Raw genomic sequence first — 57,671 nt, forward strand, 5'->3', positions numbered from 1 at the left:
ACAATGTGATTGTGCAAAATCACAAGATCGACCTGAAAGGTGCCAATTTCCTGGTACGTGCCTACATCTCACGGGAAGACTCCGGAGATTCATTTAATGTAAAGCCATTGGCCGATAATATGGATCTGTCGACAGGCGGTAGCAATAGCGTCTGGGGGACTGCATACAAAAATGCATTGAATACATTTGCCGAGCAAAATGGCGGCGCTTTGACCGACGCTAACCTGGCCGCAGCCACGCAATACGCCCGCGGCATAGCCGATGCCAAACGTGCCGTTCCTGGTACCAAGGCTTTCGACGACCAGAAAGCATTGATCCGCAACATCAACAATTGGGATATCAAATCTTCGACAATTCCCGACGCTCCCGTCTCCGGCGGTGCGGCGTTGATCCAGAAAAGCAACCTGTATCACATTGAAGGGCAATGGGACCTTTCCAAATACACCAAACACTTCGACTTGCTGGTGGGCGGCGATGCCCGTGACTATCAGATCACTCCCGACGGGAACACATTTGTGGATTTCTCCCGCCCCATCGCCGATCGTGGTAAGCAACTCGAAGACGGCACATTCGGTACCAAAATCCACTATAAAAAGATCGGAGCGTTCGCCCAGGTTACTAAATTGTTCTTCAAAGACAAACTGAAACTATTCGGATCGCTTCGTTATGACTACAACCCCGAATTCGATCCTAAACTGACCCCAAGGCTTGCCGCGGTGTATTCGCCGACAGCGAACAACAACTTCCGTTTTACCTATCAGCAAGGCTACCGCTTCCCGGGACTGTTTGAGGCCCTGTCCTATGTAAACAACGGTCGCGTAAAACGGGTAGGAAGCCTTACCTACATCAACGAAGGACTGGGATACCTCGACAACAGCTACACCCGCGCATCAGGCGTACTCTTCAATGCGGCAGTGAATGCGGCCGTTGCAGGAGGTGCCGATCGTAACGAGGCGGCTCTTGCCAACCGTAATCTCCTCGTTAAGGCACAACTCGACGAGGGCCGCCCCGAACAGATCCATTCCTATGAGTTCGGATACAAAAGCGTTTTTCTGAATAACACCCTCGTTTTTGATTTCGATGCTTATACCAACACTTACGACGGATTCCTGGGCCAGGTACAGGTGGACGTGCCGAAAGGACAGACCGTCGGCTCGGATGCTGCGGTGATAGCTATGCTGGATGCCAACCGTGATGCAGGCCAGGACCGTTACCGGGTATATACTAATGCAAAAAACAAATACCGCAACTACGGTTCCGCTTTGGGTGTCACCTATAATTTTTACAAAAACTACACGGTATCGGGTAACGCAAGTTTCAATAAAATGAAGGCTAACAAGACATCCGATATTTTTGTGACTGGTTTCAATACACCTGAATGGTCGACCAATATCCAGTTTGGAAACCGCCAGATCGCGAAAAACCTTGGTTTCAGCGTAGTTTACAGATGGCAGCAGTCGTTCCTGTGGGAAAGTCCGCTCGTGAATGGCACTGTACCGGCGATTCACACTTTTGATGCGCAGGTCACTTACAAAGTACCTCAGATTAAGACGAGTGTTAAAGTAGGAGGAAGCAATATTTTTAACAGAAATTATATCCAGTATGCCGGCGGTCCTACGCTGGGAGGCCTGTATTATGTAGCATTGACATTGGATGGTTTATTGAATTAAGCGGACAATAGCCGCAATAGCAAAAAGCACCGGCCACGGCTGGTGCTTTTTCTTTAATCCGCGAATATTTCTGAAAGATTAATAGCGAGGTCCCATTCAGGCAGGTTATCTCAAATCCGCTGTCCTTAAAATGCCAGCGACCGTAAAAAACGCAAACCTTCCACCGCGATTACTTCACGTGACGGCTCCACCTGTCGCCATATCGATGCGGCTTTGGCAATAACCTTCACATCCGGCGTAAACGATTCGATCGCAATATCACCCTGGTAATGAATATGGTCCAGGGCCGCGAAAATACGATCCCAGTTAATCTGATCGCCTCCGGGAGTACCGCGGTCGCTCCCGGAAGCATGCAATAGTCCCAGTTTGTCCCCGGCTTTGCGGATAGCGAGTGCGGGGTCTTTTTCTTCGAGGTTCATATGAAATGTATCCAGGTGCACCATTAGTGCGTCGCTACCCACATCTTCGATCATTTTCAATGCCTGATCACAGGTATTGATAAAATCCGTTTCATATCTGTTCAAAGGCTCAATGGCCAGTTTCACGCCGTTCATTCCTGCGAAGTCCGCCAACGTTCGCAGGTTACCTGCAACCAGATCCCACTGCTTCCGCTTCTGGTCGTCGGGTACCAGCTCCGCCCTGCCTACCGCCGAATATACGGGTCCAGCTACCAGTTTGCTGCCCAGCACCGGGGCTATGCGAATCAATGCCTCCACATACTCCATCGCCGTCACCTGATCTTTCCGGGTGCCGCGCAAGTCCCTTCCGGGGCCCGTCGCCGCACACACCGACCTGCATTCCAGGCCGTTGTCATCAAGCGCTTTCCGAACCATTTCCGGATCTATATCCGAAGGTTCCTCCAACGCAATTTCCACAAAGTCAAACCCCCATTTCTTAAACTGAGGAAAAAACGAAATGCTGTCGTTGTTAAACGGCGAAGAAAACAGGTAGGTATTGATACCAAATTTCATGAATGTTACCTCCCTTTTTGCTGTGTAAAAATGCGAACGCCTTTTTTGTTGCCCGTGACGATATCCAACAGCCCGTCGCCATTCAAATCCTCAACGGTCACATGCAGGCCTACACCCGAATTATCATCAATATCATGCCTGATCCAGCTGGGTACTTTACCTGGCTTGTATTCAAACCATGAAATGAAAGCCGGTTCAAATTCTCCCGGATCATTGCCATTGTGAGCAAAGTAGCGCTTACCGGTTACGAAATCCGGATGACCGTCGCCATTGATGTCCTTCAATGCGAGCCCGTGGGTCTGGGAAATAGTTTTATCGATATCATGGTGTATCCACACGACATCACCTTGTTTGTCCTTTTTCTGCTCGTGCCACCATATCCCATAATTATGTGCCGATGCACTGAGGACGTCGTTCAGGCCATCACCATTGAGGTCGAGCACGTACATTTGTGAGCAATCCTGCCCCAGATCGGCCGGGTGAAATTTCCAGTCCTTGTCTTTCGGATATTGCGCGGGACCTTCTGCCGGACCTTCCCACCAGCCATTCCTCACGGTAACATCTTTCCTGCCGTCGCCGTTGATATCCCCGTAACCGATCCCGTGCGTATACATATGTGTGGAATTATTGGGGTCGTTGCTGATCACATACTTTTCCCAGGTCGTATCCCCTTTTTTTGAAGGACATTTCAGCCAGATCACCTTCTTTCCGGTCGGGTCATTGCAAAGCAGATCCAGCCGCCCGTCTCCATCGATGTCTATCAACTGGGGCGACTCATTGCCGACAGAACTGTAAATCGTATGCACAGGCCAGTGTCCGGGCTTGTTCCGGGGGTTTTCATGCCATGCCGCCGCCTTTCCAGGCCAGTCGATTCGGATCAGGTCGATCCATCCGTCCTGGTTGACATCCATCGCGAAATCCAGGAAAGAATCGCTGTAACTGCCATTAACAATAAAAGAATCGGGCTTTGCAAGCTCATGTGCCTTCCAGCTGGGGGCTTCAAACCAATATGCGCCCGAAAGGATATCCTTTTTACCATCCTTATTCACATCACCCATGGCGGCGCCTTCGGCGATGAAGCGTTTGGTCAGTTCTGTTTTTTTAAAACTAATAGCCGCTCCGTTTTTCGCTTTGGTTTGCGCGAACGCATTCAATGTCGACAAAACCAACAGCTGTGTCAGGCAAAGCCACTTGATTGCTTTTCCGGTTAAAATCATCAGGTTTTTGGATTAGGATTTAAAATTCAAACATCATTTCACCCCTAGCAGGTAGTCCAGCAAAGCATAAAAGTCCTTCTCAGGAATGATACTCCGGAACTGATCGGGCATCAGGGTATATTTCGACGCCCGGTATTCCTTCATATCGCCTTTGACCACCGAAAACTCCTGCCCGGCCATATCCGCGAACACCATCGTCTCGCCTTCGGTACGGCGGTACAGGCCCGTGAGGGTCTTGTCATTTTTCAATGTGATATTATAAGTCCGGAATGCCTCAGTTATATTCCTGTTCGGGTCAAGGATTTTTTGAGTGAGTGCTTTATGTCCCCAGTTTCCGATACCGTCCAGCTGCGGTCCGACGAGCCCACCGGCTCCCTGGATCTGATGACAGCCGCTGCAATTTTGCACAAAAATTACCTTCCCGGCATCGGAATAGGTACTCGCCGGCTTGAAACTGGCGATTCTCGCGTCGATCAGCTTTTGCCTTTCATCCCGCTCATTAGCGCCCGCTGCCAGCAACTGGTCTAGCTGCCTTCGCTGTTCCGTGTTGGAATGGATGGACAGTCGCTCCTTCACCGGGATTTCCGTCGCGATATCTGCACCCAGGTCTTTGTCTTTCAATGCACTGAGCAAGTAGTTTATACCCTCGGTAGTATTTGCCAGTACGGTCGCAATCACGATCTGAAGGCTCCTGGCTCCACTGGCAAGTTGCGTTTTCAATGTTTCGTAAACCGAAGGCGAAGCTGCCTGCCCTATGGCAACTGCCAGCTTCGCACGCAGTGACGGCAACTCTGCGGCGTCATTGAAAACTTCCGATAGCACATTGACATTGGCCATCGGGTCTATATTCATTAGCGCATTCGCCGCCGCGCCCCTTACCGTATAATCCATCCACTTAGCTTGCAAAACCGAGCGGAGCGACGACTCCAGCGACTTGATGCGATATTCTCCCGCGATCTCAGCTGCTGCGATCCGCTGTTCGGAAAGTGTGGACGGCCCCTTCGCAGGAATGACGACCACCGCCGGTTCCAGCTGACCGATACCGACCGAACCGGTCTGCGAGCTGTCCACCGCCTCGATATAGCCCATCTGACCTTCATAAGCAGCCAGATTGAATGTAGCATGCCGGATGAGGTCTTTGAACTGCATGGGTTCCGTGTGGTTTACCCGATACTCTGCAACCACCTTCCCATCCGCCAGTCTCACTTTCACCGAATTCTTCGACACCCCTTTTTTATCGGGCCTGTTATGAACATCATTATCAAAAACATTCATTTTCAATGTCGCAGGCAGCTTAAAGGGCATCGAATACAATGCCGACTGGGGTATATATCCTCCCTTTTCGCTCAACACGAGCCTGAATGCGGGCATCACTTCGGTCAAAAAACGTTCAGTCACTGTCCAGGAATTCACCGGGTCTACGTCCTTCGTTACCTTTCTGATCTTCCAGGTCTCTGTCTCACCGCTGATATTGCCTAAAAACTTACCTGCGAGCTGCTGCCCCCATTCGGCCATCTTCCGGCTGGGGGCAGCGCCGCTTTGCCTGATGCCTGCCTGTATTGTTTTGTACAGCGACAATTGCGTTTCAGGCTCGTTCGCAAATTTGCCATTGATCAGATCAATCGCCTTTTCTATCTGGTAAGGCGCGGCCAGCTTCCCAATGTATTCCAGGTTGTTCAACAGGTCTCCCGAAGCCAATTCATGGCTAAGCGTATAATCCAATATAAATGAGGCAGCTGCTGAGGAAGGGACATCCAGCATGGCTTTGGTGAGGAGATGAAGTTGCCTGTCGTTCCATCGCATGCCGGGAACGCGCCACATTACGCTCTGATTTTTCAGATTATTTCGTACGCCCAGCATGGCGGTATATCTCAAATGCGTGTCGCCTTCCGGCGTTTGGTCGTAAAGATCCATGAGCAGGGCAAGGTTTTCTGCGCGTGGGAAACGTGTGAGTACCTCCGCAGCGGTACGCCTGATAAACGGATCGCCATTCCCCAACTCCTTCACTGCCTGCGTATAATGCACGTCGTTAAGCGCAGGACGTTCTCCCAGAATTCGCAGGGCATGTTGCCGCACGAGCGGTTCAGCCTGGTTTAAAGCCCCGTTCAACAATGGATCATCCAATGCACCGAGCCGGTGCAGCACCCACAAAGCATGCACGGTCGAAACCGCATCAGCGTTGCCGGATGTAAGCATTTTCCGCACCGGACCGGCCGCTTTGTCCTTCCAGGTGTCTACCAGTCTGTCGGCGACTTTGAGGCGTGTATTCAATTGAGGATGTTTCAAACCCTCAATCAGTTGTTCGATCGTTGCCTTCGACCAGTCGGTTACAGCCATATTCTGATGCGGCTGGCTTCCTTTGTAAGTCACTTTCCAGATCCGGCCACTCAGCCGGTCACGTCCTGGGTGGTTCAATGCAACCTCGTAATGCCCGATAATACGGTTGTAAAAATCGGCGATGTACAATGCACCATCCGGCCCTACCTTCACATCCACCGGTCTGAACCAGGGGTCTTTGCTGATCAGGAACGGCTCTTCCTTTTTGGATGCAGGGGTTGACCCGTTATAGGTGAGGGAATTTCTGTCAATCCGGCAGGTGACTACATCGCCCGTAAAAAAGGTATTGCGGTACATTTCAGGGAATTGTGTCCCTGTGTAGTAAACCAGGCCTGCCAGTGCCGTTGATCCCAGATCGTAGGTCATCATGGTTGGGGCAAAACCAAGACCCACAGGCGCCTTCTTACCAAAATGCGGATAATCTCCACCGAAAATCAGCTGGGTAATGGGTTTGGTATGGCAGTCGACCGAAAAAAGATAGCCGCGTTCATCATAGGCGTAGCCAAATGGGTTCACCCGCCCGAAAGTAGTCTGCTCCACGCGGCTGCCATCCATCCTGACCCGGAAGGTATTGCCTGAAATCATCCGGATCGAGTCACCGTCTGAGCCTGCCACATGGGAAGTATTCGAAAAACCGTGGCAAACGTGCAACCATCCGTCATACCCGCGTATCAGGTTGTTGACCATTCCGTGGGTATCCTTATGCCCGAAGCCTCCAAGCAGTATTTCCCGTTGATCCGCCTTGCCGTCATTGTCCTTATCCCTGAAGTGATACAGATTGGGGATGCTATATGCAATAGCTCCATCCGCAACCGGCATAATACCGATGGGAATGTTCAGATTATCATCGAAATGCGTAAAAGTGTCGGCCTTGCCGTCCCCGTTTTTATCTTCCAGAATGGTGATCCGGTCTTTGCCATCACCCATTCCTGCGGCCATCGGGTATTCCGACGACTGAGTCACCCAGAGTCTGCCGCGGTCATCAAATTCCATGTTCATCGGCTTGGTAATGTCCGGCTCCGAGGCAAAGAGGGTCACTTCAAAACCTTCCGGTAAAACAAAGCTCAGCCGCTCCTCTTCGGGCGTTTGGAAGCCGCTTGTCCGAATATGTTCGGCATAAATATCAGTCGGCGCCCGCTGTGGAGTGCTGGTAACAGTTACATTCTGCCCGGTTTTACTTTGTGGTGGTTTGCAGCTTTGAACAACGGATAAAACAGAGAAAAGGGTCAAGGCGATGCCAACGACCCTCAGGGTTTTCACTTTAACCATATTACTTTGAAAATGTATCTGTTAGGATTTTAGGAAATAGTGGCAAACTGATATCAAAACAATTGCAATCTCTATTTTTACTGGTTTTGTAAACGGCCCTGACACATTACCTCTACCGCACTTCATGGCTTATACTGATAATTACCCCGCCCTGCCGGAGCCGCGTCTCCGCTGATCCAGAAATCCATCACATCTCCCTCATTCTGCATATTATCACTCCATTTAAATTCAAAATCCAGCGCTCCGCTCAGTCCTGGGATGGACTTCGGGATTTTGATTTCCAGCTTATTCTGCGTTACTGAATATTCTGCTTCGCCAGTCTTTTGCCAGTTCCATCCCGCGTCCGTTTTTTCCACAATCGCCTTCTGTCCGGGATTCAGGCGATTGATGACAAGGTCGTAGCCTTCCCAACCGGTATTTTTGTCGCGGTCGGTATCGATGAAGAGCCGCATCCAGCCCGGGTCGGACTTCGGCGTTAGCGGCTGGGCAGTTTCGACGTAGAAATAAACGTGGTCGCTATCGCGCGTAACTTTGGTAAGCACGATGTCGTTTCGTCCCGTATTGTTGCGGTAGATATAACTCCCCCATCCGGGACTGTTGCGGTGGATCGTATTGCCTTTATGCGCCGCAAATGCGGGTGCCACCTGTTTCCATTCTTCAAAGTGACCGTCAATGCTTACAGTAAGCGGTGCGGATATCTTTTGGGGTGCGGGCAACCCTTTGAAGCGCCGGATATTGGCGGCCATCTGATAGTAATAGTTGTCGCCATGCCCGCCTTTCATCGGCTCAATGTCCCTGCTCCCTTCCTGATCAAACTCATCGGGAAAAGCGTTGGTCTGCTGCTGCCAGACATCGTAACGGCCCGCGATCCATTCGTTCCAGCCGGTGATGAATATCAGCTCCGGATTGATTTCAATTGCCCGGTCCCACTGTTCCTGGAAGTTATGCCCATAGTTCACCGCACCAGGTTCGGTCATGTGCCCTTTCCGATGTGTATAACTCCGTCCGAATGAGCCCGTCGCATTCAGGGCCGTCAGCCCGCGTTCTTTCGTCCAGTTTTGTGCAACGCCCACGGTCGCCTGTTCAAAACCACCGTCTGCATTCTTTTTAAAGCCGTGTTGCGGGTAAATTTCCAGCCAACCCCAGTGGTCCGTCTTCTCGGGACCTTTGTTGTAAACAGGCTGTCCTGGCCGGAATGTGAAGAATTCGCGCATTTCCTTCTCCAATGCGGGCTCCGCATTCTGTCCTTTAATGGTTTCAGTAAACGCAGGGTCGGCCATTATGAAGGGTTTTCCCTTCCACATAAACCATAAGTCCCTGTATTTGCCGGGCTTGTAAAGATCTCTGAAAATCTCACGGATGATTTCCTTGCCGCCATCCGTTGTCCAAAAAGGAAGCATGAATGCGATCTGAGGGGTTTTAACCCCGTCTTTCCGTGCCTGGGTAAATACTTCGCAGAGTTTCAAATACGATTCTTTCCAGGTGATATTTCCGTTGGTACAATCAAAAATAATCATGTCCACGCCCGCATCGGCCAGCATTTCGGCATGTTTACGCAATACCCATTCGTCAGTATCGATATAGTAGCCAAACAGCGGTTCGGCCCAAAACCACGGACTGTTCCTTTTCGGCCAGATCGGGTTTTTAAAATCATGAATGGCTTTCGGATCCCGGGCAATGTACTCAGTCACATTCAACGGGGGGTTGTTTTTGGCCTGCTGCGTATGCCAGGTCCAGTAGAAGAGGCCCACGAATTTGTCTTTCTTCAGATCACCTGTTTGCTCATAGCCAGGAAGTTTGCGCCCCACTGCGTCGGTGGCAGTGAAGTCGGCAGAATAATTTTGAGCATTGACTATCTCGGGGATTACAATAAGTAGTAATAATATCAGGTATCTCATCTTGTGGCTTTGGAAAGTGCATTGAAAAGGTGTCCGACCGGGGAGTCGACGACTGGTGCTTCAGGGTCACAATTCATTATTCATTCACAATAAAATTAAACCTCCCGCCGGGTGCGACGTCTCCATTCACATACCAATCCAGCGGGTTATCATCCTCCTGCATATTGTCCGACCATTTAAATTCCATATTCAATGGAGTTTTCAGATTGGCAAGGTAGATGCGCGGCACGGTGATCATCATCCGATTGCCTTGCACCTGATAGCTGACTTTTTTCACATCGTGCCAATTGCCGGAGCGGTATTGCTGCAAGGTGTTACCAGCCACAATGCGGTAGTCGAAACCCTTCCATCCGGTAGTTGGTTTCCGGTCCGTATCCAGGTAGAGCCGCATCCAGTTATCTCCCGAGTTGGGCGTAATTTCCTGACTGGTCTGCGCATAGAAATACAGGTTTTTGCCATCCCGGGCTACTTTCAACTGATCGAAATCATTCCGGCCGGTTTTGTTCACATACATATGCGCGGGTTCGGTCTGTGCGCCCGGATGGTTTCGTTCCTGCGTGTCACCCGTATAATCCCGATAAACCAATGCCACCTCTTTCCAATCATCCGGTTTACTGATCGTTTTCACAGGGCCAAGCTGCGGATTGCTCTCCACGCCCTTGTACCGCCGCACATTACTGACGAGCTGCATATAATAATGGTCCTTCAATCCTGCCGTAAGCGACGGTTCGATATCCCGGCTGTATTCCGGGCTGGCCTGGTCACAAAACCAGGAATGCTCGGGATTTTTGTCGTGGCTGGGGAATTTACCGGCGATCCATTCGTTCCAGCCTGTGACATATATAAATGGAGTGTTTTGTTTGATGGCGTAATCCCATTGCTCCTGGACATTGTAGCCGTAGGCAATGTCTTTTTTAGGATCGCCGTGCGAGCCGTTGCGGTAGCTTCGCCCCCAATTGTCCATGTTCCCGTAAAATGCCGAGCCACCCATTCCGGCAGTCGGGTTAGGATGCTGGGCCACCGATACATTGATGATCTCCCCCTCTCCTTTTGTATTATAATGTACCTTCTGCGGACGCGTAAACGAAATCCACGGCCAGCCATTAACCTTCTGCTTCTCGGTAGGCCATTGTGATTCGCGGAAAGTGAAGAAGGATTCGAAATTCCTGCCTTTGGCTTCACTGCTAATGCCGATGATCAGCGGTTTACCATCGAGCATGTACCAGCAGTCCGGATGACGGTAGGGGGCGCCTTCTTTGTAGAACATGTCATAAGCCTCCTGCATGGTTTCACCGGATTGGGTATTGGTGTAAAACACAATTTTCGGGGCATTGCGGCCTTGTGCGCGTATGGCGTCCATGGCTTTCATGAGGACGTCGGCTTGCTTGGGATAAGTCAGGCGGTTGGTAGCATCAATGACCAGAAAATCCACACCGGCATCGGTCAGGAGCTGGACGCTGCGGAGGTGTACCCAGTAATCGTCGGCTTTGTAATATCCATAGATGGGTTGCCCCCAGTAATACATCCCGAGGTTCTTTGGGTCACCTCCCCAGTTCGGGTTGTCAAAATCCCCCAGGACTTCGGGATGCCTGGAGACGATCTCATGCAAGTCCCAGGCCCTCGCCGGAGCCACATCATGCCACAGGAAATAGAACATACCGACCTGCCGGTTACCCTTGGGATTACCTGCGGCATCGTTTTGTGGTAACGTCCGGCCGAGATCGTCCGTACCGGCCAGTGGCTGCGCCAGGCCGGTACGGATCATGACTGAAAGAATAAAAAAGATATATAGCGTTATGTTCCTGTTCATTTGGATGAGGTTAAGGTGATGATCAAGGCGCCATTGTTGGTGTTATCACCAACAATGGCGCACGATCGCGCTAGTCCAGCCAGCCCGGGTTCTGCCAGTCAGCACCCGATAGCCCGATGATCTTATCTACTTCACTCTGATCGATGGGGTACATTAAATATTTGTCAGAATAAGCGTTCCGGTTCTGGAATTTGAAGCGCTTGTACACGAAGTTGGAGCCGCTTTTGGTAATGCGCATACCCGTTACAAACCGTTCGGCCGCATCCAGGATTTTCCATCGGCGCACGTCGAAAAAGCGGTGTTCCTCGAATGCGAATTCAATGCGCCGCTCATTGCGGTACTTCTTTTCAAATGCATCTTTCGACATACCCAACGGGAAACCCGGCATACCGGCTCTGGCCCGTACGGCATTCACCGCTTCCCGCGCCGACATGGACAACGCTCCGGCCTTCACGGGCACATCCGCACCCACCGACTGGTAGGCCGATTCCGCGAAGTTCAGATACAACTCTGCCAGCCTGAACAACCGGATCGCACCATCTGCATCATTGTTTTGCCCCGACCGGAAGTTGTTGAATTTACGCAGATAGTAACCCGTCCGCGTATGTTTGCGGTTGATATCCGAAATCTCCTCAGCCCCACCCACAAAAGTTTCCACCTTCTTTCCGTTTGGCTGGTCGAGGTTTCGTATCGAGCCATTGTAATAAATGGACGCATAAAAACGCGGGTCGCGACCGATGTAAGGGTCATTCTCTTTGTATCCCGATGCCACATTGACAAGGGGCACTGTACGGCTTTCATCGGAATAGCCGGTGATGGGCGGTTCGCCGTTGGCCATTTCGAAAGCATCCACGAGATCCTGCGTCGGACACGGGCCGGTTCTTTCCATACCCGGATTGGTAGGCATACCTGCATACCGCCAAACCTGCATGGGATCTCCCGCATGGTATATGGTTTCTTTATCGGTGGCCCGCTGGTCGTTCGAGCTCGTGAAGAAATACAATGCGTAGGCGCTCTGGGCTATATTCTCCGCTGGTTTGTCATTAAAAAGCCGGTAACCGTTCGCCAAGCATTGTGACAACGCTTCTGCATTGATCTCCGTCGCCTTCGCCCAGGTATAGGTGCCATCGGACCACAGCTGGGACGCAGCATAAGTAACCGCCTGACTTTTAATCGCATAAGCCACGGCCCGCGTCATAATGCCGTATTGGTTGTCATAGATCTCCCAGGGAAGGCCCTCACGTGTCGCCGGATACGACAATGCTTTGTCGCAGTCGGCCAGTATGAATGTCACAACCTCGGAGAATTTCGCACGCTTGTCCAGCGAAAAGTCGTGGCCGATCTCCAGTGGTTTATCAAAGATCGGGACACCGCCGTAGCGTTTGATCAGTTGCAGGTAGTATAGCGCCCGCAATGTATGCGCCTGCGCTGTCCACGCTGCCTTCTCTCCCTCGCTTGCATACACGGGAGCCGTCTTGATATTCTCGATAAATACATTGCATTTGCGTATTCCGCTGTACAGTCTCCCCCACGGGCTGCCGTCAGAAGAGTTTTTGGCATAGGTTAGTGAGGTTACATTTCCGCCGTACCAGACAATGTATCGTGATCCGGGGGTAATGTCGTCGGCGTCCTGAGCCTCGTCGGTAAATGAAGCGCGGTCCATATAAGGTGCGGGAATATAACCGTAGCACGAGTTGAGATAGCCGCGTGTACGGTTATAGTCACTGAAAACTTGGTCCATGGTAATGCGCCCGTCGGTAGGCAAATCGAGCTGCTCGTTGCAGGAGAACAAAAAACCGGAGAGCGCCGAGGTCAGCAGAAGTAGTTTATATTTTTTCATAATGGTCAAAAAACCTGATTTAGAAAATCACACTGATACCCGCATTGTAGACTCTGTACACCGGAAAGGCCAAGTAACCGTCGCCCTCGGGGCCAAAGTCGCCGGACTTCATCTTGTCCCAGGTGATGAGGTTCTGCCCGCTTACCAGCACACGCACTTTTTCGGCCCGGATCACTTTCGCGAGCGTAGCCGGCAGTGTATACGACAATTCTGCATTTTTCAGCCGGATGTAGGAGCGATTGTAGAGATAATAGTCACTTGCCTCATGGTTGACGGTCTTGGCCAGCGATAATGCCGGCGAGGTGATCTGCGCGCCCGATGCATACCGTTCGGCAGTCCATGCATTGCGATGGAGCTCACCGAACACGCCGTCATAATCGGTTTCCCACACACCGGCACCGACATACATCGAGGCATATTTGCCAACGCCCTGGAACAGCAGGCTCAAGTCAAAATTCTTGTAGGTCAATCCACCGGAAATGCCGTAGATCACCTTGGGCAAAACGCCGGTGCCAACGGGCGCTTTGTCGCGTTCATCGATCTTGCCATCCGCATTCAGGTCCTGATAACGGAGATCCCCCGGACGCGGCGTCCCGAAACTGTATGCGAGATTGCTGTCATCGATCTCCTGCTGCGAATTGAAAAAGCCATTACTACTGGAATAATCCACCTTGTAGCCAAACAGCTGCCCGAAAGCATAACCCTCTTCCCATTTGCGATAGGCATAATCTTCGGTCTTGCGTGCCTCGTTCCAGCTGATGATCTTGTTCTGGGTGTAGCTCAGCATCAGCCCCGCATGAACGGAAAAGTCCTTAGTCAGTATTTTGGAATAGCCAACATTGATATCGACCCCTTTATTCTCAAAAACCCCTGCATTCAGTTTCGGGTAATTATCCAGCGGGATACCCTGATACAACGGGATCGTCGACAGTGCCCCTACTACCATATTATCCATGCGCTCTTTAAACACATCCACCGAAAGGCTGAACGCATTCGCAAGCCCCAGGTCAAGTCCGTAGTTTTGTTTTTTAGACACCTCAGCACGGATACTCGGGTTACCAACCTGGCCCTCCTCGACCAGATATTGCAGCGACCCGATCGGTCCTCCGCTCTTCACCGTCACATTATCCAGGTAGGCGTACCGTGCCAGGCCGCTCTGATCGTTTGCGGTTTTGCCATAGGAAGCGCGCAATTTCAGGTTGGTCAGGAATGCATTGTTCTTTAGAAAACCTTCATTGGAAAGTACCCAGGCCACCGAAACCGCCGGTGTGCTCGTGTAACGTACATTTCTGGCATACTGCTCGGAACCTGAATAACCCAGGTCAAACTTCACCAAATAACGGTTGTCAAACCCGTAAGAAGCCTCGAAGCCCGAACTGACGCGATTATACGGCAGCAATGCAGGTGATGAATTATCGGCCTTTGTCAGGTTTTGGTAAAACATATAAGCCATTGCTCCCACCCGGTGCCTGCCAAAGTCACGCTTGTAATTCGTGGCAATGTTGTAGGTCAGGTGATAGTAATAGGAATGCGACTTGGAATAGGCGAGCGGTGTGTTGTTCTGTGCTCCCTTTTTGATAAATGTAAGGGCCGAGTCCCCGGTTTGCACCCAGCGTTCGTAATCCTGCTTCGTCGACAAGCTACCCACCGAATTGGTCTGATAAGCGAGCGTGCCGGTCAGGTTCAGGCCTTTGGTAAGAAAACCCATATCGAGATCCAGCCCAAACTGCGATACAATATTGGTTACCGTATGGCGGGTGTAGCCCGTGCGGTTGAGCATACCGTACGTGGGCGACTCTACCCGTTCGGTGGTGATAACCTTACCGCCAGGATCCACGATCTCGCCCGATGCATTCACGACCGGCTGGGTCACCGGCCCGTAAACCGTCGGCGGGATCTGGAAAATGCTGCGGTACACATCGGCATTGCTCGCTTCGCCCGGTGTGCGTTCACGCTTCACATTACCCGCAAGGCGTATGAAAGCTTTCAGATAACGGTTCAGGCTCATGTCGATGTTAGACCGGTAATTGACCCAGATATTGTTTGCATTGGGATCATAGCGCGTCTGATCGGTTTTGAAGTAGCCTCCCTGGTGCATGAAGTTGATATTCGAAAAAAACTGCACCTTGTCATTGCCGCCTGTTACATTAACGCTTGCACGCTGCATGGCGGCAAAGTCTTTCAGATAGCGGTCGTACCAGTTGTTGCTGGGATATAAATCGCGGTTCTGCCCAGAGCGGTAACCTTCGATCTGCTGCGGACTGAACAGGTAGTTGGCGCCTTGTCCATCGTTGAATGCGGCCTGATTGCGCATTTCGGCATAGTCTCCCGAATTATAAAAGGCAGGTTTTGTCGTCACTTGTTGCATTGACTGGTCAAACCGCGTCTTGATCTGCAATGGCCCTTTCCTCCCGCGTTTCGTGGTGATCACGAGAAGTCCGTTCGCGCCCTGAATGCCGTATAATGCCTGGGTCGAAGCGTCTTTCAGCACGGTAATGGATTCAATTTCATTGGCAGTGATGTATTCCAATGTCTGATTGCTGTTGTAGGCGCAGATAATGCCGTCGATGATCACGAGCGGACCGTTGGTGCGGGCGGTGGAGAGGCCCCGAACATAAATGTTGGTGTTTGCCCGCGACAGTTCCGAAAAGGTTTCCTGCGTCGTGAGGCCTGACAATCGTCCGGCCAGAGTCTGGGTCAGGTTAGCCACCGGTGATTTTTCCAGCTCCTCGCCTTTCACGGTCGATACCGCACCGGAAAGTTCGTCCCGAAGCTGCGACGTGTACCCCAGCTGTACTACTTCGTCTTTGTAATGCGCGTCCCATTCCAGCTTCACATCCAGGTCCTGCTTGTCCGATACCACAATTTTCTGGTTGCGATAGCCGTACAGCGACAGCACGACCGCATGGCTGCCATCGTCGATGCTCATCGCGAATTCGCCCTTTGCATTGGTGGAAGTACCATTCTTTCCGTTTTCGGAATGGATAACGACCCCTGCCAGAGGCTGCCCCCAGTTATCCCGCACAGTACCGTTGACCGTCCCCGACAGGTCCTGTGCCTGCAACTGGCTTCCGAACGCTCCGGTCAGGAGAATGACCAGCAGGCTGCTCATTTTCAATTGGATAAAATCTATCATATCGATGATCGTCTGAATCTTAAAAGTATGTTTTTACCAACCTTTGTTCTGCCAATCGGCACCGGTAATGGAGCGGAGCCGATTAGCCTCATTCAACGGAATGGGCACCCACAGGAATTTGTTCGTGTAATTTTTCCGCTCGGTCCCCCGCACGGTTCTGCGGGCGTATGAGAAGGAGCCGTCGGCATTCCGGGTAATTTCCATGGCCGTGACCCATCGGTCAGTCGGAGTGAGATCGTCCGTCGGTTTCGACCAGCGTCGCAGGTCGAAATAGCGGTTTTCCTCCATCGCCAGCTCCACACGGCGTTCGGCCCGGATGCGCTTGATGAGGTCGGTTTTGGATAAGGACGCAGGCAATGCAGGCATACCGGCACGTGTGCGGATCTCATTCACTGCCTTCACGGCATCTGCCGGTTGCCCCGCCTCCGCAGCCGCCTCGGCCAAGTTCAGGATCACTTCACCCAGTCTGAAAAGTTTCCAGTTGGCACCGGCGATCGGGTTGTCCCCACCCGAGTTGGGATGCAGAAATTTCCGCTCATAATAACCCGTGCGGGTCGCTTTACGCGTACTCGGGTGAATGCCTGTCTGTGGCTCGTTCTTGTAAGTCGCGATGATACGCGTGCGGTTGCCGATCGGCGCGGGATAGTTTTCGAACGACTCCGGAGATTCCGCAAAATTCCACATCGCCCTGCGTTTGGAGCCATTGTAATAAATGGATGCATAAAAACGCGGATCTCGGTTGGCATAAGGGTTTTTCGGATCGTAGGTTTTGTTGGCCGCATTGTAGTTCGGCTGCAGGTGCTGCTCGTCCAGGTACGGTTTATCGAGGTCGAGCACAGGCTGGCCGTCTTTGGTTTCATAGGCATCCACCAGCTCCTGCGTCGGACACGTACCTGATTTATAACCATCCTGTGAACCAATGCCATCGATATTCCAGATGTTACCCTGGTTTTCCCGGCTTTGGTAAATCGTTTCGCGGTCTACTGGATTAGGCGCGTACTTCATGGTCTGGGTGAAATACTCATTGTACAGCGCGGTCTTCTCATTTTTGTCCGAGCCCAGGAATGCGACTTCGGACAGGTAGGTCTGCGGCAGGTTCACTCTGTTATAAAGCTCATAGCCATTCGCCCGCAGGTTTTCGAGGGAAGTTTTATTGACCTGATATGCTTCCTGCCAATGATCCTGTCCTGCATTGTTCAACGGACTCGCTGCGAACAGGATCATTTTAGACTTGATCGCTTCTGCCAGCGCCTTATTGACCCGGCCTCCTTCGCTGTCGGTGGTGATACGCCAGGGTAGCTCAGCTGTTTTCAATGCCACGTCGCAATCCTCCATGATGAATTTGACCACTTCGTAGTAGCTGGCTTTGGTCACTTTTGAAAAGTCCTGCTGAAAATCATACGGCTCTCGTTCAATGGGCAGCACTGCGCCGAACCATTTGAGCAGCTCGGAATAATAATAAGCCCGAAGCAAATGTGCTTCTGCCTTCCAGCGAGCGCGGTCCGAGGGGTTTCGTACCGTCGCCTGATCAATGCGGCTGATAAACAGGGTACAGTTCCGGATCGCACTCCAGTAGCGCGCCCAGTAGTCACCATTGCCTCCCTCGGCACTGATGTTGGTGACCGGGTGGTTGCCGGCAGATGCATCCCCATTGTACATCCGCCCCGACATGATCCATGATTCTGCCTCGGCATCGGTATCCCACGATTCGTCACTCCAGTTCACCGGCCCCCGGCTCCAGAAGAAATACCGCGTCCCTTTTACCGGAATATTGGCATAACAGCTGTTCAGAAATGCACCGGTTTTGTCATTGTCGGCGAAAATTTCGTCCATGGTCAGCTTCCCGTCCGGTGCCATATCGAGTACGTCCTTGCAGGAAGTAACCGCAAAAGCGGACAGGATCAATGCATATAGTAAATTTTTCAGTTTCATAGTCGCCATTAGAAAGTGATGTTCAAACCGAAATTGGCCATTTTGGTTACCGGGTAGCCCAGCGAACTGTCGTTTTCAGGATCGAGGTGCCCCATTTTGAGATGGTCCCAGGTGAAGTAATTCTGGGCGCTTACGTACACGCGCATTTTGCTGACACCCACGGCTTTCAATGATCCCGCCGGCAATGTGTATCCCAATACCAGGTTTTTCAATCGCGTGAATGACCGGTTCATGACGAAAAAATCATTGGCGGTGTGGTTGGTATTGCTGTGGGTGCTGAGCGCCGGATAAGTGATTTTTTCGCCATTAGCATAGCGTTCAGGTGTCCAGGCTGTTTTGTGGTAATCGAAATAGGTGCCACGGATAATGTATTCGTAAACCCCCTGATGTCCATAATTGCTGGTGTATTTACCCACTCCCTGAAAAAAGGTGGTCAGATCAAACCCTTTGTATTCGAATGTCAGCGACAGACCATAAATCACGCGCGGGATGTTCGAGTAGCCGATCGGGGCCTGGTCTTTATCATTGACGACGCCGTCCTTGTTCAAATCGATATATCTGAAATCGCCCACACGCGGTTCTCCAAAACCATAGGTGGTGTTTTTGAGGTAACCGTCGAGCTCTTCCTTGGAATTGAAATAGCCATTCCCATTGCTGTAATCGATTTTGTAGCCCCACGACTGATTCAATGAAAAGCCCGTCGAACGGTTGCGGTAAGCGTAGGATTCATCCCGCGCCGACTCATCGAGGAACTTCACGGTGTTGTGGTTATAGCCGTAATTTCCCGAAACGATGACGCGAAAATCCTTCGAAAATGCCTTGTTATAGGTTAGTTCGAGCTCATACCCTTTATTGTCCACCAGTCCCATATTGACTTTCGGAATGTTGCCCAGCGGCACACCCTGGAATTCTGGGACAGTTCCGCGCGAAATGAGAATATTGCTGCGGCGCTCCTTGAAGACATCCAGTGTCAGGTTCAGATCTCTCAGAATCTGCAAGTCCAGGCCATAATTCTGCTTTTTGGCAATTTCCCAGGTGATATTCGGGTTCCCGAGCAAACCCTGGTTGATCGTCTGTCCCAAACCCAAGCTGCCCAGCGGTCCACCCCCTCCTATGGTGATATTGCTTTGGTACAAAAACCGGGCACTCCCCATTTTGTCATTCCCTACCTTGCCATAGGAAGCCCGCAATTTCAGATTGGTGATGTAGCGGTTGTTTTTCAGAAAGTTTTCATTAGTGATGATCCAGCCTGCGGAGAATGCGGGAAAAAAGCCGTAACGATGCCCCGGTGCAAATTGTTCGGAACCGTTATAACCCATATTGACTTCGGCCAGATAGCGCTCATCGTATCCGTAAGTGGCGCGGGCAGCCACCCCCAGCACATTAAACGGGATTTCTCCGCCGGTCGACTCCCAGGTGTCGCGCTGGCCGAGGATCATTCCGGTGATATCGTGCTTCCCACCAAACAAACGCTGGTAGTTAAGCGAACCCTGCATATTGATATTATAACGGGAATCAGCGCCTTTACTGAGTGAAAGCAGTGCCTCGTCCGAACGTTTGATCGCGTAACTGAGCTCATCTTTCACCGGATCTACCTCAGCCAGGTACAGCCTTTCCGACTTTTTACCCTGCATGGCGGTGGTGGACCGGGAATCGTAAGAAAGCATTCCCTTGATGCTCAAACCTTTTGTAATGGTGTTTCCCAAATCCCATTCCATGCCGAACGATGCATTCAGATTGGAACGGACTTCGTTCCGGTAACCCATCCGGTTCATGATCTCGAATGCGGAGCGATCCATATAACCCGGATCGACGATCTGTCCCGGTGCAACACCAAAACCCTCAATCGTGGTAGGCCCGGGCGTGATAGGCAGGATGGTCTGTGCCTGGTAAATAAGATCGCTCATCATCCAGCCGGTGTCACTGTTGCCATAGAGCCAGGCCGCAGGCATATTCACCTGCTCGATATAGCTACCTATATTGAGAAAGGACTTCAGGGAGTTGGTAACCTTATAATCGAGGTTCGCACGGAAGCTGTAACGGTCCATTTTGGCAGAAGGATCGTAACCCAGCACCGATTTCGGTTGCGTATTGAGGTTCCCACCTTGATGCAGATAACCTCCATTGACAAAATAAGAAACCTTGTCGGTACCGCCGTTTACATTCATGTTCACGCGCGTTTGCGGGGAGTAGCGTGAGATATATTCGCGGTAATAGTCGTGATCCGGATAAATGTATTTCCTCACCATCGCTTTGCGGGCATAATCCGGGTCATTCGGATCCAGGCCAGCCAGCGGGTTGGCATACTTGGCCATGAGTTCTTCGGAAAATGGTAATGGCGTGATACCGTCGTTTTTGGAAGCCTCATTGCGCAAAGCCATGTATTCCAGCGAATGCAGGCGTTCCGGCTCGCGGGTAAATGACGAGAAGCTCTGTTCCGCGTTGATGGTGAGTTCATTTTTACCGGCCGTTCCTCGCTTGGTCGTGATCAGGATCACCCCATTGGCACCTCTTACCCCAAACACAGCCGTTGCAGAAGCATCTTTCAGAATGGAAATGGTGGCTACCTCATTGGCGTCGAGCGTGCGGATGTTGTCCCGCGGTACACCGTCGATCAGGATCAGCGGGCTGCGGCCGTTGGTGGTGGCAGCGCCGCGCAGGTACATCGTCGCATCATCGCGTCCCGGCTGGCCCCCACCCGATTGAATGGAGGTCAGGCCCGGTAAGCGCCCCGACAAAGAGTTGGCTAAGCTTGCTGATGAACTCTGCTGTAATACTTCCGATGTGACGGACGCCACGGCGCCTGTCACGGATACCTTTTTCTGCTGGCCGAAACCCACGACCACTACTTCTTCCAAAGCTTTTTCATCGACTTTCAGTGTAATGTCCAGGCTGGTTGCATTGCCGATCCGGATTTCCTGACTGATATACCCTACAAAACTGAATATCACTATACCATTCTCCTCGGGCACCGAAAGCTGGTAGTTGCCCTCTATATTCGTGGATGTGCCCAGTGTCGTACCTTTAACGACCACGCTCGCGCCGGGAATGGGTTCTCCTTTTTCATCAATGACCTTTCCGGTGATTTCACGGTCTGTTCCACCCGGAACTGCCTTTTCGGCAGGTTCTGTTTTCAATGAGGCCTTTTTCTCAGCCATTTTCCGCAGCAGGATCGTCTTCTTCGAAACTTTGTACTCAATACCGAGTGGCCCCAGCAGCGTTTCAAGCACCACGTCGAGTCGCTGGTTCTGGCTTTCGAGTGTTACCTTGCGATCGGCATGGATCACTTCGGCGCTGTAAATGAAACGGATCTTGGTCTGGCTTTCGATTTTCTCGAGCACTTTATCCATTTCCATTTCATTAACGGATATAGATATACGCTGACTCAAAATTTCCTGTGCGCGCAGGTCTTTTGCGAGTGAAAGCTGCACACAGAGCATCCAGAGCATGCACGGGACAATGCTGATTTTCATGATCCGTCCGATGATCGTCATGTAATTTTTTCCCATATGTAAAAAGGTTTAATAAAAGCTATTCACAGCCTTGCGACGTGATTGCGATCACGTTCTCATGCGTTTCGTACCGCGCATTCACGACTGCACAAATCAGGTCCAGCTTTTCGCTGACGGGCTCGTCGCCCAGTCGTGCGGTGAGCGTACAATGTGCAATGGCTTTCTGATCAAATTGTATATCGATCCCATACGTGTCTTCGAGGATTGTAAAGACTTCGCTCAAAGGTGTCCGCCTGAATTCGAACGCCCGGCTCTCCGCCGGAATGTTCAGCAACACGGGCCGCTGAACGGTTTTCGTTACCATGCTCCGGCTTTTGCGGTTGAAGGTAACCTGCTCATTCGGTTTGAGAAGCAGCTTAGGAGCAACATTTGGCTTCGGCTTATCGGCATCCTCGCTGGCCGATACTTCTACAAGTCCAGTCTTCACCACGAGTTCGACTTCCTCATCTCCTTCATTGGCCTTGATGCTGAAACTAGTCCCTTTCACCCTGGTCACCATGTTTCCGGCGAACACAAAGAATGGCTGCTCGGGGTTCTTGACCACCTCAAAAAATGCCTCGCCGCTCATGGTCACCTCCCTCTTATCTTTTTCAAAAACAGCCGGATAACTAACACGGGCATTCTTTTTAAGCACGATGGAACTGCCGTCGGGGAGGTTCACCAGGCGGATCGTATTTCCGCTATTGATTACTTCCAGTATTTCAGGCTTTTCAAAATCCGTCATATCAGCTACCAGCGTTTGCAGTTTTTTCAGGCTTTGCTCCTGCCGCATTAAACTGAATGCTACGCCAAGCACCAAAATCAACATCGCAGCCATTTTGAGCCAATTGCTGCGCCACCATGGCAACGGCCGGATCGCAGGCTCATCCGGGATCGCATTCAGTATCTGGCTTACCCGCGCCTTTACTTCGGTTTCAGAAAGCACCTCCTGTTGTCCACGGACCGCCAGAAGAATTTCCCTCGCCTGCTCCATTGCGCCGAGCTGTCCGGGATGTTCCTGCCTGAAACGCTGCCAGAATTCGTCCCGTTCTCCTCGGTAAACCCAGCGCTGGAAAGGCAGATCTTCCACCCAGTCGTGAACCCGGAAGTCGCTATAATTATTCATGGATTTTATTTCACTATTTGCTTTAATACGATGAGTATGCCGTCAGCAAATAGTACCCATGAGCATGAATATTTTTTTCAGATTTTTTTAATACCAGACCACATCCGAAAACAATGTCATGAAAATCGCGGCGTGTTGCCAGTATTCGCGCAGTTTTGCAATTCCGTATTGCAGGTAATTGGCGACGGCTTGGCGCTGTAAACCCATCACGGTTGCGATTTCCTCGTAGGAAAGGTTTTCGTAATATTTGAGGTAGAGAGCTTCTTTCTGGCGTTTGGGGAGGGCGTCGATGGCTTGCTTTAACCGGTGACTCGTGAGCTGGTCTGTTTCCTGAATGATCCAATCCGTTTCAGGGGACAGGTCGTCTTCGACATCGTCGTCTCGAATGTCTGAGAAAAAGGATTGCTTCCGGACACGTCGGATAAGGTTGTTTCTGAGGGATTGAAACAGATAGGGTTTGATGGTATCAATGTGTGACAATGAATGCCTCCTTTCCCAGATTTCCAGAAAAAGGTCTTGCAGGCAATCCTTAATCAGGTCGCGGTCGCTGGTAAAGCGGGTTCCGTAGTGATAGAGGGCGGCGTAGTTGCGCTCCGTAATTTCCCCGAAGGCGTTTTTATCTCCCGCACAAAACTGCTGCCAGCGTGTGATCAGATAGGTTTCTGATAAACTTTCTGAATTTTTCACAGGGATCAGGAATAGTCAGCGATCTGTATTCACTCTCCGATACATCCAATAAAATCTTGCGATCGGTATGTAAATATCTGTGCTGCTCACCCCTAAACTATCCTGCCCTATCATGCTTTTATTTAAAAATTTCTCCGATTTGGTCAATATTCACTCCCAGCACCCTCAGGGCAATGGTATTCAAGGCGGCTTTATCTCCTTCGAAATGATAGGTGCGTTGGCGATGCGTAATGGATTCGCCCTGTTTTAATGCTTTCACTGATGAATTCGATTCCAGCTCATAGAAGGGCCCCATTTGCGTTCCGTCGGTCAGTTTACCGTCGTTGTAGGCGTTCAGTGCGTCGCCGTTGTACGGATCCTTGTGGATTTCCCAGGTGGATTTCATGTATTGCCCCTGCGGGTCTAAATCGTATTGGATGATCGTCAGAATGTTTTTTTCGGCATCATAGCTGCCGGCCACATTACGTGCCGAGCGCGGTGCAAGGCCAATCTTGCTCCGGTGCTTGCCATCGGCTTTGAGGAAAAGCGTCGAGTCTTTCACAACCAGCCTGTCGGCAGGGATTTTCCCAAAGTAGTCATCGGTGATCAGTGGTCTTTCGGACAATGCTTTGGTAAAGGGCGCAATAATGGTCGTGTGGTCCGATGGCCGGAACATGCCCAGCAGCCAGATACCCAGCATGCCGGTTTCAGGTTTCCATTCTTCGTCTTCGTTGGTAACGGAATTCACCGACTGGTAAGCTACTGCCTTCACACCGTCCAGCGAATGTAAATCCAGCAATGCAGTGATGTTTTCCTTACTCAGCATCGAAATCTTCCGGTCGATCCCGATCACGAACATCTTGCCGGAATAGTTCTCGATCATCGCATTCATCTGAAACTTCACCGAATTGGCATCTGATTCCACGACCTTGTATGAAACCGTATCGATTAGTGCCGGCGTCTGCCAGTTTGCGAAATCGAACGTATGGCCTTTTTTGAAATACACCGAAAACTGCCCGCCTTCGGGAGAAAGCCAAAACCGCTCCTCTCCTCCGTACCCATTCATATGGGGTTGATACTGTCCGCTTTCGATGAGTTTATAGTTGATCCAGCCATAGCTATTGCCGCTGTCGCCGGTGGCTGTGCTGGTCATTACCCTGCCTTGAAAGGCAGGGTTGATGAGGGCCTTTGCGTCGGTATTGTCCGGGGCGGTCAGGACGATGGTTTCTTTATATTTTGTCAAAAATGCAAGATCGTAGCCGAATGTACCGGCAGCCTGCGTCTGTTTTGTTTCCAATGCTTTCTGATCGCTTTTGTTGTTTAACTGGCAGCCCACGGCTGCGACCAGCATCGCCAACATGACCGGATAATGCCTTTTCATGAACCTATTCTTTGAGATAGTTACCATAACCGACGATCAAAACCGACAGCACGATGACCAGGATCCCGGTGATAATGGACGTGATGGTCTTTCTACTTACTCCTTTCCACTCTTTGAGGACTAGTCCCCAGGAGTTGGCGACCAAAATAATGAATGCCATGTGCAAGATCCAGGAGCTCGGCCCATTTCCTAACTTGCTCTCTCCCATTCCGTAAAAGAAGAATTGCAAAAACCAGGTAGTGCCCGCCAATGCGGAAAAAATGTAGTTCGAAAGAAGCGGCGTGGAAGAATCGGTGTAGTTACCGAAAGTTTTATTGCGGGCATTGAGCAGCATACACCAGATGAAATTGGTGGTGAGACCGCCCCAGAGGATCACCACGTAGGTGACATTGTTTTGGAATAAGAACTCCCCTTCTCCCGGATTCGCGGCTTTCCAGATCTCGTTCGCTTCCTGCGCCATGATTTTTCCCGCGTCGATACCGAATGCAAAACAGGCACTAAGGACACCGGAAATGATGGAGACTGTTAAGCCAAGGCCGATTTTGAACTCGGTATTATCTGCTGCCACGTGGCCTGTTTTCCGCAAATCGGCGTCTTTCATCGCCCCAGCCTTGCCGCAAATAATGATCCCGATCACACAAACGAGCAATCCGAGGAGCACCATCTGCCCCCAACTATTGGTAAAAAGCGCGGAAATCGTGTCTTTCCCGGGTTGCGGATTGAATTCGTAATAAATCGAGGGAATCAGCGCGCCGAAAACCGAACAAAGTCCGAGGATAATGGAGCTCCCGAGCGCAACGCCCAGGTAACGTACACCCAGCCCGTACGTGAGGCCGCCTATGCCCCAGAGCACTCCAAAAAAGTAGGTCAGAAAAAGGATGCCGCCATGGGTATGGGCGATGATTTCGGTATACCCCGGAATGGTCAGGTAAGCGGCGAGCGGCGGCACAATGAGCCAGGAGAAAAGCCCGCCGACGATCCAGTAAGACTCCCAGGCCCAGCCTTTGACCTGCTTGTAGGGAATGTAAAAACTGCCGGAGGCGAAGCCACCGATAAAATGGAAGATAACACCCAGAAGAGCTTGCATGAATATTTTTTGGATTTTATCATGTAAGGGCATTCGTCCGGGTATCTACTGCAAGGTCTGGCAAGTCTTGCTGACTTACCGGACCTAGTTCCCCACCACTACCTTTCGGACTATCCGGCTGTTACCGGCCGTCAATTCAACCAGGTACAGACCGGCAGGCCACTGTGCAGTTGATATCTCCTGTACCTCGTTGGCACGAATCCTGCGGTTCCGGAGCATTTTGATACCACCCGCCGTCAGCACATCGAAGGCACCTGCTTTGGAAGAATATATCTTAAAAAAATCAATCGAGGGATTAGGGAAGACTTTTACTTCGCCTGCATTACCCGGCTCGTTTCCGGTGATCGTAACCGGAAGGATATTGCTCAACAGCCGCACGCCACCCGCATTGGTACCAATGGCGACGTCGGGCTTTTTATCTCCGTTCCAATCGGCGATGGCGATGGACAGGTAATTGCCAAAATTGGTATCCGCCGCTTTCCCGTTAATGCTCACCAGTGTTCCTTTCCGCTCCGTCCATTTTCCCCAATCGGCATTGCTGAAAACACGAATGTTTCCGGTATGATCGACGGTAGCCAGGTCGGGTTTGCCGTCAAGATCGAAATCGGTTACGGCGACCTGAGAGAAGCGTCCCGCGAAGTTGATCCCTACGCCAGCGAATGCATCCGTTTCCAGTTTGAAAGTGTACTGCTTGTTGGTTCCGATGTTGGAATAATAATAAATATTGCCCTGGGTTTTACCTGCGAGCAGGTCCAAATCGCCATCGCCATCCGCATCATAAAAGAAAGGAGAATCACCGGTTTGAAGCTCTCCCGGCATGGCAATGGCCACCGCGTCGGCGATGTTGAACTGCGCTACTCCGCCTGTGGTGCCTTTATTGGGAATGTAACGGTATTCGAGTTTGAGGTTAGCCGATGACGTTGCCGCGAAACCGAGATCGATGATCCCATCGCCGTTGAAATCGGCCCATTGCGGTTTGATATTGTAGACCGACAACCTGGAAACCAGGTCGAGGTAATCCTGTGACTCGACGACAAAGTCAGGTGTGTTGGCGGTTCCATTGTTCCTCAACAGCCAGAAACTGCCTTTGTAGCCACCTGTCACCGGCATTCCTCCGGTACCGATGAGCATATCCAGGTCACCATCGCCATCGATGTCAAAAAACGAAGGCACGGCATTCTCTCCGACGTCGATCATCTGGTCCTGCAGAAAGTTCTTTCTTACCAGTTTGAAAACCGGCTTATCACTGGTGCCACTGTTTTGATAATACCAGCCCGAAGATTTGAAATCGGTAAGATTGATATCGTTGGCGGGAATACTCGGAGCGATCAGCAAATCTTTGGCACCATCGAAATCAACATCCTCGTAGAATGCCGCCGGGAAAATGTGCAGGGAAACCGGGTCCGCCGCCGGATAAGTATTGGTAAAACCCGTGAAATCAGCGATGATACCTTTGGCCGAATTGGTCAGGAATGAAATGTGCTCATTACTCACGTGACCGGCCAGCAGGTCCTTGGTACCGTCGCCATTCAGATCATGCAGCAGAATCGAATTTCCCGCATGCATGATACGCCCGCCCGAGGGGTCCGACACGACGCCGCAGTTGACACCCACGACAAAGTCCTCCGCATCGCCTTTATGAAAATTGCCCCAGCAATCACCATTGCGCTGGAATACCGGGCTCGCCGAGGTTCCCAGACTGTCGGGGACGCCGAATTTCTCCATGCTCAAGTTCTGGTGCAGTTCAATGTAAGTCCCTGAAAAATCGAATGTCAGCAGATCCAGGTCCCCATCGTCGTCCACGTCGGTAATGCCCGGAATATCGGTACCGGATACCTGTAAATTGATATTTCCTGAAAAACCTTTGGTATACAAGGCATCACGCATCAGCTTGAACGACCAGGTGTTGCCGGCCTTCACCTGCCGGTACAGTGTAATACCCAGCGAGGTGCTGGTGAAAAGATCTTTAAGGCCATCACCATTGTAATCGGCGAGGATCATCCAGTTATCGGCTTTGGGAAAAAGGGATTCGTAATAGGGCGTGTGGATGAACGTCTTTTTCCCGGTTTGTACCGGATGCGGGCCGGCCAGAAACGTGGTGACCTTGCTGTTGGTACGGTCATAAACGACCAGATCCTCATCTGCATCGTTATTCAAATGCATTTTCAGGTATTGCGGGGCATTGAGGCCGCCCGCCCATGGATTCGTCATTTTACCGCCATTGGCCGACACCTTTGTAAGCGTGTCCATTTTGAACCAGGCTTGCTGGGCCAGCAACGCAGGCAGGTTTGAGAAGTAGATCAGGCAGAGGATAAAGGAGGTAAATTTGGTTCGCATCGTTGAGGAATATTCTATTAGTTTTGCAGGTTTCAAGGCGTGTTTGTCCTAAACCTAACGAAATAAGCCCGCATTACTTTATAACGAGCTGTCAATTCATGTATACTTCCATAGAAACCATTTACGGGCTGTTCCGCCACCATTCCAAAGTCTCCACCGATACCCGCCAGATCAGTGAGGGCTGTATTTTCTTCGCTTTGAAGGGAGATAAATTCGACGGTAACCAATATGCGGCCGACGCATTGGGTAAAGGGGCTGCCTATGCCGTGGTCGACGATGCGGCAGTAGTAACTTCCGACCGGTACCTGCTCGTGAAAAATACATTGGAAGCACTGCAGGACCTGGCACGTACACACCGCAAAACGTTCGAATTTCCGGTGCTGGCACTGACCGGATCGAATGGCAAAACCACTACCAAAGAGCTCATCGCCAAGGTGCTCTCCATGAAGTACAATACTTACGCGACCCGCGGAAATCTCAATAACCATATCGGCGTACCGCTCACTATCCTGTCCGTTGATCCCGCGAAACAGGAAATGGCCGTGATCGAAATGGGCGCCAACCACCAGCAGGAGATCGCGCTGCTTGCAAGCATTGCCCAACCTACCCACGGCCTGATCACCAATATCGGCAAGGCACACCTGGAAGGTTTTGGCGGAGTGGAAGGAATTATCAAGGGCAAGGGTGAGCTTTTTGATTTTTTGTCGAAAAAGAAAGGGACCGTCTTTGTGAACTCGACGCAGGACGTTATCATGGACATGGTGAGCAAGCGCCGCGCATTTGGGGAGATCGTCTTTTATTGCTCCGAGAACAGCGCAGTGAACCCGACGCTGCTCGAAGAAAATCCCAATGTCGTGTTCAGTAATGGAAGTAAAACCGTGACTACACATCTGCCGGGCCGCTACAATTTTGATAACATATGCGCAGCCCTCGCTGTCGGAAAACATTTTGATGTGTCGGATGCCGACGCTTATGAAGCGATAGCCAGCTATGAGCCGGACAATAACCGGTCTCAGATCGTGAAAAAGGGCTCCAACACGGTCATTATGGATGCTTACAATGCCAACCCGTCATCCATGGCGGCAGCCGTAGCAAATTTTGGCCGGATGGAAGCCCCTCGCAAAATGCTCATTCTCGGGGATATGTTCGAGTTGGGCGACGCGGCGGCGGAAGAGCACCTCGCACTGGGAAAGCAGATCGCCGGAGAGCATTTCGATATCGTGATCCTGGCTGGTCAGCTGATGCAGCACGCGCTGCCTGCGCTACCCAAGGCCTATTATTTTCCGGACAAATTTTCGTTGCATAACTGGGTGATGGATAATCCGCAGGAAAATACACTGATCCTGATCAAGGGTTCACGCGGGATGTCGCTGGAAACCGTGTTGGGTGTTATGCCCGGTTGATAATTTATAATTACAGTTATTATTAATATAATTATATTGCAGAAATTTATAGCATTATAAGTGCTATCTATAACATCTCCGTTCCGATAAATAAAACTAAATTCATTCAATAAAATCAACTCTTTCCTGGCATAGTACCAGGTTAGAGGTTGTCCTGATTGCTCTGCGTTCGTAGTTTTGTAACACCAAAAAATACAATTTATAAACAAACGAGCAATCATGGCAAATAGACTGTTATCTGTGGGATCGGTTTTCCCTGAATTCAAAAAAACATCCGTAGTGTCTCTTGAAAAAGGAAACGAATTCTACGATATTACCTCAGAAGACCACAAAAATGCTGAGAAGTGGATGGTTATGTTCTGGTGGCCAAAAGATTTCACCTTCGTGTGCCCTACCGAGATTGCGGAATTCAACAAACACACTTCCGACTTTGCTGACCGTGACACTATCCTGATCGGTGCTTCTACCGACAGTGAGTACGTACACCTGGCATGGCGCAAGAATCACGACGACCTGCGTGACCTTCAGTTCCCGATGCTGGCCGATACTTCCAAATCACTGGCAGAAGAACTGGGCATCCTGGAAGCCAACGAAAAAATCGCTTACCGCGTAACTTACATCGTGGACCCACAGGGTATCATCCGCTGGGTATCTGTAAACGACCTTTCAGTAGGCCGTAACGTGTCTGAAGTACTTCGCGTACTCGACGCACTGCAAACTGACGAGCTTTGCCCTTGCAACTGGCAAAAAGGCGAAGCAACGCTTGCCTAGCTGGCCACGCCTAGCCGGCTGCACCTAATCAACCATTCCGAAGCGGTTCACAAGCAGGTAGCCAGCATTTGCGCGCCGGTTCTGTGAACTGCTTTTTTATTAACACCACCGGGAGGCCTTCCCGATCAACAATCACTGACATGTATCCATTTGCAGCAACGGGGAACACGAAAGAATCCTTGTATAAAGAAGTCAATCTGCCCGCAGAATTCGAAAGCGTGCTGATCAACAAGCTCGCGGCGCTCGATCACCGTTACCTGAAAGACCTGAAAATCAACGTAGGTAATGTATTGAAGTCGCAGACACTGAACCGCAAAGAAGCGCTGCTGCTTGCGTTGTCCGTAGCGATCAATGAAAAAAATGCAACCCTGATCACGGCCCTGGAAGAACTGGCTACCCAGGAAGGTGCCGACGAAAAAGAACTGGCCGAGGTAACTGCCTGTGTGTCATTGATGAATGCGAACAACGTATTTTACCGTTTCCGCCATTTCATGCACAAGGAGTTTTACGACAATGCACCTGCGGGTATCAAAATGAGCATTATGGTGAACCCGGTACTGGGCAAGGAGTTTTTCGAATTGCTCAGCCTTGTCGTATCGGCATTGAACGGCTGTGAAATGTGCGTAACCTCTCACGAGCAGTCGGTACTCAACCACGGCGGTTCACAGGCGCGTATATTCGATGCGGTTAGGCTTGGGGCAATCTTCAAGAGTTTTTCTGTTTTGGTATAAAAACAAAACTAGCCAGGTCTTAAAGATCTGGCTAGTCCCAAATTATCCATCCTATTTCTCTATTGTTTGCTCTTTTAAACCGCTTTACCTCACATTATTCCGTGTATGAGATGAAGGCGGCGTTCGAACCCCACATCGTGGAAGGCTCAAAATCAATGACCAGTGTATTTTCGAACTCGTCTTCTGAAAAATGGTTGCGTAATTTGACCGGCATTTTGCCATTCTCCCCATTGTAAAAGGCCGTCATTTCATACCTGCCCAGGGGAATATCGACCAGGTTACCATAGTCCTTCGAATACGGCTTGCCGTGTTTCACTTTTAAAACACTTCCCTTCGATCCGTCGATCAGCGGCCCTACCGGAGTCAGCGTAAACTCGATGTTTTCAGAGTCATAAATGGCGCTCATCACCGACTTGTTGATCCCGATCGTGGCACCGTAGTAACCCTCCCCTTCCGGGCGCTCGCCGGTCATCTTCCACTGAAAGTTCCGCACAGCCCCATCGATGCTGAATGCCTCGTACACGTCCGGATCGAGGTCTAGCTCGTACCGCCTGCCATTATACTGTTTGACCAGCTGCGCCGATGCCATGAACGTGCCGACCTTCGGAAGCTGGATTTCATAATTACCCTGCTCGTTCGAATTTCCTATCGAATAAGACGCGTGGATCATCGTGTTGTCAATTACCACCTCTACGCCTTTGATCGGACTGCCGTCGGCAGCGGTCACCTTTCCGGTTGCATAACCATCCTTTGCCCCCGGTTCCTTTGCGCCGGGACCATCCTCACTGCTGCACGCGGCGACCAGCCATGCCACCGCAACCCATTGTAGTAGCAATACCCCCTTTTTCATGTACCGCGGGCTAGTCAATTTTCTGCAATTCGGTTGTGGAAGTGGTTTCTTCCGACTTTTCAATGGTCTTCACGACACCCACGCCCGGCGAAGTCCAGAGCGATACGTTATAAACCTCGGTCTTTTCTTCAAGCGGCACGATCTCGGTTTCCATTTTGGTGTACACTTCGTAAGTATATTCCCATTTGGTACAGTTGAAAGTTCCGGCGGGAGTAGTAATGCTTTCTTCTTTGGTAGCCTTTCCCGATTTATGCGTGATTTTAGCTTCCAGCAGCGCATTAACGACATCATCTTCTCCGACGGGGAATTGCAGCTTCATTTTCAGCTTGATGGGGTCACCCTTGTATGTGAGCAAGCTGTTCACGGTCCCTTTGTTTTCGAGATTCTGATATTGGGGGAAGCCGGTGATTTGCAGGTCCTCGATGTATGCGATCTGATTCAGTTCGCTTACCATAGCCACGAGCGCAGGCGGGTAGGAAAGTTCATTGGTGGTAAGACCGTCGTGGCTGTAAGCTTTATAGTTTATTTCAAAGTCCTCATCCTCCTCTGTCATGATCTCCTGGATCGCATGGACCTGCAAGCCTGCAGAATCCCTGACGCTCGTCACCTTGGTTACGGAAGTGCTCGTTGCGCCGTCGGAATCTGTCGTCTTATATCGGTAGGTCTTGTCTTTGGCAGGGATAAATGCCTTTTCGGTACCGTCGCTTCCACCGTCGGGATCAACATTATCATCGTCGTCCTTACAGGCGGTGAAGGACATGGCAAGCACTGCGAGGGCCAGTACAGATTTCGTAAATCTGCCGATGACCGTGGAACGTGTTTTCATTTTAGTTAACATGGCTTTTTTAGATTGAATTAAAACTTATTTTGAAAAATCAGGTGAGCCAGCAGGATCACGAAGCCAGAAACCGACAGATATCCGCGGATGAAAATAAATTTCATCCATTCTTTCCGGGCATTCGAATAGCCTTGCTGCGTATTCAACAAATCACTGTTGATCAACTCATTGACCGGCTCGCTGCATTTCAGGATCAGCACCAGGTCGGTAACCAGCAACAGGAAGGCGATCAGGACCGGCCCGTAGGAAAGGAATCCGCCAGATTTATCCGTCAGGACCAGCCACGTGAACATGATCGCCAATGCAGACAGGTACAGTCCTTTGAGTTTACGTCTCACCACCGGGTCAACGGCCTTCCTGAGCTGGATGAACCCCTCAGCCGGAATATGGAACATCGCTTTTCCAAAACCAATATGATAGAAGGCACCCTGAGCCGCGATAAAAAAGTAGAGCACCACTCCGATAAGCCCGACAATGGAAACCATATCAGCGGATTTCATAGAGCCTGATGTTGGCCTGCGCCGTAGTATCTTTTTCCAGCGCCTTTCTGAGCTGTTCATTCAGGTACTTTCTCACGGAAAGCTTCGTCACATCCAGCTCACCCCGCGTTACCTCCTCGGAAACCAGATAATTGCTGTTGGCATAATATCTGACTGTGGTGGACCTGTGATCTGGTGCCGTTTCCACAACCCAGAATCCCCGGCCGGGAAATGGCTGCCGGGCAGAGCGTCTCGCTTTCCCTACCGCAGGCGGTTGCAGGCCCGCGGTCATGAGCAATGCCGCAAGCATCATGTGATTCAATGTTTTCATGGCTGTAATATGCTTTCAACTAAAAAAGTGGTTGATCACCGCCCTTCCGAAGTTCAACGCCCTGGTTTCCTGCCAATGTGTTTTCACCAGACTACGGATCACCACCAGATGTGCGCAAAGGATAATCGGCACGACCACTCCCGGCAAGAGGACAAACGGAAACTGGAAAGCGAGGACATTAGGCTGCTCAAACCCGAAGGTCTGAAAGGACAGCGGTGTGGACAACACCGACCTGAAAACTGCGTTGATCAGCAACCCGAGGCAAGCGAAATTCCAGATCACCAGCATCCGCCATCGTACTCCGTTCTTCATAACTCCCCAATAATAAATGCAGGGAGCTGAGAGCCCGGACAGGATATCCAGGTTACCTCCGCCGAACGTCATCTCATGTGGTACCATCCCGTCGATAAACGACCAATACAAAACCACCTCGATCGGCGCCCGCACCACGTGGATCATCGTGAGAAGGTGAATGTCCATCCTGTCCATCAGGACTTTCCCGGGCCTGGCGAAAAACAGCCAGGCCAACAGGATCGCAGGTGGAACCACTAATAACAACAATCTGGGAAAAATGGTATCGGTATTCTTGAAATATCCGGCCAGGGCGACACCGCTCTGCATCACTATCCAGATAACTGCCATCGCGGCAAACGTTCCGGAGCTTTTGAGGGCCTGGTGGAATGTAAAGACCACCAGGAACGTAATCAGACCAAATATGACACTGGCACAAAGCGTGGAGCTATCCATTACTCTTTCAGCAACTTAGCCTGCGCGTTGTCTTTAAATGTATTCGCTGTTTCGACGTCGGCATTGATCGTACCCTGGTAGTTAACAAAAATGCCGTAGCCACCGCTGTTGGAAATCACCGATTTACGGATCGTCATTCTGGACTGTCCGCCGTACACGGCGATGTTCGCTTTCTTGCCTGAGACAATCGGAATGTTGCCGCCACCCGAGATTTCCGCGTTTTCGAAGACATTCTGGTCGCTGGTGGAGAAACAGAGGATGCCTTTCCAGTACGCTGCGGTGTTTTCGGCCCCGCGGATCACGATTTTGCTGGTTTCAGTTCCTACGGCATTGATGTAGCCGCCATCGATATTGATATATCCTGCCCTCCCTATTTCGATGATCACACCGGGCAACAGTTTCCAGTTGGCATCGGACGTCACATTTTCAAGGATGCTGTAAGGGGTTTTGTCTTTAAATCCTTTCCAGATTACTTCGCTGGCCGCATTCTTAGCCAGGGATGACGCGTAGATCTCCACGACGTTCCGGCCATTGCCATTGGTAAATTTGGAATCCGTATCGAGGTTTTTCACATTCTCGGCGCCGAGAAGGATACCTGCTTCCGTATTGTCTTTGAAATTATTCTTTTCAAATGCGCCAAGTATTACAGCATGTTCCAGGTAGAGGCCGTAACCTGCATTCTGTTCGAATAAGCAATGCCTGATATTTACTTCCGCTCGGCCGCTTCCCAGCACAGCCATACCTGCTTTGGTAGTACCGTACAACGGCTTGCTTCCTGCATGCAGCACCTGTACGTATTCGAGTGTATTCGCACTGCTCGACGAGCGGAATGTCACACCCGCCCAGAAACCTTTTGTAGTTTCCTTTCCGATAAGGCGGATCGGTTTGGTGGAATCGCCCTTTGCATTCAGGATACCACCGTTGTCGTTGATTTCGAGCCGGGTATCCCTTGCAAAGGCAATAACTACCCCAGGCTTGATTTCAAGCTCCGCGTTGACCGACACGTTGGCATTGACGATGTAATCGGGAATGCCCGGGTTATCGATACGGTCTGCCAATGTTGTTTTGGCTTTGATGTTCGCGTCGATGATGATCGGCTCGATGGCAGTCGCTGTGATCAGTACTTTGTCTTTGCTCTGCCCATTGGCATTGCTGATGGCCAGCTCCACTTCATACTCGCCGGGAAGGTCGGCCGTGAATGTGGGCTTAGCGGTGGTGGCAGAGGTCAGGTTGGCCGTACTACCGGTTGGCCTCTTCGAGAATGCCCAGCTGAATTCGAAAGGTTTGTTTCCACTATCTGTGGATGCGCTACCGTCGAGGGTAACAATGGAACCGGCGTTGACATTCTGGTCCGCCCCTGCTTTGGCGATTAATGTGTCGGATGGTTTTACATCTTCGTCCTCCTTGCAACTACCCAATAACAGGGCAAAAGACAGGGCTGCCCAAAGAATTCTTCTGCTTTTTAACATGGCTAATGATTCTGATGGCTTAAAATTGATTTCCTCCATTTTTCTAATGGCGGTGCAATTTTAAACCGAAATGATGATCATCAGAAGGCGGAAGAACCGAGTGTCGATCAATAGCGGATTTTGTCGACAAACGCCTTTTGCAGCACCGTTCAAAAAGTCAGTTTAAAGCGGCGCTGGCAGTCATTTCGGAAGTTACGGCCGATGGGCAGCTCCTTCCCGGCGATTTCCAGCTTGTGGGAATGGTAGCTTTCTACCTTGTCGACAGACACGATAAAGGACCGGTGAATGCGGATAAAGCCGTCCTCGGGGAGCAACTCTTCGAGGAGGCTTATTTTTTGTTTGGATATCAGCGATTTCTCTTTCAGAACCACCTTAATATAATCCCTGAGGCTTTCGATCCAGTAAATGTCGTTTACATTCACTTTCACCATCTTACGGTCCACTTTCAGATAGAGAAACACATCCTGGTTCGCAGGCGTCGTTTTCTGCGACACCGACACCGATTGGTTTGTGATATTCAGGCCCGTAAATACCTTGTCCATCGCGCGCAGAAACCGCTCGAATGGAATGGGTTTGAGCAAATAATCGACGGCGTTGAGATCGAAACCTTCCACCGCATAGTCCTGGTAAGCAGTTGTAAAAACGACCTTTGGCGGATTCTTGAGGCTGCGAAGCAGATCGGTGCCTTTGAGGCCGGGCATTTTCACGTCCAGGAACATCAGGTCGATCTTTTGCTGCTGCAACACCTGAAAAGCCTGGATAGCGTCCTGGCAGCGCGCCGCAATTTCGATTTCCGTGAAATTGGCTAAGTAATTGTCCAGTACTTCGATAGCATGGGGCTCATCGTCCACCAAAATGGCTTTCAGCTTCATAAATATCAGATATCCAAACGTTTGTCAAGGTCAATGTCAAGGATTACAGCAAATACATCGTCCTCGTCCATAATTTTCAGATGATGGGCCGACGGGTACAGTATTTCCAGCCGCTTGCGCACATTGGCGAGCCCGATGCTCACGTGATGCGGGCGGTCGTCGCGCTGAGCTGTTTCGGGTTTGCTGTTCGAAATTTTGAACTTCAATGCGTTGTTTTTGACCCGCAGGTCCATGTTGATCCACGCCTCCCCGATCTGCTCACTCGCACCATGCTTGAATGCATTTTCGACCAGCGGCAGGATCAGCAACGGGGCGATCTTGTACTCCGGTGACAGGCCATTGATACTGAAATTGATGTCAAGCCGTTCCTCGTACCGGATTTTTTCGAGGGCGATATAGCTTTTAAGAATGCTGATGTCCCTTTCCAGCTGAACGATCTCAGTATTCGCCTCATAGAGCATGTACCGCAATATCTCGGCTAATCCCATCACCACCGACGGCGATTGGGGGGATTGTTTCAGCGTCAGAGCATACAGGTTATTCAGTGTATTGAACAGGAAATGCGGATGGAGCTGGCCTTTCAGAAAATTCAGTTCGGCTTCCATGGCCGCCTGCCGGCGATCGAACCACATTTTGAAAAACTTGATCGACAGCGCAATCCATACAAATATATTCGTCTGCTCAAAAGCGCTGATCAGGTATGCCGGTTTCGCCAGCTGCTCCCTGAAGGTCCCTTCCAGCTTGCGCCACACAAACGTAGGATCTTTGCGCTTAACCGCGTTGTAGATGATCGGGTCGGCGACCAGTATTTCCGTCAGCCTGAAAGCCAGTGTGGAACCTATTACAATGAGAACCAGGCAAAAGACGAACTGTACATACTTCTTGTGGTCGAAATACCGGGGGATGATCACATAGGCGATCAGGTAAAAATAGCAGATATGGATCGGCATGAACAAGGCCACAATGCCGATGGTCAGCCAATAGTCGGGCATCCCTGCCCCGTAAATCACGGTCAGTACCGTAAGAACTGTCAACCAGAACAGAATGTGCAGTAAAATTCTTTTTCGGTCCGGATAGTTCAGGATCGGGGCAATGAGGCGCATAGGACAAAGATAATTAATTCGCAGGCCAATGCTGGTCCTGCAAAGCATTGTCGACCAATGTCACGCTATTGTCGACAAACGGCAAGAAAACGTTAAACCTTTGGTATACAGACAAAATATCTTTGATAAAAGGAGAAAGGAGGCGGTATCACCTCGCAACGTGTACAGAACAGCCGTTTAAAAGATAAAATATCCAAATTCACATCGTATTTCACAATTTGTATCTGTTTTTATTCCCGTCGCTGGTTTTTCTACTTAGTTTTGTGATAAAATCAAGATATTAACTAAACTATCAAATAATGGCAACGTCAACCGAAACGTACATCCCGTACAAGGTAAAAGACATCTCGCTGGCCGAATGGGGCCGTAAAGAAATCACATTGGCAGAAGCCGAAATGCCTGGTTTGATGGCGATCCGTGCCGAATACGGTCCCTCACAGCCTTTGGCAGGTGCACGTGTTGCAGGTTGCTTGCACATGACGATCCAGACCGCCGTTCTGATCGAAACCCTTACAGCGCTGGGTGCTGAGGTTACCTGGTCTTCATGTAACATTTTCTCTACTCAGGACCACGCAGCAGCGGCTATCGCAGCGGCAGGAATTCCTGTCTACGCATGGAAGGGAATGAACGAGGAGGAATTCAACTGGTGCATCGAGCAGACTTTGTTCTTCGGCGAGGAGCGCAAGCCCCTCAACATGATCCTCGACGACGGTGGTGACCTGACCAACATGGTATTCGACGAATATCCTGAGCTGATCGACGGTATCAAGGGTCTTTCGGAAGAAACTACAACCGGTGTTCACCGTTTGTACGAGCGCTACAAAAACGGAACGCTTCACCTGCCTTCCATCAACGTAAACGACTCGGTTACCAAATCTAAATTCGATAACAAATACGGCTGCCGCGAGTCGCTCGTTGACTCTATCCGTCGCGCAACCGACCTGATGCTGGCTGGTAAAGTAGCAGTAGTAGCAGGTTATGGTGACGTAGGTAAAGGTTCAGCAGAATCACTTCGTGGTGCGGGCTGCCGCGTATTGGTTACTGAAATCGACCCGATCTGTGCTTTACAGGCTGCTATGGACGGTTTTGAAGTAGTAACTATGGACGAAGCTGCCGACCGTGCGAACATTTTCGTGACTGCAACCGGTAACTACAAAATCATCACCGACCGTCACTTCCTTAAAATGCGTGACAAAGCGGTAGTTTGTAACATCGGTCACTTCGATAACGAGATCGACATGGCCTGGTTGAACAAATCTTACGGCCACACGAAATCGCAGATCAAACCACAGGTTGACATTTACAATGTGGAAGGCAAAGACATCATCGTACTGGCAGAAGGCCGTTTGGTGAACCTGGGCTGCGCGATGGGCCACCCGTCATTCGTCATGTCCTGCTCATTCTCTAACCAGACTTTGGCACAGATCGAGCTTTGGACTAACACGGCTGCTTACGAGAAGAAAGTATATGTTCTTCCCAAAGCGCTTGACGAAAAAGTAGCTGCGCTGCACCTTAAACACGTAGGCGCAAATCTTGATACCCTTTCAGACGAGCAAGCTGCTTACATCGGTGTATCCGTAGAAGGTCCTTTCAAAGCGGATACTTACCGTTATTGATTTGTTTTTGTTGAAAATATGGAGCCCCCGCAATGGATGTTGCGGGGCTTTTTTTTGGTGCTTGATATCTACGTTGTCGAATTAGTAAGCAGCCTGATTGCTTCAATCTGGTATGTTTGAGCAGTTTGCAAAATCGCTCCAAACCAAACCACCACCTCCCCGCAAGCCCCTTTTTTACCGCAGGCTCTTTAAGCCTTACCATTTACGCATCGCATTTTTTGCAATTCGGCAACACTCCTATGTTTGATCCGGTTCAAAATCTACCTATTCACACTTAAACATTATGGTTATGAAACTATTTCGAAGCACCTCAATTTTCATCAATGGCATCCTGATAGTGGGTATGCTAAGCGCTTGCCAGAATGAGACGGATATGCCTGTAACGCCAGAAGCTTCCACGGAGACTACGGATCAAAATGCAAGAACTAATCTGGCAGCCGGTACCCTGTTAAATGATGGAAACATAAGTTTTTCATATGACAGCCAAAATCAGAAGCTCAAGAAAGAATCACATACCGGTTATTATTATGACATTAGTTACACACCACAGCTTATTACGGCTAACAAAATAAAATATGGCTCTCCCTCGACAGATTGCAAATATACGCTCGATGCCAACGGGCGGTGTATCCAGACGACCACAAGCGCAAACACTTTCATATATCAATATAATGCTGATGGTCAGCTAGCCAGCTATTACAACAAAAATTATCCGGAGCAGCAAATACTTTTTACATATACAACTGACACAAATGGCTGGAAGAAATCTCTAACCAAAGTAACGTTCTATGATGTGTATGGCATAAAAAAAACCGAAATAAAATATACATACGGAGCAGCAGCAAGCTTTATTCCGGACAACCATCCTTTGGCACCGGATGTTCTGCCGGCTGACGTTAGCAGGTATCTGCCAATCTTTGGATGTTTCAATACTAATCTTCCACAAACACGAGTGGAAGACGTATTCCTTCCTAACGGGCAAAAAGCATCAAGCACTGTGTACATGTACAGCTATACATTAGGTATTTCAGGCAAAGCCACAAATATAACTGTTAAGAAAACCAATGGAACGCTGGTCTCTTCAACGGATAGAAAATACCTCACGCCGTCATTTGTCATGTAGCAATATAATTTGCAACTTATTAACAATAGTTAATAAAATTTTATCAGGATTCTCGGCGACATGTAGTGAAAGTAATGTCAATTTGATTCATATAGTGGCAAAATTACTTAAATGCTAATTTGCTACCATTCATAAATTCAATTAAAAATAAGCCGGCTCGCTATTAAATGGGCCGGCTTTTTGTTTACGCCCATTAAACCCTTAACCGACAGCTCCGTGAAACCAACCTTTGCCATTGCATTTCTTAACATTTTAAAGTACACCTATGTTTATTGTGTTTGCAATCAATAACTTATTAAAATAGGAATGCTATAAAACTATTCCGAAATGAGGCCATGCCCGCAAATAGCCTGCTCTTGGTAGTACTACTGAGCGCCTGTCAAAATGGGAATGAAAATGCAATTATTCCTGTAACACCGACAACAACCTCTGGTCGAAATACGAAAACTTCAAAAGCAGTCGGTCAATTGATTAAAGATGGCAATGTTAGTGTCATTAAAATATAATGTTAAAACACGAACATACAGTAACGTTAAACTATTTCGAAGTTTAAATTCGATTAGCCTGGCGTTTCAGATTTTCCGGGTAATTCTATTGCCCTTGCCGGCGTAGGAAAAGAAACGTTGTTCTCATCAAATACCCGTTTCACAATCTTCATCACATTGCTCTTCGCCGGCCCGGGCCCGATCTTGTTCTGCCGGATCCAGAACAGGATTTCAAAGTCAATGCTCTTCTCACTAAAACGAGTGAAGTTGAACTCAATGGGCTTTAGTGGATCCAGGTAGTCTAATCCTTTTATCGCACTCACAGCTACGTTTTCCACAAACCCAAGGTCATCCTTATAGCCGATGCTTCCCTCCATGCGCACACGCCGCTCACCCGAATGCGTAAAGTTTACTATGGGTTTTTGAAAAATGTCCTTACTCGGCAGCTCGACCTGCTGACCTTCGAAGTTATCCAGTTTTACCGAGCGCAGGCCGATCGAAAGCACCTTTCCTGTAAAACCATTGGTCTCGATCACATCTCCCACCTGGATCGGCCGCTGGATGGCTATGAAGGCCCCGGAAATGAAGTTGGTTGTCAGGTCCTGAAATGCGAACCCCAGTGCCAGCGCGAGTACGCCCGCGCCTGCGAGCAGCGAGGTCACTGTTTTGTCCAGTCCCAGAATACCCAGTGCAAAGAAAAAGCCTGTGGCGATAATGGCGATCCGTGTAATGGTCGATATCAATCCTACGAGCGCGATATTTTGCGATGCATGCCCTAGTATGCGCTCGATGAACTTGCCGCCAAGCCTTGCCAGAAACCTGAAAACGATCAGGATAATGATGGCGATAAAGATATTGGGCAACAAGCGATAAATCTCCACGGTCCAGCGGTCAATTTTCACGGCAATGGGATCTACAATTTTGGATATCTGTGCGAAAATCATGGGTGCAAAATGAATACTGCCGGCGTACCGAATTAATAGGCGACCGTCAACTCTTAACACCGCAAAACTCGGAAATGTTGTGTGTTTCGCAAAAAATACGTTTTTGTAAAACAGCTGCGGGTGGCTATCCCGGCTTTTACCGTAGGCTCTTTAACGCACGCCATTCGCCCATCGCATTTCCTGTGACTTCGAAGCCGTCCTATGTTTAAGCCAGTTCAAAATCAATTTAATCACACTTAAACAAGGTTACTATGAAACTACTTCGAAACTCGGCCATTCTGGCCAATGGACTTTTGCTGGCAGGTATGCTGGGTGCCTGTCAGAATGAAAATGCGCCTACCCCGCAAGCGCCCGCGACAGTCTCGGACCGGAATGCGAAAACTTCCCAACTAGTAGGTCAATTGATTAAAGACGGCGCTGTCAGTCTGGCTTACAATACCCAAGAACCAAGTGCTTTATGGAAGGAAACTTATGACAATGGCGCGTACCATGAATTTACATATGGGGCGCAATTAATCACAGGCAAAAGATACATCAATGGTTTCGGCAACGCAACCAAGGTATTCACATACACCCTGGATTCCTATGGACGCTGCGTTCAAACCGTTATAGACAAGACTCTCTTATACGAATATAACGCCAACGGGCAGCTCGCGAAATATTACAACAAATTACAGCCCAACGAGCGAGCCGAATTTACATATCAGGCAGATCCCACCGGAACTGCAAATTCACTGTCTACCGTAACATTTTATGATGCCTCGGGCTCAAAGATCAGGGAGTTAGGGTTTAACTACAGTCTCACCGAACCTATTCCAGACAAATCTCCTTTGAATCCCGATGTCTTTGCGGTCGGTGTCAGCAGGTACCTTCCGATATTTGGGAAATTCAGTACCAATCTTGTTCAGTGCTCCTCAGACAAAAAGTTTCTTTGGAACGGTCAACAAGTATCCAGCACAAACCATTACTACAGTTACGCATTAGATTATGCGGGAAAAGTCAAGAATGTCACCGTCAAGAAATATGATGGCACATTAGTTTCGACAACGGACAGAAAATACACAATACCATCATTTAAGTTTTAACAGATTTCTCCAAAGGGTCCGAATAGCTTTGGACCCTTTTTGTTTGAGCCAAAATCCGTTACAATCTCGATAACAACTCCTCCTTCTTCGCTTTAAATTCCTCCTCCGTAATCTGCCCCTTCTCAAAAAGGACGTTCAGCTTTCCTATCGTCGAAATGATAATTTCCTGCGGGCTATGGTCGCCGCTTCGCAGATCGCCGGTTGCGGTGACGTCGTAGGCGATTTCCGGCGTCGGCTGGCCTGGTTTATCAGGATTGGAGACAATTTCGAGACTGCTCAGATCTACCCCACCTTCCTGGCTCGTAAACCTGTAAGAATTACCAGCGCCCTGCTGTTGAGAAATTCCGGAAATCTGATGGTGCTTGGTATCATAAATGGTCCGCTTTCCATTTTCCTCAATGATCAGACGATGAACCGGTCCGAAATAGGCATAACGAAAGTTGTTTTGCGAGCCGGTGGAGGTAGGATTTCCAAAAACGGTAGGCCATGAAGTGCTAACCTGTACGTGGGACTTACCCGCAAGATCCTTTACCATAGCATTCTCTTGCCTTTCTTCAAATAATACGCTAGTCGTTACCAGCTCCGCCAGCTCATTGCAAAGCTTATCGACATTCGTTTTGAGGGAATTATTGAACATATCCCCCACCATCGTCATTCCGCCTTTCATCCACTGGCCCTGGCCACCGAGTTCAGGAATATTGAACTGAGCCATCCTTCCATTGCCTCTAACCACAGCGCGGAGGAGAGTTTCCACTGATCGTGACGTCACATTATACTTCGCAGCGATGTCGTCTACGTACCGCTGCCCTTCCTGAGTCAATGCTTTCATAATGGCTTTCTTTTTTTGCGAGACCATCAAAAATAATGCCATTACACATTTACCGCCCTACATGTTTATTTACAGCAATGTCTTTAAACTTCTTCGATTGCTTGTAGATGTACTTTTCCCTCAAAAAACCGCGTGCCGAACGTTTTTTCATGGCTGCCGTTAGCCCATCGGATTCTTAACCCTATGATTTGTAGGCTATGTTTGACCCAATTAAATTATCGTTCAACCTATCAATATTTGTTATGAAACTTCAAATCACTACAGCAAAAATGCTAGCCGGACTATTGCTGCTGGGCATGCTCGGAAGCTGCCAGAATGAGGATGCATTGGTACCGCAGCCCTCAGTAACACCATCCGGCCAAGGAAATAATGCAAAAACCTCCGCGTTGGTACCCAGTCTCACCGAAGATGGTGACTATAAGTTAAAATACATTACGTCAGGCAGGTATCAGGGCCGGCTGTCGCATGTGATAGAGCCAACCGGTCACACCTTATACTACGGCTATAGTGACGGTAGCGACGGAGATCTCTGGATAACCGCAAAGCGTCAATCCAATACAAGCGGAGCATACACGAGTCAGGTCAGTTACCATGTTGTAAATGGCAGGTGTATTAAAAGCACGGATATCACTAATAATAAAACTTACACTTATCAGTATAATGAAACCGGTAGATTAGACAAAATCTCTCTGGATGGCAGTTCCGACAAGCGCGAGTTTACTTACACGTACAATAGTACCACCCAGACAGAGCGTCTTACTAAAATTACCTACTCAAATAGCAGTGGGAAGTACAAGGAAGTTTCCTTCTCGTATGTAGGGGGAGCTGGGGCTGGCTCTGGCGCGGCGCAAGTAGATAAATACTTCCTCAATCCTGAACATACCGAACTGGATAAATATCAGCCGCTGTTCGGAAAACTCAGCGACGTGTTGGTTCGGCAGGTTACTGTAACGCCGTTTCCTTACAATGGCCAGCTTATCCCTTATTACACCTTCGAATACTTTTTCAATGCAAATGGGTATGTAACATCCCGATGGAGACAGAATTATCCGTTCGGATACGGCAATCTTACAGGGATGACAACTAACATATTCGCTTTAAAATATGGCTATCCGGGCCAGGGAATATAGTAGGCAAAATTAAAATACCTAGACAAGTCAAATAGTCAGTATAATTGATAAACTAAAAAATAATCAATTTTACATAGACTAGAAAATAAAGGCGGTGTGTCTCAGACCGACACATCGCCTTTACATTAAATTCTCATTCCGTTCTATTAATAAGTATTGAGAAATAACACGACCACTCACCTCAGTATCGTTAATGCTATTTTCATAATCACAGGTACAAATGAAACAAAGTTTTCTCAGAACAAATCGTTCCAACATGTGATAATATCTAGTCTGTTACATGTCTCTCATTTTCCATTAGTCTCAATAAATTACAGGCAAGTGCTTGATTCTCACTGCCTGCTCATCCGGTGCACTAATTATTTTCACTTACCACTAATTTTAAATCGAATTTAACATATCTGTTACCCTTTTCATTTTAAACATATGAAACAATTTCACATCGCAGAAGCAGCATTGAAATATCTGTTGTTGATTGGCATATTGACTGCATGTCAAAATGACCAAACAATATTTCCTACTAAAATAGATGACATCGCCACCACCGATCAAAATGCCAGAGGGAATTCACAGCTCAGGCTTGTAAAGCGAGGTTACGCTACTATACAATATGCCAAAAACGGAAATTTTTTTGGTAAAATATCAAAATTGCTTGATGGCATTTATCGCACCGAATACACGTACGATGACAATAACCCTTCCGGGCTTCTCAAGATTACAAGCAAACGTTATAATACTTCCACCAACAAGCTGATAGAAGAGATCACCTATAAGGTATCAAATGGCTTATGCATTGAAAGCAGCAACCTGACATCTGCAACTCACGACGAGTACTACTATAATGCGCAGGGTCTCCTAGACGAAATAAAACACTATTCAGTAACCGGTGACTTTAGTCGAAAATTCACCTACTTCTACTCACCGGCAACCAGCTCTTACCGATTGGACAAAATCGAAACTTCCAACAATGCCGTGCAACTTAAAAAGGTTTCCATCACATATTCTTCGAAGCCCGACAATTATTCGTTAAATCCCGAACATACCGGTCTTGATAGGTACCTTCCGATTTTTGGAAAATTCAGTGATGTACTTACGGAGCAATACGTAGAACTCCCATTGGGCTCCTTGCCACTTTATCATAAATTCCTTTATGCTATTGATAGCGACGGATATGTCACTTTGGAACAGATTGAACATTCATATGGTGGACCCAATAAATGGTATGACAGTGTAATACTACAATATTCCTCCAACTGGCAGGGAATATAAATTTGAAACAAACAAAAGCTTTTAAATAGTTGATTTACATCGTAATAAATACGGGAATTTTCAACAAGTGACCGTATTTATTACGATCAATACAAAAACACACTTGCTAAGAATTCCCATGAATTGATAGATAGAGCCTCAACAACCACCAACTTAATAACACCTACCGGTGATCAAACGAATTTTCAGGTCTTAATACTTACTCTTAAGTTTAAACTGAAAACAATTTTTCATCCAACTATCAGTTCTAAAATTTATGAAACAACTTCACATTGCACGCAATTTATTAAATAGCCTGATGCTGGCGGAAATACTGACGGCATGCAGTAATGATCAAACTATCGCACCAACAGAAAACGTCGGCGTTGTTGGTGGTGATAAAAATACCAGGGTTTCGGCAGCTGTTCGGCTTGTAAAGGATGGAAATTTCGTGTTCCAATACATTAAAAACGGTAAATTATCAGGCAAAATATCAAAAGTAACAGGCAGCGATTATCGCATCGAATACACCTATGACAATAGCAATCCAGCCGGGGATCTATGGATTACCAAAAAAATCTATGGGATGCCTGGCAACTGGCTAAAGACAGAATTAAAATATCAGGTAATAAACGGAATTTGCGTGGCAAGCGAGAACGTAACATATGGAGATTCATATCAGTACAAGTATTCCGCACATAATTTATTGGATGAAGTTACAATTACCAATAGTGTGTCAGACAAAATTGAAACAAGAAAGTATTTTTACGCTCCCTCAGGGGCAACCGACGGTTTCAGACTGTATAAAATCAAAACCAACATCACGGAGTCCGGCAAAATTGTGTCCGAGAAAGAGCGTACTATTACTTATACTCCGACACCAGACAAGTACCCTCTGAACCCCGGATACACCGAACTGGATCAACATCTACCTATTTTTGGAAAATTTAGTGATTTGTTACCGAAAGATGTCTATGAAACGGGGGTTACAGACAACATTCTACATCAATCTTTAGAAAAAAATACTTACAGCACTGACGCTAATGGACTTGTCACTTCCCGAACAACGGAATATATCAACGAGTATTTCCCCTCCGGCATAACCTATAATTCGATTCTGAAATATTCGACAAACTGGCAAGGGATATAATCAATATACCCAGCAGGAGCTTTACCTTGTAATGATTTTCTTGGTTTTTGATCAATTGGGCCGTCAAACACAACGGCCCGCTATTTTTTTCACTTCCCACAATCCATTTCGCAGTTTCCAAAACCGAAAAATTAATGATCAAAACCGATAGTCAATCGAATTGTTGGTATTAAATACTTTTTGACAAGTTTGAACTGAAAATCATTTAGTCATTTAACTATCATTTTGAAACTATGAGACAATTTAAAATTACAAAAAGTTTATTAAAATCGTTAGCATTAGCAGGGTTGCTAACAGCGTGTAACGATGACAATATTGGCAACCCCACGGAAAATGCAGGCGTTACTGTTAATGATCAAAATGCCAAAATATCACCACTAACCAGATTAACAAATGATAACGGTCGATCAATCCAGTATGTAAAAAGTGGGAAGTTTTTCGGAAAGGTATCAAGAGTAAACGAAGCTCCATGGAGTAGTTACTACCTAACATACGCCTATGACGATAGTAATCCCGGCGAGCTATGGATAACGAGAAAAATGTATAAGAGCTCCACTAATGCGTTTATCAAAGAGAACAGATATAAAGTTATTAATGGGCTTTGTACACTGGTTGAAGATGATTTCGGATCTCTTCATGAATACAATTACACACCCGCAGGTTATCTGAATGAAGTTAAATATAGTAATAATGGGAAGTTATTGGAGTCTTGGGAATATTCATATAATTTTATTGCCTCAGCGCAGACCTATCGTCTTAATAAAATTGATAGGAAGCAAAATGGCCAACCTTGGATTAGTTATCATTTTACATACAATCAAAATCAAGATAAGTATCCTTTGAACAACCCTCTAAATACCGAAGATGGTAAAGTAGACAAATATCTACCATTCTTCGGAAAGGTCAGCGATCTCCTGATTGAATCAATCACTGAAGAAGATCTGTTAAAAAATAAAAGTGTACAAACCTTTTATACTGGCCACACATTAGATAGCGACGGACTTGTTACTTCCAGAGAAATGGTAAAATATTCTACCGTCCACAAAGAAACATTCAAATACTCCAGCACCACCTGGCAAGGAATTTAGCCCACGAAACAGCTAGATCAATGGCTTAAATTTTGAGTAATTCCGCGGGCCGTCAAAACGGCCCGCCCTTCATTTAAAAACCTTCAATGCCCTCCCACTTCCTCTCCAACTCAGCATCCTCTCTCACACTCCCCTGCCCTTCCATCATCTCCTCCGTCAAAGGATGCGTACTCAGCAACTTCAAACTCCCGACATCCCCGTGCTCGCTTTGCAGCAGCGCGAACAAATCCACAAAATCTTTTAAATCAATTCCGTCAGCCTAGAAAATGGCCATGGCTTTTTGGTCGACTTCGGCTTCGAGCTCGTGGGAGTAGGTGCACAGAGTATACGTCTGTGAAAGACCCGTGACGTTCGAAAGTATGATATTGAAGTATTCTGAAAATCGGCAAGTAAACAATTAACTAATCGAAATTTAAAATAATATAATCCAAGGATATAAAGCCGCTAGATCGTTCATTTACACCTATCGCTTATCGGGTTTTTCAAGCTCATCCCTTCATCCTAATTTCGATTCAAAAATATTTTAATCTCACCATTTTTTTCCAAAAATTTATGAAACAAGTTAAAATTATGGGTAATTTATTTAAATGCCTTTTGCTTTCTGTTTTGTTGGCAGCATGTAACAATGAGGAGGTTGTTACACCGGCGGATCAGGCCAGTGCCGCAGTAGGTGATCGAAATGCCAGGCTTGACCCATTGACTAGATTGGTTAACGATGCAGGGTTGTCAATTCAGTATGAAAAAAGTGGCAAGTTTTTCGGAAAAATATCAAAAATAGGTAATGCACCGGTAAATTCTCAATACGTTACCTATACTTACGACGATAGCAATCCAGCCGCCCTGTGGATAAGCAAGAAAACGTATAAGTCTTCCAATAATTCACTTATTGGTGAGCATAATTTCAAAATTATTAATGGTTTATGTATTGAGAGTATAGATGAAAAAGGAAACTTATTTGAATACAAATACAATCCACAAGGATACTTGGATGAAGTCAACAAGTCCGACACAGCGTACGTGTTAAAAGAATCATGGAAACACCAATATGATTGGGTCTATCGTCTGACTAAAATTAAACATCAAAAAGATGGAAAACCCTATCATACTTACAATTTCACATATACGCAAATCGAAGATAAATACCCCCTAAATTTCCCAACCGACAACATCGACGATATTAATTACAACCATATTGGTGGCAGTTATATTGGTGGCATCAATGATAAGTACCTGCCATACTTCGGAAAGCATACTAGTCCCCTGATCGATGTGATGATTGACAACAATGATGTAACAGGTCAAATTATGACCGGCGCAAGCATATACTGCTCGGGGTATGTAGTGGATAGCGATGGGCTGGTAATATCCAAAAACCTTACACAGTATAGCGCTGGTTGGACGGAAACGTTCAGCTATTCTGCTACCAGCTGGCAGGGCATTCCTTGAAATATACCTTTGTACCAATAAACACTGGCGGGCCGTCAACAGCGGCCCGCTTTTCATTTATTACCTCTCTCAATCCCCTCCCACTCCCTCTCCAACCCCAAATCTCTCCTCACTTCCCCCTGCCCCTTCACCATCTCCTCAGCCATCCTCAACCTCTCCTCCGTCAGCGGACGCGTACTCAGCAACTTCAAACTTCCCACCTCCCCATGCTCGTTGCTTAGCAGGGTAAACAAATCCACAAAACCCTTCAAATCAATTCCATCGGCCTGGAAGATTACCATGGCCTTCTGGTCGGCTTCGGTTTCCAGTTCGCGCGAATAAGTAAGGTTTGCCAATGCATTGGAATTGTCGGCAACTACTGCCGCGATGCCATTGAATTTGGTTTCTTATTAAGCATTTCGTCAGCTACAAAGGCTCGTTATTTTACACTAGCCACCACCCTATTTACTGCCTTCAAAACCGAAAAATTGCTATCCAAAACCGATAATAAATCGAATTATTTATTATCTATTGTTCTCTGATAAGTTTGAACCGAAAATTATTATTCATATAACTACCAGTTCAAAACTTATGAAACAACTTCAAATTGCAGATAGCTTGTTAAAAGTCTTGCTGCTTGCAGGGTTCTTTACTGCATGTCACAACGATCAGATAATTGCGCCCATGGCAACAGAGAAAATTACGGAAAACGATAGAAATGCTAAACTTTCGAACCAATTAAAGCTTGTCAAAGACGGCGATGCCATGTTAGAGTATGTCAAAAGCGGAAAATTTATTGGCAAAATATCAAAGGTAACGGATGCCAACATCAACGGCTACCACACGGAGTATATCTATGATGATAACAATGGAGCAAGCGATCTCCATATTACCAGTACGCGTTATTCCAACATCAATAGCGCAGTGGTCGAAGAGGTCAAATATCACATATCTAACGGACGATGCATTGCAAGCCAAAACATTACCAACAATCAGTCTTACGAGCATAAATACAACGGGAATGGCTTTTTATCAGAAACTAAGGCTCTCAATGGCCCTGGCGACCTCAACTATGAATATAGTTATGATTATAACGTGATTACGAAGGAATATCAACTTTCCAGCATTAATACGATTAAAAACCAAACCTATACAGATCAGATCACCTTCACTTATTCTTCAAAACCAGTCAAATATTTCCTGAATCCCGATCACACGTTACTTGATCCTTATCTACAAATTTTTGGAAAATTTAGTGGGTCATTAGTCGAAAGTGTAGCAATTTTACCTTACAATAGTGTCGGCAGGTCTTATAACTTTACATATACCATGGATAATAGCGGATATGTCACTTCTAGGAGTCAAGAATATCACCCAATCCTTGGAAGCAACAAAGGGGTTATAATATCAAATAAGGCCTTTGAATACTCCTTCAATTGGTTGTAATCTGACGGTTCGAAATAAGTTTAGTTTTTATTTCATCGAGCCAAGTCGACAATCCAAAGCGAGCCATTGTTCACAACGGCTCGCTATTTCTTTTTAGCTAAAACAATTTCCTTCCACCTGTTCTGCAATTCCGGCTGATCCCTGATACCAACCTGCTCCATGGCTTTGGTTTTTGAGTGCTTGAGACGCTCCTCCGTCAACGGATGCGTACTCAGCAACTTCAAACTCCCCACATCCCCGTGCTCGCTTTGCAGCAGCGCGAACAAATCCACAAATCCCTGCAAACTGATACCATCGCTTTGCAAAACATCCATTCCCTTGCGGTCCGCTTCGGTTTCCAGTTCGCGGGAATAGGTAAGGTTTGCCAATGCATTGGAATTGTCGGCAACTACTGCCGCGATGCCATTGATATCGTTCAGCAGCAATGACAGAAACAGATACCCGGCCAGGCTTCTGAAAATATTGCGAAGTGAATGCTTGTAATGCACATGGGCCACCTCATGGGCGAGAAGCGCCGCCAATTGTTCCTTGGTTTTCATCTGCCGGATGATCTTGTCAAACACCACGATATGTCCGCCCGGCAATGCGAACGCATTAACCTCATCCTCCTTCACCACCGTTACCCGGATCGGGTAGGGTGTTTTGAAATCGATGGATTTCGCAAAGTCATTCACAGCGTCCGTCAGTGGTTTGTCCACTTCGTACGCACGGATCATGTTCTCATACATGGTGTCGCCCATTTCGATTTCCGCGCTTACGGGAATACGGCTGGCGACAGCACCGGCCAGCCACGGGAGACCATACCAATAGCTGGAGCCCATCAGGGTAAGCACGAGCAGCGCCACTCCCACAATGGTGGTGTTGCTCAATTTGAAGAGATTACTGATGCGTTTCCTAAAAAATATCTTCTCCGGATACCGCTGTTTCAGCGCCCCCGGCAGGTTCTCATCCTTGCATTCAATGGTTTGCTGCGGAAATTCTCCGTACCGGAAAATAAAAAGGTCACTGAAATTTTCGTCCGTCACAATGCCCGGCAATGCCCAACGCACCGATATCAGCTCCTCCGAAGGGTCACGGTAATGAATGAGCCAATGATCGGGCATGAGAGAGAGCGTCGCGTCGTGCGCGATGGAAAGCCGGCCGTCGTGGTAACGGACACTAAAATGCTGCATGAAAAGAATCGCGTCAGTTAAACAAGGCCAATATCGATCATATCCGCGAGATCTTCACCGGTGGCGTCGGTATAATCTGCCTCGGTTTGTACGATGGCGTTCACATTCAGCGGGCCTTCGATCAGGATATTGGAGAACACAAACTTAAACGCCCGGACAATCGCCCACGGCGTTCCAAGACCCAGCGTAAGGACGATGATCAGCAGATTGACGACCACGAGGCCAAAGTAACCTCCTGCGGTAGCTGTGGAGCGGAAAGCAACCTGCTTGTCACTCTGGTACATGCGGATATTGTCCACGTAATAAGCAAACAGGTCTTTGGCGTACCAGAAAGAATAAATACCTAAAGTCAGGATAGAAAGAAAATAGCCTTTTACATTGAGCCAGAAAAACGCGGCACCTTCCCCTTCATAGGAAAATGTGATGTTCCCAAAACGCAGGTTTTTGAAAATGTACTTCCGCATTTCAATGATCAGCCAGAAAGAATAGATTCCAAACGTAACCAGTGTAATGAGACTGCCTACGATAAATATGTTCATAAATTCCTTACGGTCGCCACGGTATCCGAAATGGATTCCGCGCCAGGATGAACGGGAGGTCCTGTAACGAAGCGCCCCGTGAATCGCAACCGGGATCAGAAGCAATAAACCGATGTAAAACACCACAAAGCCGAGCAATGTGATCGTCACGTTTTTCGAGAATATCGCGGCAAAAAGGACACAATATAAACCCAGGAAAATACCGATCGCCTTGATAAAACCTTTGAACATTTCCTTACCGGTTCCGTGGAAAGTGAAACGGCTTCCTTCAAATTCGGACTCTTCATAATAGTATTTCAGCAGCGCCGCTTTGGCCCAGGGATAATAAAGCCCGAGGGTAATGAATGTCAAAAGGATATTGACAATGTAAATGCCAAATAGCTTGGCGCCTTCGCCGTGAAAGGTAATCTGACGTGTCTCGTTGTACTGTGTTTCCATCGGGGGGTGTGATCTGATGTGAGGATAAAACCAAATATAAAAATTTTATCGAAGCATTAGATTATTCTCCTGTCATGAAAACAATAATGCCGGAAGATGAATGATCCTCCGGCATATATTCAAACACAACCCTAATCATAATCCGGTATTACAAAACCGATCGAAAGCGTTTCATAGCCTATAATTCGTTGCGGACTGCACCGATAACCCGGTCTAATTCAATTTTAGCCGATAAATAATCGAACACTGATTCCAGATAATTGGCTTTGGCGGTGGTCAATGCAAACTCCGAATCCATCAGCTCCAGCCGCGATGCGACACCTTTTTCATACCGATACCTGGTAATGGAGTAGCTCAGTTCCGCCGTCTCCGAAACATTGCGTTGGGTTTTAATCCGCCCCGAGGTTTCCACCAGGCTTGCGATCACCTGCTTCACCTGCGTTTTCAATTCCTCTTGCGCATTGTCGTAGATTACATCGGCCTGCTGTCTTTCTATCTTGCTCAATGCAATGCGGTTGATATTTTGTTTGCCATTAAAAATCGGGACAGAAAACTGCACGCCCGCAAAGAACACCGGCGGATAACCCGCGTTTCCAAAGCGAAACTGATTGGTCTGCGTTTGCAACTGGTATTGGCTCACGAAATTCACAACAGGACGCCGTGCAGCTTTATTCAGTTCAATCTCGCGGTCGTTGATTTCCTTATTGAGTGTCAGGAGCCGCAGGTCGGGGCGCTGCTGAATCGACAACGCGTATGCGCCATCTTCCGACGGAATGGAGTCGCCTGGGTCCAGTTGAAGCGAATCCGACAGTGCATATTCTGTTTCCGCGAAATCCCCGATCAGTGTCCGGAGTTCCTGCTGACTGATCTGCAAAGCATAAGTAAGGCGTTGCACGTCGGGTTCGAGGTTTTTCACCTGCGTATAGGCGCGTAGCGTATCGACCCGCAGCGCCTTACCCTGGGCGAGCAGGTAACGCGAGTCTTTCAGGGCTTTCTCGTTCCGCAGAATGCTCTCCTTTTGCAGCCTGAGCCTTTCGGCCAGCACCAGCTGGCGTACATAGTTCTGCTTCACACGCGCAATCACATCCACCTCTTTATCACGAAAATACTGTGCGCTTCGCTTCTCATGTAGCTTAGCTTTGGCGATTTCCTGTTTCAGCGCCGAGTTGTAAATGGGCTGCACGAGCGAAATCTGAGCGGTGGCGACGTCCTCTCCGCCAAACCTTGCGTAGTCGATCCTTTCGGAAGAAGCCGACGAATTTCCACCCAGGCCGAAGAAAACCGGTCTTTGAAAATAATGCTGAACCGAGCCGGTTACACCGATATTCGGCATCAGCAGCCCACGCGTAATGGCGGTTTGCTGGGTTGATTTATGGATATTCATCGAATCGATGCGCAGTTCGCGGTTCCGTGACCGGGCTTGTTCCACGGCCTGTTCCAGCGATAACGTCTGTTTTTGCCCCCACGTCAAAGCGGGGGCGAGAGTCAGGATAACGGCCCATGCGGCCACTACCCTGGTGTATCTGTTCGAAATGTTCGTTTTCATGATTGAAATGTGTAGTCTGAATGCGACCCGATTTGTTTTTCCTCGGGTCAGTGTGCGTGCGCCAATGCTTCTTCCGCCCGCGGTGCGTGACCTTCTTCCGTGCGGTGACGCAGCGGTCTCGACAGGTAGGAATAAATGGATGGAATCACATAGAGCGTCAATACCCCGGCGAAGATCAGCCCGCCAACAACGACAATGCCGAGTGACTGACGACTACCGGAAGCCGTTCCGAGGGACAATGCAATGGGCAATGTACCGAAGATCATGGCCAGTGTGGTCATCAGGATCGGACGGAAACGGGATACTGCCGCCAGCTTCGCCGCTTCGAAAACCGAACTACCCTCCTCCTTGCTCTGGTTGGCGAACTCGACGATCAGGATACCGTTCTTCGTGATCAGACCGATGAGCATGATAATGCCGATCTGACTAAAAATATTGACGGTCTGTGCCGTGAACCAGAGGCTCAGTAATGCGCCGGTCAATGCCATCGGCACGGTCAGCAGGATAATGAACGGGTCGACCAGGCTTTCAAACTGAGCTGCGAGCACCAGATAGATCAGCACGATCGCGAAGATGAATGCGAAGATCAGGCTCGAACTGCTTTCGGAATAATCACGGCTCTGACCGGCCAATGCGGTACTGAAACCTTTGGGCAGTTCTTTCGCCGCTATTTTATCCAGTTCACCGATCGCTTCGCCAAGACTCACCCCAGGCGCCGGTGTAGCAGCGATGGTCGCGCTGTACGACTGATTATATCGGTAAATGGCCGGCGGACTGATGCCTTCGTTCTGGCGTGTCAGGTTATCAAGCGAAACCATTTCCCCACTTCCCGATTTGAGGTACAATGATTTCAGATCAAATGGGGCCGAACGATCCTCACGGTCGAGCTGACCGATCACCTCATATTGCCGGTCGTTGTGGATAAAATAGCCGTATCGCCTGCTACTTAGTGCCAATTGAAGGGTCTGACCGATCGATTGGGTTGAAATACCGAGCTGCGCTGCCCGCTGGCGGTCGATGCTGATGCTGATCTCGGGCCGGTTTATTTTGAAATCGGCATCCGCGAAAACGAGCTTTTTGTTGCTCCCCACCGCCGTCATCAGCTTTGGCATGACGTCGATCAGCCCATTGAGGCTGGGCGCCTGCACCACGTACTGGACAGGCTGCGCATTTCCGTAACCGCCGATCGTAGGCGTCTGCACCGGAATGATCAACACATTCCTGAATTGCTGCGACGCGACCACCAGTTTCTGAAAGATCTGCGCTTGTGAAAGTCCGCTTTTCCGGTCTTTGGGTTCTTTCAGGAATATCCATTGAAAACCTCCGTTTACGGGTTGAGCAAGGTTACCCAATCCCGCTGCGACCGCAGTATAAGTTCTTTCCGCATTCAAATCAGGTACAGAATCGGCTATGTAGGTCCCGATCTCCTTCATGCTTTGCTCCATGCTTTCGTAGGAAGTACCCTCCGGAGCGATCACGGCCAGCCCGATCATCGAACGGTCTTCGAGCGGTGCCAGCTCGGAAGGAAGCTTGGGCGCCAGCCAGTAAGCCACTCCGAATGAAACAAGCAGCAGGACTACCCCCAGCCAGCGCACTTGCATAAATGCGGCCAGCGAACGTCCATAGGCATTGTTCAAAGCCACAAACCAACGCTCTGTTTTTTGGTAAAACCAGTTGTGTCCCGAATTAGGTTTAAGCAGGTAAGCGCTCATCATCGGGGTGAGCGTCAGCGCGACAAAAGCTGAAATGGTCACAGAACCGGCCACCACAATCGCGAATTCCTTGAATAAACGACCCGTCAGACCACCCAGGAACAGGATCGGCAGGAACACGGAAACCAGGGTAATGGTGGTGGAAATCACAGCGAAATAGATCTCATTGGAACCGGTCCTGGCCGCCTCGATCGGCGACATTCCCTTTTCAACTTTGGCATAAATATTTTCCAGAACAATGATCGCATCATCCACCACCAGCCCGATCGCCAGTACCAGTCCCAGAAGCGTCAGTACATTGATCGAAAAATCCGCGACGTACATAATGAAGAATGCCGAGATAATGGAAACCGGTATCGCCAGCAGCGGGATCACCGTGCTGCGCCAGTCGCGCAGGAAGATGAAAATGATCAGCGAAACCAATGCGAACGCGAGCAAAAGCGTCTCTTCCACCTCCGCAAGCGAGTTTCTGACGGGTATGGTAAAGTCTTTTCCCAAAGCGATCTCATATTCCTTCGGGGCTGTTTTTCGGATCTCCTCAAAACGTTTGGTAAACTCATCCACGATCGCCAGCGAGTTGGCACCGCGTTGCGGGCTTACACCCGTCCCCACGCCATACTCGGCGGTCTGACCATTGTAAATGATCATGGAAGTCCGTTCGTTCTGGGAGGACATGACTGCCTGCCCCACGTCTTTGAAACGCACGATGGCACCGGCGCTTTCGCGGATGATCATGTTATTGAAATCGTCCTCGGTGACCAGACGGCCCTGCGTGCGTAACGTCACTTCGGTGTTTTGACCTTCAATGCGGCCACTGGGTAAATCTACATTCTCCCGCTGCAATGCGGCCTGGATATCCAGTGGTGTTAATCCGTAGGCAGCCAGTTTTACCGGGTCCATACGCAGGCGCATGGCACGCTTACGTCCCGCATA

The 57,671-nt window shown here is 48.8% G+C and carries 43 protein-coding genes (2 of these 43 cut by a window edge); 13 read left to right on the plus strand and 30 right to left on the minus strand.

Annotated features, from left to right (window positions below; translation table 11 throughout):
* Nucleotides 1-1,670, plus strand: partial view of a TonB-dependent receptor gene (locus tag BP71_RS13340; RefSeq protein WP_496379926.1) — the 3' portion only. Its footprint begins 1,255 nt before the window's first position; 1,670 of the gene's 2,925 nt are visible here — the last part of the coding sequence; its start codon lies off the left edge, out of view; the stop codon is at nt 1,668-1,670.
* 125 nt (nt 1,671-1,795) lie between these two features.
* On the opposite strand, the gene BP71_RS13345 is transcribed toward BP71_RS13340, so the two are convergent.
* The 14 genes from BP71_RS13345 to BP71_RS13410 form a co-directional block, all read right to left on the minus strand.
* The gene (locus BP71_RS13345) at nt 1,796-2,641 is read right to left on the minus strand and encodes a sugar phosphate isomerase/epimerase family protein (protein ID WP_496379928.1); all 846 of its coding nucleotides are present in this window, start codon (nt 2,639-2,641) and stop codon (nt 1,796-1,798) included.
* A gap of 5 nt (nt 2,642-2,646) precedes the next feature.
* Entirely contained in the window at nt 2,647-3,858 is a 1,212-nt protein-coding gene (locus tag BP71_RS13350) for an FG-GAP repeat domain-containing protein (RefSeq protein ID WP_496379930.1), read from the minus strand.
* Between the two features lie 33 nt (nt 3,859-3,891).
* Nucleotides 3,892-7,464, minus strand: a complete 3,573-nt coding sequence (locus BP71_RS13355) for a PVC-type heme-binding CxxCH protein (protein ID WP_496379932.1) — start codon at nt 7,462-7,464, stop codon at nt 3,892-3,894.
* A 122-nt stretch (nt 7,465-7,586) separates the two neighbouring features.
* Nucleotides 7,587-9,362 carry a glycoside hydrolase family 71/99 protein gene (locus BP71_RS13360; RefSeq protein WP_496379934.1) on the minus strand — a complete coding sequence of 592 codons (1,776 nt, stop codon included), beginning with the start codon at nt 9,360-9,362 and terminating at the stop codon, nt 7,587-7,589.
* Nucleotides 9,363-9,438: 76 nt separating this feature from the next.
* Nucleotides 9,439-11,172: a hypothetical protein gene (locus BP71_RS13365; protein ID WP_496379936.1), complete on the minus strand. Its 1,734-nt coding sequence runs from the start codon at nt 11,170-11,172 to the stop codon at nt 9,439-9,441.
* A 70-nt stretch (nt 11,173-11,242) separates the two neighbouring features.
* Nucleotides 11,243-13,012 carry a RagB/SusD family nutrient uptake outer membrane protein gene (locus tag BP71_RS13370; protein ID WP_496379938.1) on the minus strand — a complete coding sequence of 590 codons (1,770 nt, stop codon included), beginning with the start codon at nt 13,010-13,012 and terminating at the stop codon, nt 11,243-11,245.
* A gap of 19 nt (nt 13,013-13,031) precedes the next feature.
* The gene (locus BP71_RS13375) at nt 13,032-16,148 is read right to left on the minus strand and encodes a SusC/RagA family TonB-linked outer membrane protein (protein ID WP_496379940.1); all 3,117 of its coding nucleotides are present in this window, start codon (nt 16,146-16,148) and stop codon (nt 13,032-13,034) included.
* A gap of 33 nt (nt 16,149-16,181) precedes the next feature.
* A complete protein-coding gene (locus BP71_RS13380) occupies nt 16,182-18,080 on the minus strand; it encodes a RagB/SusD family nutrient uptake outer membrane protein (RefSeq protein ID WP_496379942.1) in 1,899 nt (632 codons plus the stop codon).
* A gap of 8 nt (nt 18,081-18,088) precedes the next feature.
* Entirely contained in the window at nt 18,089-21,589 is a 3,501-nt protein-coding gene (locus BP71_RS13385) for a TonB-dependent receptor (RefSeq protein WP_496379944.1), read from the minus strand.
* Between the two features lie 22 nt (nt 21,590-21,611).
* Nucleotides 21,612-22,697, minus strand: a complete 1,086-nt coding sequence (locus BP71_RS13390) for a FecR family protein (protein ID WP_496379945.1) — start codon at nt 22,695-22,697, stop codon at nt 21,612-21,614.
* 87 nt (nt 22,698-22,784) lie between these two features.
* Nucleotides 22,785-23,384, minus strand: a complete 600-nt coding sequence (locus BP71_RS13395) for an RNA polymerase sigma factor (protein ID WP_496379948.1) — start codon at nt 23,382-23,384, stop codon at nt 22,785-22,787.
* Nucleotides 23,385-23,502: 118 nt separating this feature from the next.
* Nucleotides 23,503-24,744 (minus strand): DUF6786 family protein, encoded by a 1,242-nt coding sequence (locus tag BP71_RS13400; protein ID WP_496379950.1) that lies wholly within the window; start codon nt 24,742-24,744, stop codon nt 23,503-23,505.
* Nucleotides 24,745-24,748: 4 nt separating this feature from the next.
* Nucleotides 24,749-25,831: an L-rhamnose/proton symporter RhaT gene (gene rhaT / locus BP71_RS13405; protein ID WP_496379952.1), complete on the minus strand. Its 1,083-nt coding sequence runs from the start codon at nt 25,829-25,831 to the stop codon at nt 24,749-24,751.
* A gap of 84 nt (nt 25,832-25,915) precedes the next feature.
* Entirely contained in the window at nt 25,916-28,168 is a 2,253-nt protein-coding gene (locus tag BP71_RS13410; protein WP_496379954.1) for an FG-GAP-like repeat-containing protein, read from the minus strand.
* A gap of 98 nt (nt 28,169-28,266) precedes the next feature.
* On the opposite strand from BP71_RS13410, the gene BP71_RS13415 reads away from it, so the two are divergent.
* The 3 genes from BP71_RS13415 to BP71_RS13425 all read left to right on the plus strand — a co-directional run bounded on the left by BP71_RS13415 (nt 28,267) and on the right by BP71_RS13425 (nt 31,073).
* Nucleotides 28,267-29,571 carry a UDP-N-acetylmuramoyl-tripeptide--D-alanyl-D-alanine ligase gene (locus BP71_RS13415; protein WP_496379956.1) on the plus strand — a complete coding sequence of 435 codons (1,305 nt, stop codon included), beginning with the start codon at nt 28,267-28,269 and terminating at the stop codon, nt 29,569-29,571.
* Between the two features lie 219 nt (nt 29,572-29,790).
* Nucleotides 29,791-30,342, plus strand: coding sequence for a peroxiredoxin (locus BP71_RS13420; protein WP_295927067.1), 552 nt, complete (start codon nt 29,791-29,793; stop codon nt 30,340-30,342).
* 140 nt (nt 30,343-30,482) lie between these two features.
* Entirely contained in the window at nt 30,483-31,073 is a 591-nt protein-coding gene (locus BP71_RS13425; protein ID WP_496379958.1) for a carboxymuconolactone decarboxylase family protein, read from the plus strand.
* A gap of 94 nt (nt 31,074-31,167) precedes the next feature.
* On the opposite strand, the gene BP71_RS13430 is transcribed toward BP71_RS13425, so the two are convergent.
* From BP71_RS13430 to BP71_RS13465, 8 genes are all read right to left on the minus strand, one after another.
* Entirely contained in the window at nt 31,168-31,923 is a 756-nt protein-coding gene (locus BP71_RS13430; protein ID WP_496379960.1) for a carboxypeptidase-like regulatory domain-containing protein, read from the minus strand.
* Between the two features lie 10 nt (nt 31,924-31,933).
* Nucleotides 31,934-32,749 (minus strand): TapB family protein, encoded by an 816-nt coding sequence (locus BP71_RS13435; protein WP_496379962.1) that lies wholly within the window; start codon nt 32,747-32,749, stop codon nt 31,934-31,936.
* Nucleotides 32,750-32,778: 29 nt separating this feature from the next.
* Nucleotides 32,779-33,261 (minus strand): hypothetical protein, encoded by a 483-nt coding sequence (locus BP71_RS13440; RefSeq protein ID WP_496379964.1) that lies wholly within the window; start codon nt 33,259-33,261, stop codon nt 32,779-32,781.
* Complete coding sequence (locus BP71_RS13445; protein WP_496379965.1) at nt 33,248-33,571, minus strand: hypothetical protein; 324 nt, start codon at nt 33,569-33,571, stop codon at nt 33,248-33,250. Before BP71_RS13445 ends, BP71_RS13440 begins: the two co-directional genes overlap by 14 nt.
* A 15-nt stretch (nt 33,572-33,586) precedes the next feature.
* Nucleotides 33,587-34,318, minus strand: coding sequence for a DUF8737 domain-containing protein (locus BP71_RS13450; RefSeq protein ID WP_496379967.1), 732 nt, complete (start codon nt 34,316-34,318; stop codon nt 33,587-33,589).
* Nucleotides 34,318-35,787, minus strand: a complete 1,470-nt coding sequence (locus tag BP71_RS13455; RefSeq protein ID WP_496379969.1) for a PKD domain-containing protein — start codon at nt 35,785-35,787, stop codon at nt 34,318-34,320. The genes BP71_RS13450 and BP71_RS13455 overlap by 1 nt, the downstream gene beginning before the upstream one ends.
* 149 nt (nt 35,788-35,936) lie before the next feature.
* On the minus strand, nt 35,937-36,659 hold the full coding sequence (locus BP71_RS13460; RefSeq protein WP_496379971.1) for a LytR/AlgR family response regulator transcription factor: 723 nt from the start codon (nt 36,657-36,659) through the stop codon (nt 35,937-35,939).
* Between the two features lie 5 nt (nt 36,660-36,664).
* Nucleotides 36,665-37,762: a sensor histidine kinase gene (locus tag BP71_RS13465; RefSeq protein WP_496379973.1), complete on the minus strand. Its 1,098-nt coding sequence runs from the start codon at nt 37,760-37,762 to the stop codon at nt 36,665-36,667.
* 299 nt (nt 37,763-38,061) lie between these two features.
* Here BP71_RS13465 and ahcY point away from each other — a divergent pair, with 299 nt between their 5' ends.
* Together ahcY and BP71_RS13475 are read left to right on the plus strand one after the other, a co-directional pair.
* A complete protein-coding gene (ahcY, locus tag BP71_RS13470) occupies nt 38,062-39,378 on the plus strand; it encodes an adenosylhomocysteinase (protein ID WP_496379975.1) in 1,317 nt (438 codons plus the stop codon).
* 289 nt (nt 39,379-39,667) lie between these two features.
* Nucleotides 39,668-40,501: a hypothetical protein gene (locus BP71_RS13475; protein WP_496379977.1), complete on the plus strand. Its 834-nt coding sequence runs from the start codon at nt 39,668-39,670 to the stop codon at nt 40,499-40,501.
* Nucleotides 40,502-41,060: 559 nt separating this feature from the next.
* Here the strand turns inward: BP71_RS13475 and BP71_RS13480 are convergent.
* Entirely contained in the window at nt 41,061-41,930 is an 870-nt protein-coding gene (locus BP71_RS13480) for a mechanosensitive ion channel family protein (RefSeq protein ID WP_496379979.1), read from the minus strand.
* A 251-nt stretch (nt 41,931-42,181) separates the two neighbouring features.
* On the opposite strand from BP71_RS13480, the gene BP71_RS13485 reads away from it, so the two are divergent.
* On the plus strand, nt 42,182-43,015 hold the full coding sequence (locus tag BP71_RS13485; protein WP_496379981.1) for a hypothetical protein: 834 nt from the start codon (nt 42,182-42,184) through the stop codon (nt 43,013-43,015).
* 58 nt (nt 43,016-43,073) lie between these two features.
* Here the strand turns inward: BP71_RS13485 and BP71_RS13490 are convergent, their stop codons facing one another.
* A complete protein-coding gene (locus BP71_RS13490; protein ID WP_496379983.1) occupies nt 43,074-43,844 on the minus strand; it encodes an SHOCT domain-containing protein in 771 nt (256 codons plus the stop codon).
* A gap of 242 nt (nt 43,845-44,086) precedes the next feature.
* Between BP71_RS13490 and BP71_RS13495 the strand changes: the two genes are divergently transcribed.
* The 4 genes from BP71_RS13495 (at nt 44,087) to BP71_RS13510 (ending at nt 48,460) form a co-directional block, all read left to right on the plus strand.
* Nucleotides 44,087-44,974 (plus strand): hypothetical protein, encoded by an 888-nt coding sequence (locus BP71_RS13495; protein WP_496379985.1) that lies wholly within the window; start codon nt 44,087-44,089, stop codon nt 44,972-44,974.
* Between the two features lie 426 nt (nt 44,975-45,400).
* Complete coding sequence (locus BP71_RS13500) at nt 45,401-46,243, plus strand: hypothetical protein (protein WP_496379987.1); 843 nt, start codon at nt 45,401-45,403, stop codon at nt 46,241-46,243.
* Between the two features lie 256 nt (nt 46,244-46,499).
* Entirely contained in the window at nt 46,500-47,372 is an 873-nt protein-coding gene (locus BP71_RS13505; RefSeq protein ID WP_496379989.1) for a hypothetical protein, read from the plus strand.
* Between the two features lie 233 nt (nt 47,373-47,605).
* Nucleotides 47,606-48,460 carry a hypothetical protein gene (locus BP71_RS13510; RefSeq protein ID WP_496379991.1) on the plus strand — a complete coding sequence of 285 codons (855 nt, stop codon included), beginning with the start codon at nt 47,606-47,608 and terminating at the stop codon, nt 48,458-48,460.
* A gap of 73 nt (nt 48,461-48,533) precedes the next feature.
* Here the strand turns inward: BP71_RS13510 and BP71_RS13515 are convergent, their stop codons facing one another.
* Nucleotides 48,534-48,692 (minus strand): hypothetical protein, encoded by a 159-nt coding sequence (locus tag BP71_RS13515; protein WP_496379993.1) that lies wholly within the window; start codon nt 48,690-48,692, stop codon nt 48,534-48,536.
* Between the two features lie 320 nt (nt 48,693-49,012).
* On the opposite strand from BP71_RS13515, the gene BP71_RS13520 reads away from it, so the two are divergent.
* Nucleotides 49,013-49,906 (plus strand): hypothetical protein, encoded by an 894-nt coding sequence (locus BP71_RS13520; protein WP_496379994.1) that lies wholly within the window; start codon nt 49,013-49,015, stop codon nt 49,904-49,906.
* A 53-nt stretch (nt 49,907-49,959) separates the two neighbouring features.
* Here the strand turns inward: BP71_RS13520 and BP71_RS13525 are convergent, their stop codons facing one another.
* Nucleotides 49,960-50,274: a M48 family metalloprotease gene (locus BP71_RS13525; RefSeq protein ID WP_496380595.1), complete on the minus strand. Its 315-nt coding sequence runs from the start codon at nt 50,272-50,274 to the stop codon at nt 49,960-49,962.
* A 202-nt stretch (nt 50,275-50,476) separates the two neighbouring features.
* On the opposite strand from BP71_RS13525, the gene BP71_RS13530 reads away from it, so the two are divergent.
* A complete protein-coding gene (locus BP71_RS13530; RefSeq protein WP_496379996.1) occupies nt 50,477-51,331 on the plus strand; it encodes a hypothetical protein in 855 nt (284 codons plus the stop codon).
* An 83-nt stretch (nt 51,332-51,414) separates the two neighbouring features.
* Here the strand turns inward: BP71_RS13530 and BP71_RS13535 are convergent, their stop codons facing one another.
* The 4 genes from BP71_RS13535 to BP71_RS13550 form a co-directional block, all read right to left on the minus strand.
* Nucleotides 51,415-52,503 carry a M48 family metallopeptidase gene (locus BP71_RS13535; RefSeq protein ID WP_496379997.1) on the minus strand — a complete coding sequence of 363 codons (1,089 nt, stop codon included), beginning with the start codon at nt 52,501-52,503 and terminating at the stop codon, nt 51,415-51,417.
* Nucleotides 52,504-52,520: 17 nt separating this feature from the next.
* A complete protein-coding gene (locus tag BP71_RS13540) occupies nt 52,521-53,480 on the minus strand; it encodes a YjgN family protein (protein WP_496379999.1) in 960 nt (319 codons plus the stop codon).
* Between the two features lie 178 nt (nt 53,481-53,658).
* On the minus strand, nt 53,659-55,026 hold the full coding sequence (locus BP71_RS13545) for a TolC family protein (protein WP_496380001.1): 1,368 nt from the start codon (nt 55,024-55,026) through the stop codon (nt 53,659-53,661).
* A 47-nt stretch (nt 55,027-55,073) separates the two neighbouring features.
* Nucleotides 55,074-57,671: the 3' portion of an efflux RND transporter permease subunit gene (locus tag BP71_RS13550; RefSeq protein ID WP_496380003.1), read on the minus strand. The gene runs 528 nt beyond the window's last position; the window shows 2,598 of its 3,126 coding nt (coding positions 529-3,126); its start codon lies off the right edge, out of view; the stop codon is at nt 55,074-55,076.

The organism is Dyadobacter ginsengisoli DSM 21015 (genome assembly GCF_059568735.1).

What these genes read in the sequence shown, in the direction of transcription:
- BP71_RS13420 (WP_295927067.1), top strand. Translation starts at nt 29,791, where the DNA reads ATGGCAAATAGACTGTTATCTGTGGGATCGGTTTTCCCTGAATTCAAA.
- BP71_RS13385 (WP_496379944.1), bottom strand. Translation starts at nt 21,589, where the DNA reads ATGGGAAAAAATTACATGACGATCATCGGACGGATCATGAAAATCAGC.
- BP71_RS13485 (WP_496379981.1), top strand. Translation starts at nt 42,182, where the DNA reads ATGAAACTACTTCGAAACTCGGCCATTCTGGCCAATGGACTTTTGCTG.
- BP71_RS13510 (WP_496379991.1), top strand. Translation starts at nt 47,606, where the DNA reads ATGAGACAATTTAAAATTACAAAAAGTTTATTAAAATCGTTAGCATTA.
- BP71_RS13435 (WP_496379962.1), bottom strand. Translation starts at nt 32,749, where the DNA reads ATGAAAACACGTTCCACGGTCATCGGCAGATTTACGAAATCTGTACTG.
- BP71_RS13360 (WP_496379934.1), bottom strand. Translation starts at nt 9,362, where the DNA reads ATGAGATACCTGATATTATTACTACTTATTGTAATCCCCGAGATAGTC.
- BP71_RS13390 (WP_496379945.1), bottom strand. Translation starts at nt 22,697, where the DNA reads ATGAATAATTATAGCGACTTCCGGGTTCACGACTGGGTGGAAGATCTG.
- BP71_RS13545 (WP_496380001.1), bottom strand. Translation starts at nt 55,026, where the DNA reads ATGAAAACGAACATTTCGAACAGATACACCAGGGTAGTGGCCGCATGG.
- BP71_RS13375 (WP_496379940.1), bottom strand. Translation starts at nt 16,148, where the DNA reads ATGATAGATTTTATCCAATTGAAAATGAGCAGCCTGCTGGTCATTCTC.
- BP71_RS13490 (WP_496379983.1), bottom strand. Translation starts at nt 43,844, where the DNA reads ATGAAAGCATTGACTCAGGAAGGGCAGCGGTACGTAGACGACATCGCT.
- BP71_RS13370 (WP_496379938.1), bottom strand. Translation starts at nt 13,012, where the DNA reads ATGAAAAAATATAAACTACTTCTGCTGACCTCGGCGCTCTCCGGTTTT.
- BP71_RS13440 (WP_496379964.1), bottom strand. Translation starts at nt 33,261, where the DNA reads ATGAAATCCGCTGATATGGTTTCCATTGTCGGGCTTATCGGAGTGGTG.
- BP71_RS13500 (WP_496379987.1), top strand. Translation starts at nt 45,401, where the DNA reads ATGAAACAATTTCACATCGCAGAAGCAGCATTGAAATATCTGTTGTTG.
- BP71_RS13445 (WP_496379965.1), bottom strand. Translation starts at nt 33,571, where the DNA reads ATGAAAACATTGAATCACATGATGCTTGCGGCATTGCTCATGACCGCG.
- BP71_RS13430 (WP_496379960.1), bottom strand. Translation starts at nt 31,923, where the DNA reads ATGAAAAAGGGGGTATTGCTACTACAATGGGTTGCGGTGGCATGGCTG.
- rhaT (WP_496379952.1), bottom strand. Translation starts at nt 25,831, where the DNA reads ATGCAAGCTCTTCTGGGTGTTATCTTCCATTTTATCGGTGGCTTCGCC.
- BP71_RS13355 (WP_496379932.1), bottom strand. Translation starts at nt 7,464, where the DNA reads ATGGTTAAAGTGAAAACCCTGAGGGTCGTTGGCATCGCCTTGACCCTT.
- BP71_RS13475 (WP_496379977.1), top strand. Translation starts at nt 39,668, where the DNA reads ATGAAACTATTTCGAAGCACCTCAATTTTCATCAATGGCATCCTGATA.
- BP71_RS13495 (WP_496379985.1), top strand. Translation starts at nt 44,087, where the DNA reads ATGAAACTTCAAATCACTACAGCAAAAATGCTAGCCGGACTATTGCTG.
- BP71_RS13400 (WP_496379950.1), bottom strand. Translation starts at nt 24,744, where the DNA reads ATGAAAAGGCATTATCCGGTCATGTTGGCGATGCTGGTCGCAGCCGTG.
- BP71_RS13455 (WP_496379969.1), bottom strand. Translation starts at nt 35,787, where the DNA reads ATGTTAAAAAGCAGAAGAATTCTTTGGGCAGCCCTGTCTTTTGCCCTG.
- BP71_RS13505 (WP_496379989.1), top strand. Translation starts at nt 46,500, where the DNA reads ATGAAACAACTTCACATTGCACGCAATTTATTAAATAGCCTGATGCTG.
- BP71_RS13380 (WP_496379942.1), bottom strand. Translation starts at nt 18,080, where the DNA reads ATGAAACTGAAAAATTTACTATATGCATTGATCCTGTCCGCTTTTGCG.
- BP71_RS13425 (WP_496379958.1), top strand. Translation starts at nt 30,483, where the DNA reads ATGTATCCATTTGCAGCAACGGGGAACACGAAAGAATCCTTGTATAAA.
- BP71_RS13520 (WP_496379994.1), top strand. Translation starts at nt 49,013, where the DNA reads ATGAAACAAGTTAAAATTATGGGTAATTTATTTAAATGCCTTTTGCTT.
- BP71_RS13465 (WP_496379973.1), bottom strand. Translation starts at nt 37,762, where the DNA reads ATGCGCCTCATTGCCCCGATCCTGAACTATCCGGACCGAAAAAGAATT.
- BP71_RS13345 (WP_496379928.1), bottom strand. Translation starts at nt 2,641, where the DNA reads ATGAAATTTGGTATCAATACCTACCTGTTTTCTTCGCCGTTTAACAAC.
- BP71_RS13480 (WP_496379979.1), bottom strand. Translation starts at nt 41,930, where the DNA reads ATGATTTTCGCACAGATATCCAAAATTGTAGATCCCATTGCCGTGAAA.
- BP71_RS13540 (WP_496379999.1), bottom strand. Translation starts at nt 53,480, where the DNA reads ATGGAAACACAGTACAACGAGACACGTCAGATTACCTTTCACGGCGAA.
- BP71_RS13530 (WP_496379996.1), top strand. Translation starts at nt 50,477, where the DNA reads ATGAAACAACTTCAAATTGCAGATAGCTTGTTAAAAGTCTTGCTGCTT.
- ahcY (WP_496379975.1), top strand. Translation starts at nt 38,062, where the DNA reads ATGGCAACGTCAACCGAAACGTACATCCCGTACAAGGTAAAAGACATC.
- BP71_RS13415 (WP_496379956.1), top strand. Translation starts at nt 28,267, where the DNA reads ATGTATACTTCCATAGAAACCATTTACGGGCTGTTCCGCCACCATTCC.
- BP71_RS13410 (WP_496379954.1), bottom strand. Translation starts at nt 28,168, where the DNA reads ATGCGAACCAAATTTACCTCCTTTATCCTCTGCCTGATCTACTTCTCA.
- BP71_RS13460 (WP_496379971.1), bottom strand. Translation starts at nt 36,659, where the DNA reads ATGAAGCTGAAAGCCATTTTGGTGGACGATGAGCCCCATGCTATCGAA.
- BP71_RS13450 (WP_496379967.1), bottom strand. Translation starts at nt 34,318, where the DNA reads ATGGATAGCTCCACGCTTTGTGCCAGTGTCATATTTGGTCTGATTACG.
- BP71_RS13535 (WP_496379997.1), bottom strand. Translation starts at nt 52,503, where the DNA reads ATGCAGCATTTTAGTGTCCGTTACCACGACGGCCGGCTTTCCATCGCG.
- BP71_RS13365 (WP_496379936.1), bottom strand. Translation starts at nt 11,172, where the DNA reads ATGAACAGGAACATAACGCTATATATCTTTTTTATTCTTTCAGTCATG.
- BP71_RS13350 (WP_496379930.1), bottom strand. Translation starts at nt 3,858, where the DNA reads ATGATTTTAACCGGAAAAGCAATCAAGTGGCTTTGCCTGACACAGCTG.